The sequence below is a fragment of the Kribbella yunnanensis genome (assembly GCF_039529655.1).
Taxonomy (GTDB): domain Bacteria; phylum Actinomycetota; class Actinomycetes; order Propionibacteriales; family Kribbellaceae; genus Kribbella; species Kribbella yunnanensis.
On sequence record NZ_BAAANF010000015.1, the window covers coordinates 114,782 to 172,452 of the forward strand.

32 protein-coding genes (2 of these 32 running past the window's edge) are annotated in these 57,671 nt (G+C 67.2%); 11 read left to right on the forward strand and 21 right to left on the reverse strand.

Annotated elements, in window-relative coordinates; translation table 11 throughout:
* The 4 genes from ABD231_RS20355 to ABD231_RS20370 all read left to right on the forward strand — a co-directional run.
* On the forward strand, positions 1-375 hold the 3' portion of the coding sequence (locus tag ABD231_RS20355; protein WP_344154062.1) for a hypothetical protein. The gene continues 177 nt to the left of window position 1, outside the view; only the last 375 of its 552 coding nucleotides appear in the window; its start codon lies beyond the left edge, outside the window; the stop codon is at positions 373-375.
* A 958-nt stretch (positions 376-1,333) separates the two neighbouring features.
* Positions 1,334-2,059 (forward strand): hypothetical protein, encoded by a 726-nt coding sequence (locus ABD231_RS20360; protein ID WP_344154065.1) that lies wholly within the window; start codon positions 1,334-1,336, stop codon positions 2,057-2,059.
* A gap of 37 nt (positions 2,060-2,096) precedes the next feature.
* Entirely contained in the window at positions 2,097-2,549 is a 453-nt protein-coding gene (locus ABD231_RS20365) for a hypothetical protein (protein ID WP_344154068.1), read from the forward strand.
* A 2-nt stretch (positions 2,550-2,551) separates the two neighbouring features.
* Positions 2,552-3,736 (forward strand): hypothetical protein, encoded by a 1,185-nt coding sequence (locus ABD231_RS20370; protein ID WP_344154071.1) that lies wholly within the window; start codon positions 2,552-2,554, stop codon positions 3,734-3,736.
* 18 nt (positions 3,737-3,754) lie between these two features.
* Here ABD231_RS20370 and ABD231_RS20375 read toward each other — a convergent pair whose 3' ends face one another.
* A complete protein-coding gene (locus ABD231_RS20375; RefSeq protein ID WP_344154074.1) occupies positions 3,755-4,930 on the reverse strand; it encodes a hypothetical protein in 1,176 nt (391 codons plus the stop codon).
* A 66-nt stretch (positions 4,931-4,996) separates the two neighbouring features.
* Between ABD231_RS20375 and ABD231_RS20380 the strand changes: the two genes are divergently transcribed.
* Positions 4,997-5,584, forward strand: coding sequence for a hypothetical protein (locus ABD231_RS20380; RefSeq protein ID WP_344154076.1), 588 nt, complete (start codon positions 4,997-4,999; stop codon positions 5,582-5,584).
* A 71-nt stretch (positions 5,585-5,655) separates the two neighbouring features.
* On the opposite strand, the gene ABD231_RS20385 is transcribed toward ABD231_RS20380, so the two are convergent.
* On the reverse strand, positions 5,656-6,435 hold the full coding sequence (locus ABD231_RS20385; protein ID WP_344154079.1) for a hypothetical protein: 780 nt from the start codon (positions 6,433-6,435) through the stop codon (positions 5,656-5,658).
* 212 nt (positions 6,436-6,647) lie between these two features.
* Positions 6,648-7,004 (reverse strand): hypothetical protein, encoded by a 357-nt coding sequence (locus ABD231_RS20390; protein WP_344154081.1) that lies wholly within the window; start codon positions 7,002-7,004, stop codon positions 6,648-6,650.
* A gap of 344 nt (positions 7,005-7,348) precedes the next feature.
* On the opposite strand from ABD231_RS20390, the gene ABD231_RS20395 reads away from it, so the two are divergent.
* A complete protein-coding gene (locus ABD231_RS20395) occupies positions 7,349-7,846 on the forward strand; it encodes a hypothetical protein (protein ID WP_344154083.1) in 498 nt (165 codons plus the stop codon).
* Positions 7,843-8,469 carry a hypothetical protein gene (locus tag ABD231_RS20400; RefSeq protein ID WP_344154085.1) on the forward strand — a complete coding sequence of 209 codons (627 nt, stop codon included), beginning with the start codon at positions 7,843-7,845 and terminating at the stop codon, positions 8,467-8,469. Before ABD231_RS20395 ends, ABD231_RS20400 begins: the two co-directional genes overlap by 4 nt.
* On the opposite strand, the gene recO is transcribed toward ABD231_RS20400, so the two are convergent.
* The 3 genes from recO to ABD231_RS20415 are packed head-to-tail and all read right to left on the reverse strand — an operon-like array spanning position 8,444 to position 11,061.
* Positions 8,444-9,205, reverse strand: coding sequence for a DNA repair protein RecO (gene recO, locus ABD231_RS20405; RefSeq protein ID WP_344154088.1), 762 nt, complete (start codon positions 9,203-9,205; stop codon positions 8,444-8,446). The genes ABD231_RS20400 and recO overlap by 26 nt on opposite strands.
* Before the next feature lie 12 nt (positions 9,206-9,217).
* Complete coding sequence (locus ABD231_RS20410; protein ID WP_344154091.1) at positions 9,218-10,075, reverse strand: SDR family oxidoreductase; 858 nt, start codon at positions 10,073-10,075, stop codon at positions 9,218-9,220.
* The gene (locus ABD231_RS20415) at positions 10,072-11,061 is read right to left on the reverse strand and encodes an aldo/keto reductase (protein WP_344154094.1); all 990 of its coding nucleotides are present in this window, start codon (positions 11,059-11,061) and stop codon (positions 10,072-10,074) included. Before ABD231_RS20415 ends, ABD231_RS20410 begins: the two co-directional genes overlap by 4 nt.
* A gap of 145 nt (positions 11,062-11,206) precedes the next feature.
* On the opposite strand from ABD231_RS20415, the gene ABD231_RS20420 reads away from it, so the two are divergent.
* From ABD231_RS20420 to ABD231_RS20430, 3 genes are read left to right on the forward strand one after another with little or no spacing between them, the layout of a single operon-like run.
* Entirely contained in the window at positions 11,207-14,293 is a 3,087-nt protein-coding gene (locus ABD231_RS20420; RefSeq protein ID WP_344154097.1) for an FtsX-like permease family protein, read from the forward strand.
* Entirely contained in the window at positions 14,293-15,123 is an 831-nt protein-coding gene (locus ABD231_RS20425) for an ABC transporter ATP-binding protein (protein ID WP_344154100.1), read from the forward strand. Before ABD231_RS20420 ends, ABD231_RS20425 begins: the two co-directional genes overlap by 1 nt.
* Positions 15,120-15,782, forward strand: a complete 663-nt coding sequence (locus ABD231_RS20430; protein WP_344154102.1) for an ABC transporter ATP-binding protein — start codon at positions 15,120-15,122, stop codon at positions 15,780-15,782. Before ABD231_RS20425 ends, ABD231_RS20430 begins: the two co-directional genes overlap by 4 nt.
* Positions 15,783-15,811: 29 nt before the next feature.
* Here the strand turns inward: ABD231_RS20430 and ABD231_RS20435 are convergent, their stop codons facing one another.
* From ABD231_RS20435 to htpG, 5 genes are all read right to left on the reverse strand, one after another.
* The gene (locus ABD231_RS20435) at positions 15,812-17,401 is read right to left on the reverse strand and encodes a GmrSD restriction endonuclease domain-containing protein (RefSeq protein ID WP_344154105.1); all 1,590 of its coding nucleotides are present in this window, start codon (positions 17,399-17,401) and stop codon (positions 15,812-15,814) included.
* Positions 17,402-17,534: 133 nt separating this feature from the next.
* Entirely contained in the window at positions 17,535-18,344 is an 810-nt protein-coding gene (locus tag ABD231_RS20440; protein ID WP_344154108.1) for an ABC transporter permease, read from the reverse strand.
* Positions 18,337-19,152 (reverse strand): ABC transporter permease, encoded by an 816-nt coding sequence (locus ABD231_RS20445; RefSeq protein ID WP_344154111.1) that lies wholly within the window; start codon positions 19,150-19,152, stop codon positions 18,337-18,339. The genes ABD231_RS20440 and ABD231_RS20445 overlap by 8 nt, the downstream gene beginning before the upstream one ends.
* Entirely contained in the window at positions 19,149-20,165 is a 1,017-nt protein-coding gene (locus ABD231_RS20450) for an ABC transporter ATP-binding protein (RefSeq protein ID WP_344154114.1), read from the reverse strand. The genes ABD231_RS20445 and ABD231_RS20450 overlap by 4 nt, the downstream gene beginning before the upstream one ends.
* A 28-nt stretch (positions 20,166-20,193) precedes the next feature.
* Positions 20,194-22,068: a molecular chaperone HtpG gene (htpG, locus tag ABD231_RS20455; protein WP_344154116.1), complete on the reverse strand. Its 1,875-nt coding sequence runs from the start codon at positions 22,066-22,068 to the stop codon at positions 20,194-20,196.
* Between the two features lie 120 nt (positions 22,069-22,188).
* Between htpG and ABD231_RS20460 the strand changes: the two genes are divergently transcribed.
* The gene (locus ABD231_RS20460; RefSeq protein WP_344154118.1) at positions 22,189-23,709 is read left to right on the forward strand and encodes a CocE/NonD family hydrolase; all 1,521 of its coding nucleotides are present in this window, start codon (positions 22,189-22,191) and stop codon (positions 23,707-23,709) included.
* 28 nt (positions 23,710-23,737) lie between these two features.
* Here the strand turns inward: ABD231_RS20460 and ABD231_RS20465 are convergent, their stop codons facing one another.
* From ABD231_RS20465 to ABD231_RS20510, 10 genes are all read right to left on the reverse strand, one after another.
* A complete protein-coding gene (locus ABD231_RS20465) occupies positions 23,738-24,682 on the reverse strand; it encodes a TauD/TfdA family dioxygenase (protein ID WP_344154120.1) in 945 nt (314 codons plus the stop codon).
* Positions 24,670-32,805 carry an amino acid adenylation domain-containing protein gene (locus ABD231_RS20470; protein WP_344154123.1) on the reverse strand — a complete coding sequence of 2,712 codons (8,136 nt, stop codon included), beginning with the start codon at positions 32,803-32,805 and terminating at the stop codon, positions 24,670-24,672. Before ABD231_RS20470 ends, ABD231_RS20465 begins: the two co-directional genes overlap by 13 nt.
* A complete protein-coding gene (locus tag ABD231_RS20475; protein WP_344154126.1) occupies positions 32,802-39,095 on the reverse strand; it encodes an amino acid adenylation domain-containing protein in 6,294 nt (2,097 codons plus the stop codon). The genes ABD231_RS20470 and ABD231_RS20475 overlap by 4 nt, the downstream gene beginning before the upstream one ends.
* A 19-nt stretch (positions 39,096-39,114) precedes the next feature.
* Positions 39,115-40,965 carry an asparagine synthase (glutamine-hydrolyzing) gene (gene asnB / locus ABD231_RS20480; RefSeq protein ID WP_344154129.1) on the reverse strand — a complete coding sequence of 617 codons (1,851 nt, stop codon included), beginning with the start codon at positions 40,963-40,965 and terminating at the stop codon, positions 39,115-39,117.
* Positions 40,965-42,038, reverse strand: a complete 1,074-nt coding sequence (locus tag ABD231_RS20485) for a TauD/TfdA family dioxygenase (protein ID WP_344154132.1) — start codon at positions 42,036-42,038, stop codon at positions 40,965-40,967. Before ABD231_RS20485 ends, asnB begins: the two co-directional genes overlap by 1 nt.
* Before the next feature lie 12 nt (positions 42,039-42,050).
* A complete protein-coding gene (locus ABD231_RS20490; protein ID WP_344154135.1) occupies positions 42,051-43,805 on the reverse strand; it encodes a condensation domain-containing protein in 1,755 nt (584 codons plus the stop codon).
* Complete coding sequence (locus ABD231_RS20495) at positions 43,789-52,182, reverse strand: amino acid adenylation domain-containing protein (protein ID WP_344154138.1); 8,394 nt, start codon at positions 52,180-52,182, stop codon at positions 43,789-43,791. Before ABD231_RS20495 ends, ABD231_RS20490 begins: the two co-directional genes overlap by 17 nt.
* Positions 52,183-52,191: 9 nt before the next feature.
* On the reverse strand, positions 52,192-52,785 hold the full coding sequence (locus ABD231_RS42185; protein WP_425554193.1) for an MbtH family protein: 594 nt from the start codon (positions 52,783-52,785) through the stop codon (positions 52,192-52,194).
* Between the two features lie 171 nt (positions 52,786-52,956).
* Entirely contained in the window at positions 52,957-53,673 is a 717-nt protein-coding gene (locus ABD231_RS20505) for an ankyrin repeat domain-containing protein (RefSeq protein WP_344154142.1), read from the reverse strand.
* Positions 53,670-57,671 carry the 3' portion of an SDR family NAD(P)-dependent oxidoreductase gene (locus ABD231_RS20510; RefSeq protein ID WP_344154145.1) on the reverse strand. It continues 1,638 nt past the right edge of the window, so the window shows 4,002 of its 5,640 coding nt (coding positions 1,639-5,640); the start codon falls outside the window, past its right edge — the gene reads right to left on this strand; its stop codon occupies positions 53,670-53,672. The genes ABD231_RS20505 and ABD231_RS20510 overlap by 4 nt, the downstream gene beginning before the upstream one ends.

Genomic DNA, 57,671 nt, shown 5'->3' on the forward strand with positions numbered 1-57,671 from the left:
CAACACCCCACCACCGCAACCCGAGCCACCCTCGAAGCCGCCGGCATGTCCGGCTCCTGGCTCGACAGCGCCGTAGAACACGCCGACTACTTCCGCACCCACAAGATCCGCCGTACCGGCGCCTCCAAGATCCTCTCCACCGACCCCCTCTGGGTCAGCCTCAGCGACCCCACCCCCGCCGTAGTCCTCAAAACCTGCCTCGACGACTCCCCCGTCACCGAACACGACCCCGCCGAGAAAACCCCCTTCACCACCACCCGCCACCGCCTCGTCGAAGCCCGCCTCCTCCACCTCCCCACCGGCTGGTCCCTAACCGCCGAATCCCCCAGCCCCGACACAGCCCAACCCCCACCCCCCGGCCACCCCACCTGCTAGCCCTGCCACAACCAGCAACCTGTGGATAACCCACCCCCTCCGTCACCCTCCGTATGACACCCTTAACCCACCCCACCCAGAACGGAGCCCCCATGCCCCGCCGACCACCCCTCGGACCCGCCACCGCAGCCCTCTGCGCCCTCCTAGCGCTAACCGCCTGCCAAGGCTCCCCAGAGGCAGGTCGCCCCAACACAACCCCACCACCAACCTCCTCAACGCCGACACCAACGGGTCCCTCGACACCCGCCTGGACGGCAGAGGAGCAGGCGGCGATTGATGCTGCCAAGACCCGGTACGTCGCCGCCCGCGCGGCAGTCGATCGCGCACAAGAGGATCCCAGCACGGCAAGTCATGCGAAGCTCGAGGCATCAGGTAACGGCGGCGCCTTCCTCCAAGACGTCGTGAAGGATCTGGTTTTTCTCCGTGACCGTGGCTTGTACCGCTCAGGGACAACCAAGGTCAGCTCGACGGTCGCAGTTGCTGCAGACGTCAGCGCCGCCCGACCTGTAGTCGTACTCCGCAGCTGTATCGACGGCTCCGACAGGGTCTTGCGCTACCGAGCAACCAAGAAGCCGGTTCCGGTGGCCTCGGGCGACGGGGCCCGCCATACGGTGGAGGCTCGACTTACGCTGGCACCATCGAGCGCTGGTAGTCAGATGTGGATTCTCATCGAAGTGAAAACGCTGAAACCATGCTGAACCGACTCAGCGCGGTCTTGGCACTTGTGATCTTCCTCGTCTGCGGCTCGATTTCACCCGCCACCGCGGGGGACAAGCCGCCCCCACCAGGTCCGGGATACATCTGGTACTGCGACCCGTCTGGTACAGGCTGTTACTGGATTCTCAGCAGTAATGTTCCGACGGAGCCTAAGAAGCCAGACCCAGGCGAGGGACCCTCAAAAACCAAGAAGCCCATCTGTACGTTCAAGGGCGCCCCTCAGGCATGCTCGGATGCGATCTTGGGCAACTGGTCCAACAGCCGCCAGTGCTACATGCAGCGCGAGAACCCTCCGCCACCGTTCGACGACTACCGCTGGCAGGGTCACACCGACGGGAGCATCTGGGCCTGCACGCGTCAGCAGGGTTATGACGAAGGCGAGCACCTCGTGACTGAGTGGGTTTGGTTGCCTGGTGAGCCTGACACGGTGGTGATTGATCCGGTGACGTTGGCCTATCGGGCTATCGCCTCGATGCAGCTCGCGCCGCCGCTGGTGAAGAGTGCGCCGGGCGCGGGGCAGGTCGGTCTGGTGAATATGCCGGTTTGGTTGTGGGTTACCAAGACGGAGAACACGTGGGGACCGATCAAGCGGGAGGCCAGTGTTCCTGGGCTGACTGTTACGGCGACTGCTCAGGTCGCCGCCATCGACTGGACGATGGGCGACGGGAAGACGGTTCGGTGCAAAGGGGCCGGTACGCCGTACGTGAAGTCGATGGGAATCAAGGACTCGCCGGACTGTGGGCACCGGTACACGAAGACGTCTAGCAAGCTCAAGGACTGCAAGTACCCGGTGACTGCCACCGCCCGGTGGGAGATCGAGTGGCAGAGCACACTCGGCGATACCGGCCAGATCAATCTGACCCAGGACGCCGCCACACAACTGCGGATCGGTGAGGCTGTACCCGTGCTGGTTGACCCTGAGGACAGCGCCGTGAAGGTGCCGCAGAAGGCCGGCTGCGGGGCCTAAGGTGGCGGGGTTCGGGTAATGCTTGAGAGGAGGATCGGTGCAGTTCAGGGAGTTCAGTGCTGCTTACAACACGGCGAAGCGGCGGATCCAGCGTGAGGGCGCTGAGGCAGTGGCGCCTGCTGAGAAGCATCTGGAGGCGATGCTGCCGGAGCTGGAATCCGATGAGGATCGTCGGGTTGGCGGCAACCTGATCAAGCGACTGCCGCGGTACGCCGTACCGGCTGAGCCTCCGACTGCGTTGATGCTCGAGGCGATGGCTGTTGAGCGGGAGGCTTTCGAGTCACCGGGCACGGCCGAGGAGCGCATCGCGATCATGGCTGAGGCTCGACGGCGGATCTTCGAGATCGCAGAGCGTGCTCCCGCGGACGACGCTCCCAGCATCCGTGGCTTGACGCGTGGCCTGGAACACCTCGAGGACAACCTCCGCGATCCGTACTGGCCGTTCGACGGACCGGATGACCCTGACAGGCCCCGAGACAGCGACCGCTGATCGTGGCTGTCATCCGGATCGACCCGGCGTCGGAGGGGTACCGGCAGTTCGTCCGCCTGTACGAGACCGCTCGGTCGCTGCGACCCAGCGAACTCGATCGCTGGAACGGCGAGCTCTACGCCACGGTCGGGGAAGGCAAGAACTGGGGCAGTCTGCGGAGGGACGGCTCCCTCCAACTGTCGCAGGAGCTCGTCCTCGACCATCTGGGTCCTGACGCTGCTCCGCAAGACCAGGTTCAAGCGCTCACGACCATCTTGCACGAAGCGAACCATGCCCGGGTCGAGATCAAGGCTCCCGAGGAACCCAACGCCGTACTGTCCAGTCACTCGAAGGCACTCGACGAAGGTCTCACCGAGTGGGTTTCTGTCAGTGATGTCGCGGAGTACGCCGACCGCGCGGGGTACGGCGACCTGCCCGACCCCAAGCCTGCCTATCCGTCAGCCTACGGAGCCACCGAAGCACTCCTCGAGTACGCCGCCGGCCCGGAGGGAGCCGCCGACCTCGCAGATCGAACCATCGACGCCCCTGTGACGATGCGCTGGGATGTGATCGCGGACGAGATCGTCAAGAACAAACTGGCCGGCGTCGTACCGCAGGGCCCCGAGCATCAGCAGGCCGCTCGTGCTGAGCTGATCAACGCGATGACCACCTCGAGCTGGCAGGGACTGGACGAGTCGCGGGTGGATATCAGCGGCGCGGTGGCTGCGGAGACCGATCAGGCGTTGGACCAGGCGACCCAGCGGATTCAGAACCACTACGCCCGGCGCCCCGAAACGCCGTACCCGGCGAACACGCCGAACTTCTTGATTGCCAAGCAACAGGAGACTTCTCAGAAGCTCGACAGCTCGCAGGAGCGAGTGGTGCGCCGCGGCGACGAGGTCGACCTCACGAACCTGCCGCCGCCGCACGCCGGCAGTCGGGTAGAAGGAGCACGGCGGGGTACAGGGCCGGGCAGCCGGGAGCGCGGTGAACGGCCCGCGACTGGTCGCCCATCGGCGGGGCAATCGGCCGGTGAGCCAGTGAGTGCCGGGGCTGGGTGGCGGTTTCTCAGTGGGTCGGCGCCGGCGGGTGAGGCGGTTCGGCATCGGCCGGTGCTGGGGAATGGGGCTCGCGGGGCTGGGGCGTCGGGTGGTGGGCGCGGCGGAGTGGAGCGGCCGGTGAGTCCCACTGACCGTGGGCGCGGCTGACGTCGTACGGCGTGGTCGTCATTGTCGGGGACGCGTGTGGCGCTTTCGGATGAGCAGTGGGCCAGCCAGCAGGAGGGCAGGTAGCCAGCAGAGGAGGAGCCAGGGCAGGCGCCACCACCAGGTGAGCGGGCTGGCCGTGGGAGTGGTTGGGCCGTTCGTTGATGTTGCTGTTGCGGACCAGGCGACGAAGGCGTCTCCGACGGGGATGAGGCCGAAGGCGTAGCGCTTCGTGGTCAGGCCGGTGAGCGGGGCTCCCAGGACCTCACCGACTCGCAGTAGGGCATCTCCGAGCGGGTCGTTGTGGATCCGGGCCGCTCCGGCCGTCACGACGGTGGCGGACAGACTGACGCCGAGCACCAGCGGTCCCGAGTCAACGTCGCCCGAACCGCTCAGACCCTTCGGGTACTCGCGGACGCCGGGACCGTAGGTAGTCACAAACTTGTCCCGGAACAGCTGGTATTGCGAACGGGCGAACTCGCGGTCGATCTCCGGCAGGAATCGCTGGACGATGCTTTGAGACGTTGCCCGCGCACCCGTTGGTCCTGGTTCGGCCTGATGTGGCATCAGGCCGGTGCCAGGGTCCAGGCGTTGATGCACCAACTCGAGCCAGCGCCCACGCGTCTGTGTGAAGTGCGGCGTCGTGATGCGATCGTGCAGTGCCAAGGAAGCGATCGCCACAGTTGAGTCGACCGGCCAGGCCTGGCCCGGATAGGCCATCAGGTAGGGAGATGCCGCTGCATCGAAGGCCTTGGCGATCTCGATCGAGGACTGGGTGTACTCGTTGAGCGCACTGTTGTCGAGAGTGCCGATGGCGCCGCGCAACCAGTTCGTCCAGCCGGCATGGAAGATGCCGTACGGCGGATCGAGGCGGTGCTCGAAGGGCGCCGTACCGTCGGTGGACCGCAGACGGTCAAGTGCCCAGCGGGCCTCCCGGACAGCCTCTGCCTCGTATTCCGGGTCTGATGTTGCCACCTGCACCCAAGTGAGTCCGTACAGCACATTCAGGAAGAAGTAGCCCTCGGGGAACAACGCCTGCGACTCATGGTCGGCACCGTCGTCGATCGTCGCCCGCAAGAAGTGGAGTTGCTTGACCGCTCCGCCTACCGGATCCGGCCGCGGTCCAGCCAGGCGCCAGGTCCCGGTAAGGCCGGCCAGAACAGTCACGACGATCAGTCCCCAGCGCAGCGCTTTCACGTCGCGAGTCTGCCACTGCGAAGGGACATCAGATCTGCCCGTGCGCGGTGCCATAGGGTTCTGGCCGTGGCTGAAACCGATGTGCTCGTCCTGCGGCCGGGTGCGGGCCCGCGCCGCCAGGTCCTCCTGATCGTCGCGGTCATCTCGGCGGCCCTCCTGCTCGGCGGCATCAATGCCGGCGGCCGGCCTGCGTTGATCACCTGCATCGGCCTCATCCTGCTGCTGGCCGGGACCGTCGCTGTGTACCTGCGGGTCTCCCGCATCGTCGTCACCCCGACCGAGATCTCGGCGCGCGGTCTGACCTTCCACCGCCGTCGCGACCGTGCGCTCGCCGCCTCGGTGATCCGGGCCACGGTGGTTCAGCCAGGGGCCACCTCCGAAACCATCGTCATCCTCGATCCCGGCGGACACGCCCTGCTCAGCCTCAACGGCGCCCTCTATTCGGACGCCGATCGCGGCCGCCTGATCGGCTACCTCGGACTACCCACCAGCGGCCCGGCCCAACCGGTCAGCTTTGTGCAACTGAGCCGCGAGGTGCCCGGCTCCGTAGGCTGGGCCGGGCGACACCCGATCGGGGTCATTCTGCTCTGCACCCTCGGCTTCGCGGTCATCGCGCTGGTTCTCGGAACCATGCTCTGGCTCCTGATGGATTGACCAGCTCACAACGAAGTTTCTCGCGCGCAGCTGACGTCGTACGGCGTGCTTGTCGGCGCGATCGCTGCGTGTCAGGCGCAGCGGCGGGGCGGCGTGATCACCTTCACTGGGTCGCCGTTGGGGTCGACCAGGACCGGGCGAAGGTCGGTGACGCGGAGTGGGACGGAGCGGGTGAAGTCGAGCGGGATGTCGCCCTCCATGCCGCCACCGGTCCAGTGGACGTTCCAGTAGGCGGTTGCGCTCACTTGGTAGGTGCCGGACTTCTCGCAGCGCGAGGTCTTCTGGTACCTGTGGCCGCAAGTCGGCGAGTCGGCGATGTCCTTGAGAGACTTGCCGGCCGCATCTGCGCGACTGAACGGAGTACCTGCCCCCTTACAGGTAACGACTTTCCCGCCACCCATCGACCACTCGATGCGATCGACGGTACCGTTCGCCTCGATCGTGACACCACCGAGCGTGGCGCGTTTGGTCTGCGGCCCAGTAGTCGTCTGCCCCGGGTCGGTCACCCACATCCAGATCGGCACATTCACGATGCCTTCGCGGGTCGCACTCTGCACGTAGGGCGACAACCCCAGATGCGGCGCCACGAAATTCATCGTCGCCACGACCTGGCGAGCTGCCTCCCGCGGGTCCATCGTCGCGGGCTCCCCTGGCTCCCGGATCACTGACTCGAACCGCTCGATCCCCTCCGGACGACCGCCCACGACATCGAGGATCTTCCAGCACCGATAGAACTTGGTGCCGGGTTTGTACGGTCTGCCGTCGCCGAACAAGGTCGAGGGCGAGTCCACCGGGGTGAGGTAACAGCCGGAGGCTGCATCGAAGAACCCATCAGCCGTTCGACACGGCACCTGCCGTCCCTCAAAGAAACACCCCGTCCTGCTCACCGGCTCGGTCCCTCCCTCCTTCAGGGGATCATCCGGGTCCTCGGAGATTTCCATCCGGCACTGGCCGGTGACCACGTCTACGTCGCACGCAGGCGGACCGCCCCCGGGACCTGCGGCGGCCGCGGGGAGAGGAATCACCCCACTGGCAACAACAGCGAGCGTCGCCAAGCAGGCCCTCAACATTTGGCCGCTTCATTCTTGCCTTTGACGACCTTCCATTGTTCGCCGAACAGCTTGAGCTGGCGCGTGTCGATCCAACGGGCCGGCGTACCTGGTTTCCTGACGCTCTTACCGGTGGAGTCGATGGCGTCGACGCCGGAAGCGTCGATGCAGGCCTCGACCGAGGCAGTCACGATATGACCGCCAACCGGCTTCCCAATCGCGGAAGGCTTCGCCCAGACCACTTTCAAGCTGCCGACCGACTTGATCTTCCGGCCGCGATAGGTCTCCGCCTGGTTCTGGGACACAGCCAATTCGACATCGGCGGCTACAGCCGGCAAGTCCCTGGTGTCGACCCCACCACTCGACGTCATCTTGTCAAGGACCTCAAGGTACCGCCGGTACGCCGCTACAGCCGCCGAGCCGGCGGCTTCAGGGTCCGCAACCGGCGTAGCCGAGCTACTAGGAGCCACGCTGGGAGTGAACGGCGGCGGTTTGGGGTTGTCGGGGCCGCAGGCGGTGAGGGCGGTGACCCCAACAAGGGCTGCCGTTGTGATGAGCCGCCTGAGCATTGGTCCTCCGTCGAAGGGTTCGTTACGGACAGTGGCAGTGTTTCATACGGCGGGTGCTCGGCTGCCGAGTTATCCACAGGGGCCACGTTTTCGGCGGACTGTGGATAACTTGCGCGGGTCGGAGGCAAAGGCAATAGATTCGGGCCATGAGCGGACTGGCTTCGGTGGATGAGGTTCGGGCGGACCTGAGCGAGGTCTTGAGACGGTTTCGGGCGGAGCGGCTCTGGGCGTTCAGTTTTGGGGATGGGGGGCCTGAGGCGGTGATGCTGAGTTATGACGAGTTCGAGGATCTTGGGGGTGCGCATAAGTTCGCTGTGGGGGACGAGGTGGTGTCGCCGGAGGAGTTGGCTGGGCGGTTGGGGGGGATCGTCGAGGCGGTACGGCGAGGGGGCGGCGTACCGGTGGTTTGGGGGGTGGATGGGGAGCCGGAGGCGGTGGTGATGTCTACGGCGCAGTACCGGGAGTTGCGGGGGGACGATCAGCCGCCGGCTGGGGTGGTGGACGACCCGACGGTGCGGGTTTATGCGTCGGAGCCGTTGCCGGGTAGCCGGCCGTTGGACCTCGATGAGTGGGCGGCCCGGATGGGGCCGGAGACACAAGAGATCCTGGAGGAGCTGCGCCGCGAGGACCGTGAAGGTCGGTGACCGGGTATCTGCTGATCGCGGGACCGGAGTTCGATCTCGACTATCGGCGGATCGACGCGGCTGCGCAGCGGAATCCGGGCGGGCCTGAGGCGGTGCTGCGGCGGCAGGTTCTGCGGGCCATGCTGGATCTGGCCAATGGACGGTCGGACGGGCATCACGGCCTCGGATACGAGCCTGGCAAGGGAGATCTGCGGGATTGTGTGACGGAGTACGTGCGCTCCGACCCGCAGTACAAGGCCGATCACCGGTTGGTGTTCCGGGAGATGGCACCGGGAGCTCCAGACGGCCCGCCCCGGCGCGAGTTGCTGGCGATTCGGCATCGGCGCGGGTCGAACAACGTGTACGCACATGTTTGTGCGCGGCTGGGGCGGCAGATGTTCGACCGCCAGCCTGGGTTGGATCGGTTCGACGGAATGACCGGCGGAAACCGTGCGGAGCGCCAGGCCGAGTTGGATGTGCGGCGGGCGATCGCTCATGCGTGGGATGGGCAGCAGCCGTTGCGGTCGTCGCGGCCGTTGACGGTTGGGGGGCCGCGAGCTCCGGCCGGCGGAGGTACGGCTGTAGCGCGGGAGCGGCCGCGGGGTGCGCGGGCGGGGGCTACTGGGTGGCCTGAGCGGGGTTAGCTCTGGGGGTCAGGTCCAGGTGGGGTAGGGAGCGGAGTTGGTGGTCTTGGTGGTAGGTGAAGAAGGCTGCTATGAGGCTGGTGGCTTCTCGGCGGGTTCGGGGGTCGGCTTGGAGGGCGGTGGGCCAGTCGCCGGTGAGGAGGGCGGCTAGGTGGGTGACTGTGGTGGGGGCGGGCATGGCTGAGGCTGGGGGGCGGCAGGTGGCGCAGACTACGCCGCCGGCGGCTGGGTTGAAGGCTCGGTGGGGGCCTTCTTCTCCGCAGCGGGCGCAGTCGCCGAAGGAGGGGGCGTAGCCGGAGATGGCCAGGGCCCGCAACAAGAAAGAGTCCAGGACCAGGGCCGGTTCTCGTTCGCCGGTGGAGAGGACTCGGAGGGCGCCGGCCAGGAGGAGGTGGTGCTGGGTGGCGGGTTCTTTTTCTTCTACTACCAGGCGGTCTGTGGTCTCCAACAAGACTGTGCCGGTGGTGTAGCGGGCGTAGTCGTTGACAATGCCTTCGCCGTAGGCGGAGATGGAGACGGCTTGGGTGACTACGTCCAGGGTGCGGCCGGTGGCCAGCTGGAGGTCTACGTGGCTGAAGGGTTCGAGGCGGGCGCCGAAGCGGGACGACGTACGGCGGACGCCCTTGACGACGGCGCGGACCTTGCCGTTGGCGCGGGTCAGGAGCGTGGCGATGCGGTCTGCTTCACCCAGTTTGTGGGTGCGCAGCACGATCGCCTCATCGCGGTAGAGCGGCACCTGGACAGTGTCTCACCCGGCGCCGACAAGTTGCTCGAGGCTGCGAGCGGGACGGCCGGTGAGGTCGGCGACGGCGGCGGAGACTGTGCTGAGTTCGCCGGAGGCGATGGCGGCGTAGGAAGTTACCCAGCCTGCTACCTCCCAGGCGGGGGCGCCGTAGGACTCGCGGGAGCGGTAGGCCTCGTCGAGGGTTTCGGGCTCGTAGCGGACCGGTCGGTCCCAGGCAGCAGCCAGTACGGCGGCCGCCTCGGCCAGCGTGAAGGCGGACGGCCCCGTGAGGTCGTACGTCGCACCGGAATGCCCGTCCGAGGTCAGTACGGCGAAGGCCGACGCGGCCACGTCATCGCGGGCGACTGCGGCCACGCGGCCGTCGCCGGCTGGGCCGCGGATGGTGCCGTCCTCGCCGACGAAGCCGGGGACGAAGTCGAGGTAGAGATTGTCGCGGAGGAAGGTGAAGTCGACGCCGGTACCGCGGATGTGTTGCTCGGTGTGCCAGTGGTCGCGGGCGAAGGTGAAGGTGGCGTCGGGAGCAGCACCCGCGAAGGACGTGTACACGATCCGCTGTACGCCGGCCGCGACCGCCGCGTCGACGGTTGCCTTGTGCAAGGAAACCCGGTCGGCGGATTCGGTTGCGCTGAGCAACATCAACGTGTCGATGCCGTCGAGCGCGTCGAGCAGCGCGGAGTGCTCACCGTAGGCGGCGACGGCGACTGTGGCTCCCGGCAACGAAGGAGCCCGGGAGGCGTCGCGGACCAGGAGACGCTGCGGTACGTCGGCCGCCGCCAGCAGCCGAGCAATCCGGGAACCGAGCTGACCGGTCGACCCGGTCAAGGCGATCCCCCCTGGAGCAGCGCGACCGGGCCCGGTCATTTACCCACCAGGCCCATCGCGCCGGCCGAGTAGCGCTCCCCCGCCACGTCCAGATCCGGCGGGAAGGCCGCGTCCAGCGCCTCGAGCTCGGAAGCGGTCAGCTCAACGTCGAGCGCACCCAGGTTCTCGGAGAGGTACTTGCGGCGCTTCGTGCCCGGGATCGGGACGATGTCGTTGCCCTGGGCCAGCAACCAGGCAAGCGCCAGCTGGCCCGGCGTGATACCGCGCGCCGAAGCCAGCTCCTGCACGCGAGCGACCAGATCCAGGTTCCGCTGGAAGTTTTCGCCACTGAACCGCGGCAGTCCGCGCCGCGCGTCGTCCGGCTCGAAATCGTCCGGCGACTTCAGCTGCCCGGTGAGGAACCCGCGTCCGAGCGGGCTGAACGGTACGAACCCGATCCCGAGCTCACGCAGCGTCGGCAGTACGACGGTCTCCGGGTCGCGCGTCCACAACGACCACTCGCTCTGTACGGCGGTGATCGGGTGCACGGCATGCGCGGCCCGGACCGTGTCGCCGTTCACCTCGGACAGGCCGAGGTACCGGACCTTTCCAGCGGACACCTGCGAAGCCATCGCCCCAACCGTCTCCTCAATAGGCACCTGAGGATCACGCCGGTGCAGGTACCAGAGGTCGACGTGGTCGACCCCGAGCCGCCGTAGTGAGGCATCCAGTGCCTCGACCGCGTACGACGGACTCCCGTCGACCCCGCTCGGCATCGCCGCACCGGTCTGCGGCTTGAAGCCGAACTTGGTCGCCAGCACCACCTGATCCCGGCGACCGGCCAGCGCGCGGCCGAGCAGCGACTCGTTGGCGCCGTTGCCGTAGATATCGGCGGTGTCCAGGAAGGTGCAGCCCGCGTCGATCGCCGCGTGCACGGTCGCGATCGACTCGGTCTCGTCCGACGTCACGCCGTACGACTGGGACATCCCCATACAGCCGAGGCCGAGGCGGGAGACGGTCAGGTCACCGAGCTGGGATTCACTCATGCCCCCGAACCTATCGCGCGCGGGCCACGCCCTAGCCACCCGGTGACCAGATTCCTGCGCAGGCAACAACTCCGTGACATTTTGCCGTGATCGGCCGCCGCGGACGCCGGTTTCCGTATCTTCACAGCGAGTGAGGGGGTGGCTGATGTTCCTGCGCAAAGCGCTGCGCTACCGCTGGGCCCAGGCCATGGTGCTCGCCGGGATCAGCTTGCTGATCGGGACGTGTGCCGTGTTCGCGCCGTGGTTCTCCCGCGCGGTCGAGCAAACGGTGATGACCGAAACGCTCACCGGTCAGGCGCTGCCGGGTGCCTGGAAGCTGTCGTCCAGGACCGGGGTGCTGGAGGCTGGCGATCCGGCGACGCTCGACCAGCTCGTGCCGGCCGACCTCAGACCGCTCTTCACTCCCCCGCTGCACGGCATGAAGAGCGACCTGACCTGGCGAGTGCCGTCGATGCTCCGCGACGAACAGTCGATCGCAGGCGCCCTGGTGTGGCGGGACGGCTACTGTGCGCAACTCACCGTGGTCGAAGGCCGCTGTCCGCAACGGCCGAACGAGGTGATCGCCTCACTCGCGGACAAGACGACCTGGAAGTTCAAGCTCGGCTCGTCCGTGCAGGCCAAGCCGAGTGAGAACGTCAACGGCAGCGGCCAACTGACCGTGGTCGGCTTCTACCGGCCGCAGCAGCCACGCGGCGAGTACTGGTTCGGCCAGTACCCGACCGGGCACTCCCGCGCACCATCCGACCTGGACCCCGGCGGCACGGATCACTTCTTCGCCGACCGCAGCACGTTCACCGGCAAGGTCTGGGCGCCTCGCCTCAGTTCAAACACCCGCGTCATCCCCGGCGTCGCCCGAATCAACGACCTCGTCCGGCTCCAGGACGCGACGACCAAGGTGAACGGGAACGCCGTCGAGCTTGGGATCAACGCCGAGAACACGTCGTCCCTGGCCACCGTCGTCGACCAGATCCAGAACCAGCGGTCGCAGGGCCGCACGATCATCCCGCTGGTGATGGTCCAGGTCGCTCTGTTCGGCGTCGTCGTACTGGCGCTCGCACTCGGTGCAGTGGTCGACCAGCGGCGTCCGGAGATCGCTCTCTCGCGACTCCGCGGCGCATCAATCCGCCGTACGGCGCGCAGTCTGATCATCGAGTTGGGAATCCCGGTGCTGATCGGGACGGTGTCCGGTCTGGCGTCCGGATTCGGTCTGCTGCTGATCGCGCGCGCAAGCTGGCTCCGGTACGGCGCTCCGCTCGAACTGCCGTGGACCGTACCGGCGGCGCTGGTCCTGGCGGTCGTGGTCGCGCTGCTGGTCGTGGTGTTCCAAGTCCGCGGCGCGGTTCGGCAGACGATCTCGAGCCTGTTGCGCCGGGTCGCCGCGCGCGGCCGGGGTTGGACGGTCGGCGTTGTCGACCTCTGCATCATCGTGTTCGCGGTCGCCGGGCTCGCCGCCGCGATGACCGGTGACGGTCGAGGACCGCTCCCGGTGCTCACGCCTGCGCTGCTCTCCCTTGCGGTCGGGCTGACGTTCGCGCACTTGCTGCTGCCGACCGCCGGGTTGATCAGTCGGCGGGCCGCACGCCGCGGCCGACTGGGGCTGGCGCTCGGGGCGCTGCAGATCTCTCGCCGACCGGCGGTGACCCGGATCGTCGCTGCGGTCGCGGTGGCGGGCGGTCTGCTCGCGTTCGCCGGTCAGGCCGCATCGGTCGGTGATCACAACCGCGAGACCCGTGCCGGGTATGAGGTCGGCGCGCAGGCCGTGCTGAAGATGAACGCGCTGTCGCTCGGCGACTTCACCAAGACGATCAACGAGATCGACCCGGAGCGCTCGTGGTTCACGCCGGTCGTGATGGCGCGGCCGCCGGCGCCGGACTCGCTGAAGACGATGATGATCGAGCCGGAGAGTTTCCGCCGAGTCGCGTTCCGCGGCGATCAGCTGACCGACGCGGCCGGCTGGCAGGCCTTGGCCGCACCGAAGCATCAGCCGATCGAGTTCCGCAGTTCGAAGCTGACGATGACGGCGGCTGTCGGTTCGGTTAAGTTGCTGGACAATCCGAACCCGGGTGGTCCGGAGTACGCGCCGGCCCGGTCCGTGGTGCTGCGGGCGCTCGTAGTCAGCCAACGGACAGGCAGCCGCATGCTGGTCTCGTTCCCACCGTTGCCTCTGACAACTAAGCAGCCGGTCCCGCTGACCGCTTCGGTCGATTGCCTTGGTGGGTGCCAGTTGCTGCAGCTTGGATTCGGGCGCGAGGTGCTGGACCAGGGTGGGGTCGCGGCGGATGTTGCCATCAGCAAGGTCTCCACTGAGGATCACCCGTCGATCACGCTCGGGACGTCGGCGGACTGGAAGGGTGTCGAGCACCTCGGCGGAGACCAGGGCAGGATAGCGGCGAAGTCTGGCGGTTTGCTGACGTTGTCGGTGCGGAGCTTTAGCGACGACCAACTGCTGCAGTACGCGACTGTGCCGACGACGGTGCCGGCTGTCGTGACGCCGGAGTTCCGGTACGCCGATGGGTCGACCACCAGCCCGGCGAGCGACGGTACGCCGATGTTTGTCGGCAAGCTGGGTAATGTCACCGGGCCGGTCAACCGGTACCCGGATCGGACCGCGGTGGTCGATCTCGAGACGGTACGGCGACTGGGCGGCGGGCTGGACGAGTTCGCCACGGACTTCGAGTTGTGGCTGAACGATGCCGGGCTGGCCCATGTCGACGAGATCACGGCAGCTCTTGGGAAGGCCGGATACACCGCGGATCTGGCGGACGTGCGGTCGGAGCGGATCGCGTCGTACGGGCGGTCGGCTAGTGCGTTGACACTGCAGTTGACGCCGGTGGTCGGGATTGCGTCGTGGGCGCTGGCGATCGTCGTACTGCTGCTGACCGTGGTGACGTCATGGCGGTCGCGGGCTCAGGACTACGCGAGCCTGCGGATTACCGGCGTACCGGCTCCGGTGACGGGACGGGCTGCGCGTTGGGAGCAGACCGGCCCGGTCGCGTTGGCTGTGTTGCTGGGGTCTGCGTGTGGAGTGGTTGGGGCGCAGATTGCGCTGCCGTTGATTCCGCTGTTCGCCGATACGGGTGGGCCTTATCCGTTGGAGCTGGCGACGAACTGGCCGGTGGCGTTCGCGTTGTGGGGCGGCGGGACGGTCGTGCTCGCCGTGGCGACGTTGCTGCTGGGCAGCGGGGTGAACCGGCGGGCGTCGTACAGCCGGATCCGGGAGGAGTTGACCTGATGAGTGGTTTGGCGATCAGCACTACCGGGCTGGTGCATATCTATCGGGCGCACGGTCATGACGTGGCTGCGCTGTCCGGGATCGGGATCACCGTGCGGCCGGGTGAGTTGGTTGGGTTGCTCGGGCCTTCTGGTGCTGGGAAATCGACGTTGCTGCAGCTGTGTGGCGGGTTGCTGACGCCTAGCGCGGGGCGGCTGCAGATTGGTGAGCACAACCTGGCGACGATGACCGAGGCTGAGCTGGATCGGATGCGGTCCGGGGATGTCGGGATCGTGTTGCAGGGGGCTGGGCGGAATCTCATTCCTTATCTGTCGCCGTTGGACAATGTGCGGTACGCGCAGCAGGCGGCGCCGCGGGATCGCGAGGTTCCGGAGGCGATCGACGTACTGGAGTTGGTGGGCCTGCGGGAGCAGGCTGGGCGTGCGTTGAGTGCGCTCACGCCGGGGCAGGTGCAGTTGTGTGCGGTCGCGGTGGGGATCGCGACGATGCCGGGGTTGCTGCTGGCGGATGAGCCGACTAGTCAATTGGATCACAATGCGCGCGACGAAGTGCTGGCGGCGATCCGGACGATCAATCATCGGACCGGTATGACGGTTCTGCTGATCACGCATGATCCTGAGGTTGCTGCCGCGCTTCCGCGGACGATCACGATTCGGGACGGGCGGATCGCGGCGGAGGGGCGGTCCGGTGAGGAGTACGCCGTGGTGGCGACCGACGGGTCGTTGCCGCTGCCGCCGCATGTCGCGGAGCTCTTGCCGGCGGGGACGCTCGTGCAGGTGACGATCGAGGACGGTCAGGTTCGGTTGAGCCCGGTGGAGGGAGCGCAATGATCTCCGTCGCAGGCGTGACGGTCGCGTACGGCGATCTGGTGGCGGTCGACGACGTGTCGTTCGACGTCCCGCCCGGTTTCGTGCTCGCGGTCAGCGGGCCGTCGGGCGCCGGGAAGAGTTCGTTGCTATGGGCAATCGCCGGGGCGGTCGAGGTGCTGACCGGGAAGGTCACGGTCGACGATCTGGTCATCTCCGACCGCCCGGCCGCAGCGGCGCACGGCGTCGTACTGATCCCGCAAGGGAACGGGCTCGCGCGGGTGCTGACAGCCCGCGAGAACCTCACCATCCCGCTACTCGCCGGCGGTCGTGACCCGGACGAGGTGCAGGCCGCCGCCGAGGCCGTCCTGGAGGCCGTCGGACTGGCCGAGAGCGGTGACCACCTGGTCGAAGAGCTCTCCGGCGGCGAGCAGCAGCGCGTCGCAGTGGCGCGCGGTATCGCCCAGGGCGGCCGCGTAATCCTCGCCGACGAGTCCACCAGCGAACTCGACAGTACCAACCGCGAACGCGTCCTCACCCTCCTCCGCACCCAAGCCGACCGCGGCGCCGCCGTCGTCATCGCCACCCACGACCCCACCGTCGCCGACGCCGCCGACGGCCATGCCGTCATGGACGAAGGCCGCCTCTCCTGGGCCCGCCGGTTGTCAGTAGATCGCCCGTAGCCCTCAGCCCGTACGGCGCGCGCCGGCAGTCAGGCCACGGACATGTTCGAATCGATCCGCCGCAAGTCGGCGCGCCGAGGACGAAGCGACTCAAGGAACTCTTGCAGGGCCGCGGCCAGCAGCTGCTGTCGCGCGCCGAGGAACTCGCGATAGGCGTGGGGCTGCCAGAGTTTGCGGTCCTCCGGGATGCAGTGCGTGGCGAGGGTCGCCGCGGACAGTTCCTCGAGCCCGGCCAGCGGGTCGTTGGGAGGCCGGCGCTCGAGCTGTGCCGAGATCGACTCCGGCAGGAAGCAGACATTCGCATTCGAGTTCACATCCTTGGCCGGCCAGCCCAGATCGCGAAGCCACTTCTTCGGAAAGATGTGGTGTGGCCTGAGCTCGTCCCCGCACCTCGACCGCGCCTCGTTCGGAGCGGAGCCTCGTGCGCGGATCTTGCTCAGCATGTGGATCAACGTGTACGAACGGGTGCCCGCCGTGGATCCGTCGAGGTCGTGCGGTTCGACCTGGAACGATCCGCCGATCTCCCGATCCACCTCGCGCAGCAGACCAGCGAGCCCGTCCCGGTCGAGAATCGCGAGGTCCCGGTTCAATGCGGTCTCGATCGATCGCCCGTAGTGATCCTGGAGGACACACCGCAGGTACCAGTAGAGCAGGCCGTCGCGAGCCTGCGGAGTGCTTGTTCCTGACATCGAGTCGTACCACCTGGCGACAACGGGAAGAGCACCGCGGCCCGGTAGGCCGCCTTCGAGGTCGAGACCGACCTGGTCGGAGACTGCGCGCAGGAACGACTCAACGTACTCCGGCGCTCTCGACAGCGTGTATTTGAAGGCGTCAGGAGGCAGCGAATCGAGGGCGATCAAGCTCGCGCGACCGGTGGACACGGCGGTCACGCAACGGAGCAGGAGATCCTGCCCGATCGGATAGCCGTTGGCCGCGAGGCTGTCGCACTGCGCACGGAGCAGCTGCCGGGCGTCGGGAGTGTGGGCGCAGAGCCTGGCAAGTACCAGGTCCCCTTTGGAGAGCGTCGTCCCGCCCGAGTTGACCTGGTTGAAGATGTCCACGATGGCATCCAGGTCGAATTCCGGTCCGGTGATCAAATCGACCGAGAGCGCTCGTTCGACGACCTGCGTCAGGCGATTGAGCCGGCCGAGATACATCGTCGCGTGCTTCGGGTGACGCTGGACCTGATCCAGCGCGCTCTCGACTCCGTTCCGCAACAGCAGACCTGCATCGACCCACGGTGAGTCCGGGCTGTCCTGTGCAGTCGCGAAGAACTGGAATCTCTCGTCGTCGAGGTGAAAATGGAGCCCGCGGAACAGGTCCGGATCGCCGTCGAAGAAGGTCGGTGGTTTGCCGCGGGTGAGGCTGTAGAGCGTTGTGAGCCGCTGCTGCCCGTCCAGAACGAGTGCGCCGAGACCTGACGGCCGGACACGATGGCCACGCACGGGCACGTTGCTGATGTCGGCCTCCCAGAGCAGGATGCCGCCGACCGGATATCCCAGGTACAGGGAACGCATGAACCGCCGGATCTTGTCGCGAGTCCACACGAAGCCGCGCTGGAACTCGGGCAGCAACAGACTGCCGGAATCGATCTGATCGAGCAGAGTCGCGATTCGCACAGCGGATCCTCCAGTCGTCGAGCCCCCCAGCGTCCGGTCTGGCCCACAACTCTAGGCGATGGCCGCCACCCGACGCAGCGCTTTGTGGAATGACAAAACGTGCAGTCTGTGCCGCGCCGGAGGTGCCCCGGACTCAGCTGCCTGGGCTGGTGTAACTGGGCAGCATGCGGGTGAAGAAGGTGTAGCCGAGGGCCAGTGCGAGGACACCGGCGAGTGGGGATGCAGTAGTGAGCCAGACCGGGAGTGGAACTTCGGCGGTGCGGTCCAGCAGCACGGTCGCCGGGAGGAAAGAGATGAATGCCATCGGGAAGACGGTGCAGAAGGCGTAGAAGGTGGTGCGGCCGAACATGGTCAGCGGATAGCCGGAGAACTGGGTGATCGAGCTGTCGGCGAAGATCCGCAGCGAGAACGTGGAGGTGGCGACGAAGGACTGCCCGCAGAAGAAGGTGGCGATACCGGTCTCGATCAGGCTGCCGCCGATAACGGCCAGCACCAGATAGCCGATCTTGGCCGCGTCCCAGTCGACGGGCGCCTGCCGGCTGAAGACGATCAAGGCGCCGAAGCCGAGCATCGCATCGCCGAGCGCCATCAGCGAGAACCGCCGGGTGACCAGCTGCAGGAACGGGTTGACCGGCCGCAACAGCACTCGGTCGAACTCGCCGTCGCGGACGATCTCGTCGGTCGTCATCAGGGCTCCGAACGGTACGACGTACAGCGCGTGCGATGCCAGCCGCATCGCGAAGACGAAGGCAACCTCCGGGAACCCCCAGCCCGCAATCACCCCGAACTTTCCGAGCAGGACGCCGAGGAACAGCAACTGCGTGCCCTGGAAGGCGACGCCGCCCATCAGTGTCGTCCAGAAGTTCACCCGGTACTGCAGCTGCGCCCGCAACGCGGCCCGTTGGAGGATCACGTATTGCCGGATCCAGGACTGCTCAGCCACCCTGCACCACCACCTTGTGGCGTGCGCGCCGCCAGACCAGGTCGAGGAGGAAGGCCAGGACGACGACCCACGCCACCTGGACGGCGACCAGCGCCAGCGCCTCGGCGCCCTGAACCCAGCCGAGATAGATCGACACCGGCGTGTAGACCTGTGCCTGGAACGGGAGCCACTCGACCGACGATCGCAACCATCCAGGCATGAACCACAGCGGAATCAATGATCCCGAGAGAAACGCGCTCCCGAACCGGTACACGATCAGCGGCCCGCTGACCTCGAATGTCCAGAACGTCACCATCGACACGATCAGGTTGCACAGCATCGCCACCACGACACCGCCTGCCGTCGCGACGAGCGAGACGAGGAAAGCGCTCGGGCCCGGCGGAAGCACCAGCGCGCCGGCAACGGCGGCGGCCGCGAGACCGATCGCGCCCAGCGGCAGCCGGCCGAACAGCACACCCAAGTTCTGGCCCAGTACCTGCCCGATCAGCCCGAGCGGCCGCATCAGGTCGGTCGCGATCTGACCGGTACGGATCCGCATCGGAAGCGACGAGAACTGCCAGGGCATGAGTACCGATTGCAGACACGCCGCGATCGCCGCGTAGGCAACCGCGGTCCGTGCGTCCACCCCGTTGACCGGCCCGCGCCCGCCGTACACGATCCGCCAGACCGCTATCGCCAGGACGACCTGGATGACCAGCATCACCGCTCCGGTGATCAGGTCGCCACGATAGACCAGGACGGACCGCATGCCGGCCCGCGTCATCCCACGAAAGGCCCTGATCCGTGCCGCCGGCTCCGCAGTCGTCACGTCGGCAGACCCTCGTACAGCTGGGAGATCACATCGGTGAGCCGTGGATCCACGATCGACAGCTCGTCGACCTGGTAGACCTGCGACGCGCGGGCGATCAGCTCGGGCGTGGCGATCTTCCGGGGATCGAAGCGCAGCACGACGCAGCGGTCCGGGTACGGCAATACGGCCCCGACGGCGGCGGTCCCCACCTCCGTCGCGAGCGGGATCTCCACACCCCGGCGAACACTGCGTTCGGCCACCGTGAGGACGAGGAAGCGGTACGGCATGAAGCGTTCCCTCAGCCGGGTCAGGTCACCGTCGTACAGCACGGTGCCGGCATCGATCACGATGATCCGCCGGCACAGCCGCTCGACATCCTCCATGTCGTGCGTCGTCAGCACGACCGTGGTGCCGTCGGTGCGGTTGGTCTCGACGATGAACTCGGTCAGCCGGGCCTTCGCGACCACATCCAGGCCGACAGTCGGCTCGTCGAGGAAGAGGATCGACGGCTCGTGCAGCATCGCCGCGACCAGATCGCCGCGCATCCGCTGGCCGAGCGACAGCGAACGCACCGGAGTGTCCAGGAACTCGGACAGGTCGAGCAGCTCGGTGAACAGGCCGACGCGTCTGCGGTACGTCGACCGGTCCAAGCCGTAGAGATCCGCCAATACCTCGAACGAGTCCCGCAGTGGGAGGTCGTACCAGAGCTGGGTTCGTTGACCGAACACCACACCGATGTTGCGGGCGTTCCGTGCCCGGTCCGCGGCCGGCTCGAGCCCGGACACTCGGCAGACCCCACTGGTCGGCTGGAGAATTCCGGTCAGCATCTTGATCGTCGTCGACTTGCCGGCGCCGTTCGGGCCGAGGTATCCGACCAGCTCACTGGGCTCGACCTCGAAGCTCACGCCGTTCACGGCGCGGGTGACCTCGCGTCTGGTGCTGAACAAGCCCCGCAGTCGCGGCAGCCGGCCGGGCAGGACCGCGGGCCGGCTGAACTCCTTCACCAGGTCGGCCGCCTCGATCACTGTCATCCGAACCCTCCCCAGCGAGCGCGAACGATCATTGTGCCATCGGCAGGTTCTTCTGAAGGTGGGCGGCGAGGAGCTCAGTGAATCGGGCGGGGTCGCCCAGTTCGCCGCCCTCGGCGAGCAACGCCAGGCCGTAGAGCAGCTCGGCCGTCTCTGCCAGGACCTGGTCATCGCCCTTGCCGGCGAACGCGTCCCGTAGCCCGGACACCAAGGGATGCCCCGGGTTGAGCTCCAGGATCCGCTTGATCTGCGGCATTTCCCGGCCGGTGGCGCGGTACATCTTCTCCAGGGTCGGCGTGATGTCGCCGGTGTCGCCGACGACGCAGGCCGGTGACTTCGTCAGCCGCGACGACAGCCGGACCTCCTTGACGTGCTCCGACAGCGACGTGGTCAGCCAGGTCAGGAGTCCGGAGAACTCCGCTTCCTGCTCGGCGCCGGGCCCGGCATCGAAGGCGATTTCGCCCCGCGCGACCGACCGGAACTGCTTGTCGTCGAAGACCCGGACGGCATCGACCCACATCTCGTCGATCGGATCGGTGAGCACCAGCACCTCGAAACCCTTGGCCTGGAAGGCTTCCAGGTGCGGGGAATTCTCGACGCCCCGCCGCGATTCGCCGGTCAGATAGTAGATGTGCTCCTGCCCCTCCTTCATCCGCGCCACGTAGTCACTCAGCGACGTCGGCCGCTCCGGGTCGTTGGTCGAGGCGAACGAGCAGATGCCGAGGATCGCCGAGCGGTTCTCGACGTCGTCCAGCAGGCCTTCCTTGACGGCGCGGCCGAACTCGTTCCAGAACGTCTCGTACTTGTCCGGGTCCGCGGACATCATGGTCTTCACGGTCGACAGGATCTTCTTCACCAGCCGGCGGCGGATCAGCTGGACCTGCCGGTCCTGCTGCAGGATCTCGCGCGAGACGTTGAGCGGAAGGTCCTGCGCGTCCACGACGCCCTTGACGAAGCGCAGGTACTCCGGCATCAGCGCTGCGCAGTCGTCCATGATGAAGACGCGCTGCACGTACAGCTGGACGCCACGTTTTCGCTCGCGCAGGAACAGGTCGAACGGCGCCTGCCTGGGCAGGAACAGCAGCGCCTGGTACTCGAAGGTCCCCTCGGCCTGGAGCCGGATCGTCTCCAGCGGGGTGTTCCAGTCGTGCGCGGTCTGCTGGTAGAACTCGTTGTACTCGTCCGCGGTGACGTCGCCGGCGGGCCGAGCCCACAGCGCCTTCATCGAGTTGACCGTCTCGGCCTCCGCGCCGCCGGCCATCCGAATCGGCCAGGCGACGAAGTCGGAGTACTTCTTGACGATCTGCTTGATCTTCGGGGCCGAGGTGTAGTCGAAGAGCCCGTCGTCGGCGTCCTCGGGCTTGAGCTGGAGGACGACCGACGTGCCTTGCGGCAGGTTTTCGGCGGTCTCGACGGTGTAGGTGCCGTCGCCGGCCGACTCCCACCGGGTCCCTTCGCCGGATCCAGCGGGACGAGTCAGGAGCGTGACCTGGTCGGCGACCATGAAACTGGCGTAGAAGCCGATCCCGAACCGGCCGATCAGCGCCTGCGACGCGGCCGGATCCGCGGCCTCCGCCAGCCTCTTCCGGAGTTCGGCCGTACCGGATTTCGCGATCGTGCCGATCAGCGCGATCACGTCCGCACGGCTCATTCCGATTCCGTTGTCCCGGACCGTCAGCGTGCGGTTTTCGGGGTCGATCTCGACAGCGATGTGGAGATCGCTGACGTCCGCCGGAAGATTCTCGTCCCGCAATGCTTCCAGGCGCAGCTTGTCCAACGCGTCCGCGGCGTTGGAGACCAATTCCCGCAGAAATGTGTCCTTGTCCGAGTAAACGGAGTGAATCATCAGCTGAAACAGCTGATGGGCCTCCGACTGGAACTCGAGTGTTTCGGCAGCGGCATTCACGCAGCAAACTATGACTGCCCCGGGCGGGATCCACCAGCCGTACGGCTTGCGCAGCAGCCGCCCTTTTTCGGCCGCCGGGCATTCCGCTACGGTGAATGCAGCCGATCACCGGGAGTTTCAATGCGTCGTCGTGTGCTTTCGCTGACGGGGATAATTGCGCTGTTGCTGCCGCCGGTGGTTCCGGCGGCCGCGGCCGATCCGGCCGGCACGACGGTGACGAACGGGTGCGTCGCTTCGGTGCCGGAGCCTGGCACGTCGACGCCGGTACAGATCTGTTATTCGCTGTTCAAACCGGCCATCGCCTCGGCCCGGCACACGGTGCCGCTGATTCTCCACAGCCACGGATGGGGCGGCAGCCGGGCCACGGACCCCAGCAGGTTCACGCCATGGCTCGACGCCGGCTTCGGCGTACTCAGCTTCGACCAGCGCAGCTTCGGTCAGAGCAACGGCGTCGCGCATGTCATGAACCCGGACTACGAGGGCCGCGACGTGGTCGAGCTCGTCGACCTGGTCGCGGGTCTGGACTGGGTGACGCAGCAACGACGCGGCGACCCGCTGATTGGCGCCATCGGCGGCTCTTACGGGGGCGGGTACCAGTTCGCCGGCACCTTCAGCGAGCTTCGGGACAGCGGCCGGACCCGGTTCGACGCGCTCGCTCCGGAGATCACTTGGTGGGACCTCAAGCAGAGCCTCGCGCCGCGGGAGACCGTCCGGACTCGCTGGCTTTCGATCCTGTTCGCCGACGGCGGCACGCATCTGCCGCCGCTGGTAGCGGATGCGTTCGTGGCCCTGATGACGACCGGTAGCTGGCCGAACGGCAAGGCCGGGCGCGATCTCGACGCGTTCTTCGCGCACAACGGGCCGGCCTGGCACGTCCGGCAGGGTCGCCGGCTCGACCTCCCGGTGCTGTTCGGTCAGGGCATCTCCGACAACCTGTTCAACCTCAACCAGGGACTCGCGAACTTCGACCGGGCACTCACGCCGAGGGCGCGGGCCCGGTCGATCTTCGTCGGCTACAACGGCGGTCACGCGCTGCCCAGTGTCGCACCGCCCGGCTACGCCACCGCCGGGGATCCGTGCTCGATCGCGCTCGGCTCGACCGACTTCTCCAGCCTGTCGATCCGCTTCATGCAGCTGCAGCTCCTGCACGAGCCGACCGGCCTGGCCGGCTTCGGCGCGTACCATCTGTCGACCGCCGACGGCCGTTGCCTCACCCAACGGAGACTGACACCAAACAGGCGGTACCCGCTCGGCACCGTGGTCGTGCCGACGGGCACCGGGACGCCCGTCAGCCTGCCGATCGCGAAGGGGCCGGTCACCATCGTCGGAACGCCCACCGTGACCGCCGACGTGGCCACGACCGCCCCGCGGTCCACGGCGTTCTTCGCACTGAGCGTCGGAGAGAGCCCGCTCACCGCAAAGGTCGTGCAGAACAACACCATGCCACTGCGCGAGAAGTTCCCGGCCCACGGCGTACGACGCACGATCGAGCTTCCCGCGATCGCCGTCGACGTCCCGGCCGGACAGAACCTCTATCTCACGGTCGCCCCGGCCGCCGACATGTACACCGGTCAGCGCGCTCCACAACCCGGCGTCATGACGCTCCGGAACAGCGTACTCACCACCCGCGTGGTGAGCTGATCCCGGATCAGGGCCGCGCGGCGACCGCTCAATCCGGCCGGGGCTCGAAGCGACCGGCTGACAGCGTGTCTCCGACCACCACGAACAGCTTCCGCTCACCGCGATACGGGTTGCGTCCGTGGGCCACCAGCAGATTGTCCACCAGCAGCGCGTCGCCCTGCTGCCACGGAAACACCACCTCCAGCTCCTGATAGACGGCCAGAACAGCCTGCATCACCGCATCGGGGATCGGGCTGCCGTCGCCGTACCGGCAGATCCGCGGATAGCGGTCCGGCGGCATCGCCTCGCTGAGGTAGTCGCGCACCACGGGATCGAGGCACGCACTGTGCCAGTGCTGCGCCTGGTTGCACCAGGTCCATTCCCGGGTCTGCGGATGCTGAACGGCCGCCGGGCGCACCGCGACTGTCGTCAGGCTGCCGTCGGGCCGCCACTCGTAGCTGAACCCGTCCCGCCGGCACTTCGCCTCGGCCTCGGCCCTGCTCTCGGTCCCGAACACCTTGTTCCAGGACAATCCGAGTCCGTCCGCGTAGTTCCGGACATACATGACCCCCTTGCCGAGGAACGGCTCCCGGATCTCGCGCGGAAGCCGCCGGAACACTTCCCGGCTGTCGACCAGAGGTGTGTCACCACCGCTGTCCGCTTTGCGCCCGCAGACGAACAGGATCCGGCCGGGCCACTGGTCGTTGAAGGTGTTCTCGTTGTGCCACAGCAGTTTCGATTCAGGCGCGTAGAAGACCGGGGTCTGCACAACTCCACCGGTGCCGGAGACGGCAACGTGTTCCCCGTTCTCGGTCAGCGGCCGCTCCATGACCCTCCGGGCCACCAGCGCGACGTCGGCGGCCGTACGCACCCCGAAGCCGCGAAAGAGCAGTGCGCCATGGGAGTTCAGCGCGTCGCGGACGTGCTGGTCGTTGTCTCCGATCCAGGACTGCAGCGTGCCGGCCGGACCGGCCTCGATGGTCAAGGGCAGCATCCGGGGCTCCTTCGGGCTGGAAGACTGGCCAAACTCGTCTGCGGATCGCGTAACAGGGTCTCCACGACCTGGAAGAAGACGTCGGACATAGCCTCGGTGTCCTGCCTCGTGTACCGGCTTGCGTCGATCTCCAGGTGGCCACCGAGGCCGGACGGCTTCTCCTGGAGCTGCAGCGAGATGCCGTACTTGGCGAAACCGTTGCCGATCTCGATCGGATCCAGCTCCAGGCCCGCAAGCGCGATCCTGGGGTTGGGCGCGTTGTGCAGTTCGAACAACGCATGGAACAGCGGCCTGTCCCGGCCGACTCGTGGCGGATTGGCAAGGCGCACCAGTTCCTCGTAGGGCACCTCCTGATGCTCATGCGCCACGAGCACCTGCTTCTGCACTTCGGTGGCGGTCCGGGCCAATGACCAGGACCGCTGGAGCTGCGTGCGGAACACCAGCGTGTTGACGAACAGACCCACGATCGGTTCGGTGAGCGGATGCGTACGGTTGGCCACCCCGGTACCGATCCACAGATCGCGCTGCCCGGACTGCAGGTACAGAGTGGTCTTGAAGGCCGCCAGCAGCAAACTGAACAGGGTCACGCCGCACCGCCGCGCGAGTGCCTTGAGAGCCTCGGATGCGGCGACGTCGAACTCCAGCGCCGAGCTATGGACTCGTTGCCGAGGATCCGGCGCCGCCCCGGCACCAAGGGAGAACGCGGGCGGCCCACCCGACAGTTTCTCGCGCCAGAAGGCGTAGGAGGCCGGCAGCTGCCGCTCGGTGAGGATTTCGTGCTGCCAGACGGCGTAGTCGAAGTAGTCGACTTCCAGAGCTTGTGCCTGATCAATGCCGCCCTGGGCACAGAGCCGGTACTGCTCGGCGAGTTCGGCGCGCAAGAGCGCGACCGACCAGGCATCGGCCACCAGGTGATGAATGACTCCGACCACGTAGGCGAGCCCCTCGTCCACCTCCAGCAGGTCGATGCGGAGCAGCGGGCCCGCCTCCAGATCGAAGGGTGTCCGGACCAGAGCAAGGATGCGCTGCTCGATCATCCGTCCGCGCTCCTCGTCGTCGCATCCGCTCAGGGCTTCCCCCAGCGAATGCCGGCTGAGCTTGGCCGGCGGCCCCGGCCGGTACTCCTGGATCGGTTCGCCGTCGACGGTCTTGACGCGGACCGCAAGCGCTCGCTGCCGGCGCAGGACGTTGTGCAGCGCTGCTTCGAGCACGGGTACGTCGAGCTCCCCACGGCACTCGAAGACCACCGGGATGTTGTAGACCGCCTTGTGCTCCGCCAGCTGGTCCACGATCCAGAGCCGCCGCTGCGCATGGGTCAGCGGTGCCTCGAGGGCACCGGCGGAGCGGAGCGGAAACTCTTGCCTGATTCTGGCCACTTCGCCGCGATAGCGAGGCAGCACCGCGGCATAGTCCTTCAAGGTGACGTTGCGGAACAGCTCCCTGAGAGGCAGCGCATCACCCACCCGCAACCGCAGCCGCGCTGTGACCTGAGCGGCCTTGACCGAATCGCCCCCCAGTTCGAAGAAGTGCGCATCCGCGCGCTCGACCGGCACCCCGAGCACGGAGGCCCAGACCTCCCCGGCGATGAACTCATCGGTGCTCAAGGCCTCCGCAGGCGGCAGCTCGACGGAGATCGGCCGGGTACACAGCTCGGCCCGATCCAGCTTTCCGTTGGGGGTGATCGGAAAAGCCGTCAGCTCGATCAGGTGCTCGGGGCGCATGTAGCCTGGCAGCTGACGCTCCAGCGCCGTGCGGAGGGTCGCCTTGCCGATCGCCGAACCGGGTTTGACGACGTAATACCCGACCAGCGTCTGCCCGTCGCCGGACAGGACCACCGCGGCAGCCTCCGCGATCTCCGGCACCGCCTGCAGCACCGTCTCGATCTCGCCGAGCTCGATCCGGTAGCCACGCACCTTGCGCTGCTGATCCCGGCGTCCGAGGTACTGCAGGTCGCCATCGGCCAGATAGCGTCCGATGTCGCCGGTGCGATACAGCCGAGCACCAGAGCTGCGCCCCAGTGGGTCCGGTACGAACCGCTCTGCGGTCAGTGCCGGACGACCGTGATAGCCACGTGCCAGCCCCTTACCTCCGATGCAGATCTCGCCCGGCACCAAGACGACGGCCTGCTGCAGCGTTGGCGCCAGCACATCGAGCGTCATGTTTTCGAACGGCCGACCGAGCCGGTCGAGATCAGCCTCGCCACGGATCTCGAGAGCGCCGGCCCACACGGTGGCTTCGGTTGGTCCGTAGAAGTTCCACGGGGCGATATGCGCCGCCAGCAACCGCTGCGCCAAGGCCCTCGGCAACGCCTCGCCACCGAGGACCAGGCGCTGGACCGGCCAGGTCCGCGCGAGCTCGTCCAGAGGCCCTGAGGCAGCGAGCAACCGCGCTGCCGCGGAGGGCGTCAGATTCAGCACGTCCACCTGGCGCTCGATCAGGCCCCGGCGCAGCGCGTCCGGATCCAGACGCCGGGTCTGTTCGAGCAGCACGAGTGTGCCTCCCGCCACCAGCGGCGCCCACATCTCCCAGACCGAGAAGTCGAAGGAGAGCGAATGGAACAGCAACCAGGTCTGTCCCGGCGTGCCACGAAATGTCGAACGACTGGCCTCGAAGAGGTGCGACAGCGACTCGTGGGAGACCATCACCCCCTTCGGACGCCCGGTGGAGCCGGAGGTGTAGATCACATAGGCCAGCTCCGGTCCGGCGTCGCTCTCGTCGTCGATCTCATCGATCGGGCCATCGGTGAGCAGGTCGTGGAACTGACAGATCCCGATGCCACCGTCGGCGGTCCCGGCGGTACCGCGCTCTACGATCAGAACATCGGCGCCGGAGTCGCTCAGCATCCACTCGATGCGCTCGTCCGGGTAGGCGGGATCGACCGGCAGATAGGCCGCGCCCGCGTGCAGGATACCGAGCATCGCCGGCACTGTCTCCGGTCCCGTCTCCATCGCCACCGCGACGACACTCCCGGGGCCGATCCCCCGCCGTATCAGCGCGGCGGCGATCGACCTTGCGCAGCGATCGAGCTCGGCGTAGCTGATCTGACCGCCCTCCCCGGCGAGGGCGATGTGGTCCGGCCGGTGGCGCGCGTTCAACGCCACCTGGCGGTGCACCGGCAACAGCCGAGGGCTCGACTCCTGCCGTCCAGGGCGTCGCTTCAGGTGCCCAGCTACGCCGGCCGGCAGCGCGATCGGGAAGCAGGTGCGCTGCGGTGCGGTCGCGATCTCGGTCAGCAGCTCCAGATACAGCACCGCGACCCGGTCCAGCTCGTCGGCCGCAACACGGCCTGCGTCGTAACCGAGCATCAGGCGAATGTTCTCGTTGTCGAACGGATCGATGTCGAAGAACGCTTGCAGCAGGAAGTTGTCGCGAACGAAGTTGAAAGTGTCCAGGACCTCGAAGCGCTTGCTGCCCCGGGTACCGCCGAGCACGTGGAAATGTGTGAAGGTGAACATGTACTCGAACAACTGCGCGGAGTCGCTCATCTTCTGCAGCTCCCGCAGCGGGAACAACCGATACGGATAGAGCTCCCGCTCACGGGCGAACACCTCGCCGATCAGATCCAGCCAGCTACCGCCGTTGACCCGGACCCGGAACGGGAGACTGTTGACGAACAGGCCGAGGCTGCGGTCACTTTCACCGCCTTCGGGCCGGCCGTTGACCAGCAACCCGCTCACCACGTCGACCTCACCGGTCAGGTACATCACCGCGCGGATGTGAGCAGCCAGCAGGACGGACTTGATTGGTGCGCCGGCCAGCTGCGCGGTGTCGAACAGAGCCCGGCTGAGCGACAGGGGAAGCAAGACATGGCGAACGTCGGCGCGGACCTCCTCCTGCGCTGCACGCCGGCCCTGGCTCGGCACCTCCGAGATTCGCAGGCCGGTCAGCTTGCGCCGCCAGAAATCGCGCTGCTCGGCAGACTGTGCGGCAGCCCCTTCCCGCTCGATGAAGTCCGCGAACGTCGGCGCCGGTGGCACCGGCGCGGGCAGTTCCCGGCCGGAAAGGACCGTGGAGTAGGCCCCCAGGAGTTCTTTGACCAAGGAGTTCAGGCTCCAGCCGTCCAGCATCGCATGGTGCTGAGTGAACGTGACCTGAAAAACGTCGTCGTCGAGCAGGTGCACGGCATACCTGACCAACGGCGGCGTCGCGAGGTCGAAATGCCGCAACGGTTCGGCCGCCAACCAGGCGTCGAGCCGGGGTTGCTGCGCGGCAGGCCCGAACGGGCACAGATCGGTAATCTCCAACGGGATGTCCACATCGCTGTGGACCAGCTGCAGGGGCGTCCGGAAGCCGGCGATTTCGAAGGAGGTCCGTAGCGCCGGATGCTTACGCACGATGTACGCGAGCACCTGCCGGAAGGTGTCCTCGTGGAACGGTCCACGCAGCTTGAAGGAATCGACAACCTGGTAGAGCGAGGCTTCCCGGTCGAGGTCAGCGTGGAACACCATTCCGGCCTGCGTCGAGGAGAGCGGATAGGCGGCTTCGACGCCGTCGGCGCGCAGCGCCTCGATCTGGCGCGCATCGAGATCGCCGAAGAACGCCTGGTGCGCGGTGGTCCAACCGGCCTGCGCATCCGCCCGCTGCCCCGGTGCCTCGCACAAGAGCGCCAGCGATTCGATCGTCACCTGCGCGAAGACGTCCTCGATGCTGACGGCATAGCCACGCCCGGACAGGCGCGAGGCGATCTGCAGAGCCCGCAGTGAGTCCAGGCCGAGGGCGAACAGATTGTCCCGCAGTCCTGGATCGCGGACATTCAGATGTTCGGCGACGATCGCGGCCACCATGCGCTGTGGTTCGCTCTGGGGCGGAACCCACTCGACTCGAACGTCGCGGGCACTCCCGCTCCGCCGCATCGCCCGGGCAATCACAGTCATGTCCGGCAGCTCCGCCGCCAGCGACCGCAGGACGTCGTGAGCCGCTCCGGTGCGGCGATCGACCCTGCTGGGCGACGCCGGAACCAGGTGTGGGCCGGCCACAGCGTCCGTCGGCCTCGCGAACGGCTTGTCGAGCAGCTGGGCTTGGAGACGGTCCAAGCCGGGGCCGATGTCAGCGGTGGACACCACACAGCCCTCCGCCGTCTTCTCGGCGCCTTCCAGCCCCGCCACTGCGTCCACGAAACCTCGCGCCGGAACATTCTTCGGCGTCGACCGGAACATCAGCTGCAGGGCCGCCTCACCCGAGGTGGCCGCCCAGTCCGCCACTGCCCGCAGCAAGACGTGTTCCAGGCCCCGATGCATCGCCCGGCAGCTGAGTAGGAACTGCTCCACCCGGCGGTGCGCACCCTGCGCGCGCGTGAGCACTGCGCCCACCGTGCCGTAGTCACCGAAACGGTCGCGCGCACTCAGTACCCAGGTACGTGCGCCAGGCTGCCCGCGCCACTCCGTCAGCCGGGCAGCGCTCATCGGGCCCCGGTTCAGATTGAACTGGTTGGTGCGCCGGGTGAGTTCGGCGATCCGCTCGTCGTCCCCATCCGATGCCTCGCGCACCTCCCAGGTGAATTCGCTCTCCCGGAGCAGAGCCCGCAGGGTCGCAAGGCGCCGAGCGAGAGCAGTACGACGCTCGTTACCGGCGTAGAAGGACGTACGGATGCGTCCCTGCTCCGACTGCCGTCCCCGGTCCAGCACCCAGAGATGGTCGAGCCAGCTGCTGATCGACGCGGTCTCCCGCGGGAACTGCAGCCACAGGAGTTCCGGGTGGTTGCTCGCTGCCTCCGCGCATTCGCGTGGATCGTCGTCGATGAAGACGAAATCGTCGGTACTCAGGCTGAGCTGAGCTGCGATCGAGGCCAGGTTCTGCGATTTCGGCAGGTGGTTGATCCTCATCGCCGTCACCGAGGCGCTGCGCACCAGCATGTCGGGATGCTCGTCCAGCACCTTCAGTACGTCGGCCTCGTCGTTGCGGCTGCACAGACAGATCTGCACACCGGCCTCCGCCTGCCGCAGGAGCAGGCGCTGGAAGCGGAGCCGTTGCTTGTCCACCTTCAGCTCTTCCATGGCCATCTCACTGCACACCCCGTCCCAGAGCGTGTTGTCGCAGTCGACCACGATGACCTTCGGTGGGGCGGACAGGCTGCGCCAGGCGCAACGCGCCACCTGAGTGGCAACTGCCAGGCCGTAGGTTTCGGTGTAGCGCAGGCCTGCTTCGGCGCCATGGCCCTGCTCGCGAATCTGCTCGACGCCGTAAAGGTCCGCGAGGGTGCCGAGATCCTCCATCGCCAGGCCGGCGATGGCATCGATCTCCTCGACCAATTCGGCGAGCTGGTCGCCTCCGCAGTGCCTGTCCTCGCCGGCGGGGCTCAGGATCGCGCAGACCAGCTCCCCTCCCGCACCGGCACACTCGGCCAGAGCTGCGACCAGCATCCTTCTCAGGTCCGCGTCCGCAAGCAGCGGAGCCGGGTCGAGCAACACCACCCGAACCGCGTCCCGGTCACCCAAAGGGCTTTCGCGGTCCAGCAAGGCGGGCAGCAGCTCGTCCCTGCCGACCATGCAGGTCTTGGCTCGGATCCCGAGGCGTTCCAGCCAGTTCTCCAGGGAGTCGGCCACTGTCTCGGCGAGGAAGTTGGCGGCCACAACCACAGGCTTCCTGACGCAGCCGCGAGGCGACAGCAGCTGGGCCACGCTGTCCTGGGGCCGGTCGAGCGCCCGCTCCACCAGAGCAACGAAGTCAGCGGCGAACTCCTTCGCGGTCTCCGGCTCGAACAGGCCGGTCCGGTAGACGAGCACCCCTTGCAGTGCGTCGTCCCGCTCGGACAGCGACAGATGCAGATCGAAATTCGCGGCCCCGGTATCGAAGAGGATCGGGTCCCCGGTCGCCTCGCCGAGGCGCAGACGGGGTTCCTCGGTCCCGGACATCCGGACGTCGAGCATCGCCTGTACGAACAAGCTGCGCAGGGACGAACGTTCGGGGCGGAGCTTGTTGAGCAGCAGCTCGAACGGCACCTCGTTGGCCAGCGACTCGCGCCAGGTCCGCTGGACCCGATCGAGCAGGTCCGCGAAACCGTCCGCCGGGGCGATCTGATGGCGTGAGACCAGAATGTTCGCCAGCGGTCCGATCATCCCTGCGAGCGACTCGCGGTCCCGGCCCGAGACCGGCGTACCGACCAGCAGGTCACGCTCCGACGAATAGCGATACAGCTGCAGCAGAAACACACCCAGCAGGACAAGGTACGTGGAGGTACCTTGCGTCCTGCTGAAGCTCGCGAGCCTGCGTGTGAGATCCGCCGGGAGGACGACAGGTTCGGCCGCACCCTCCATGCCCAGGGATTCCGTGGCGACATGATCGCCGGCGATACGCAGGGCCGGAAGCCTGCCTCCCAACTCCTGTGTCCAGTAGGACAGCCTCTCGTCGAAGGCACCTGTTGCCAGCTTGCGTCGCAGCCAAGCTGCGTAGTCTGCGTACTGGAGACCACCTGTCCGGTGCGGCAGCGGAGCGGAGCGCAGCTCGGCTGCGTAATGCTCGGCGAGGTCTTCACAGAGCAGCTGCAGCGATACCGCGTCCGCGATCAGGTGCGAAACCACGACGACGAAGACCGCGTCGTCATGGCCGAGTCGGATGAAACACGCACGCAGTAGCGGCGCCTGCGCCAGGTCGAAGGGCCGTCGCACCACCTCCGTCACGATCGCCTCGCCGTCGTCCGGCGCATCGGCAGGCTCGTGGGTTTCGAGTAGCACTTGTCCGTGACCGTTCGTCCGGGTGCGCAGCGCGCCCCGCTCCATCACGAAGCAGGTCCTGAGCGCCGCGTGATCGCGGACCAGGAAATGTAATGCCCGCTGGAGCGCAGCCGGCTCGAGTACGCCGCGGAAACGGCAGACCACCGGGATATTCGTCGCAGCCGTCCCTGCGGCCATCTGGTTCACTACCCACAGCCGCTCCTGCTGAGGCGACAGCTCGCTCGAGCCGGTCGGGTCCGCCAGCGGCACGAGGTCGTGCTCCTCCTCCAGCTCCTCCCGCAGAAGCTGCAGCAGCCCCTGTTTGTGGCGGCGCAGCGCCTCCAGGAAATCGGCTCCGACCGCCTCCCGGCGCCCGCGATAGACGAGGTCCCCGTCGCGTTCGGCCAAGAGAATCCCGAGGGCGCGCGCGTGCGCCAGCACGGCGAACCGATCGGTCAGAGCCGGACTCCTCATAGCGATCCCTCCACTTCCCCGGCGGAGCGCCGGCTGGACCAGGAGTCGACGCGGGTGTCCCGCAGGTGTCTGAGCGCGTCGACGCGCCCGGCCAGATCAGGAAACGACAGGCTGTCCAGGAACGTCCGCAGGGTCATGTTGATGCCGAAGTCGCGGTTGAGATCGGCGAGCATGGCGACGGCCCTCAGCGAATGTCCTCCGGCGGCGAAAAAGCCCGCATCGGCCTGGATCTCCGCCACCTGCAGGTGCTCCTTCCAGAGTTCGGCGAGACTCCGCTCGGTCTCGGTGGCGGGGGCGTACGGCACCAGGGGCCGGACCGGACAGTCCCGGTTCAGGAGCGAGGCCCGATCCACTTTGCCGCTCGGAAGCCTGGGCAGCTCCTCCAGCGCGACCAGGTCGGCAGGCAGCATGGCGGACGGCAGCAGCCCAGCGACGTGCTGACGGGCATCGGCGAGCGCGGCCGTGTCCACACCGGTCAGATAAGCGACGATCCGGGCTTCGGGTGTGTCAGGACCGACCACCACCACCGCGACCTCGACCACGCCGGGCACCGTCCACAGCGCCCGCTCGATCTCCCCCAGTTCGATGCGGATGCCGCGCACCTTGACCTGGTCGTCGGACCTGCCCAGGAACTCGAGGGCGCCGTCGCCACGACGGCGGGTCAGGTCCCCGGAACGATACAGCCGGGCACCGGTGCCGCCGTGCTGATCGTCGGGCCGGAAGGATCGCGCGGTCGCCCGCGGATCGGCGTGGTAGCCGCGGGCCAGGCCCACACCGCCGATCAGCAGTTCTCCGACTGCCCCCAACGGCACCAGCGTCTGCGCGGCGTCGGCGACGTGCAGGCTCACGCCGTCGATCGGGTGCCCGATCGGCACCGGGGCTTCGGCACTCACACATCGCCACGAGGACACGTCCACCGAAGCTTCGGTCGGTCCGTACATGTTGTGCAGCTGTGCATTCTCGGACTGCTCCAGGAAGCGTTGGCACAAGGCCGCGTCCAGCACCTCGCCACTGCTGACCACAGCACGAAGGGCCGGCAGGCCCTCGAAGCCGCTCATCTGCAGGTAGAAGCTGAGCATCGACGGCACGAAATGCACATAACCGACCTGCTCGGCCTGCAACAAGGCCCGGATCACACGAGGATCCGCGTGCCGACCCGGAGGCGCGAGGACCAGGCGCGCCCCCGACGTCAGCGGCCAGAAGAACTCCCACACCGACACGTCAAAGGTGTAGGGCGTCTTCTGCAGCACGGTGTCCGCAGTCGTGAGGCCTAGTTCCCGGCCCATCCAGCGGAGCCGGTTGACGATGCCGCGATGGGGGATCGTCACTCCCTTCGGCTCCCCGGTCGAGCCGGAGGTGTACATCAGATAGGCCGCTTGGCCGGGATCCACCATCAGATCCAGCGGCAGGTCTTCCAGCTGGTCGACAGGGTCGTACTCGGCCAGACAGATCTCCTCCGCGCCCAGGAAGGAATACTGTGCGCGGCGTCGATCGGTGACGGCGGGCGGCTTGCCTGCGCGGGTCCAGATCTTCTCCAGCCTCGCTCGGGGGGCATCGCCGTCGAGCGGCAGATAGGAGCACCCCGCCTTCAGGATGGCCACCAGCGTCACCACCAGCTCCAGCGAACGCTCAGCGATGACGGCGACCGGCCTGTCAGGTCGTGCCCCGTGCGCACACAGATGACGAGCCAGACGGTTGGCTCTCGTGTCGAGTTCCGAGTAGCTCAGCGAAGCGTCGCCGAAAACCGCGGCGATCGCGTCCGGCCTGCTCTGCGCCTGAGCCTCGAACAGCGACACCAAAGTGGCGTCGTCGCGGGCGGCCGACGGCGGACTCCACTCGCTCAGGAGGCGCTTCTCCGCGGCGGCGAGGAGGTCCAGCCGATGCAACGGCAGATCAGGGTGATCGAGCACTGCGTTCAGGGCCTGCTCGAGCGTCTCCAGCACGCGTAGCGCCGTACCGCGTTCGAAGAGCGCGGTGTTGTATTCCAGCTGGCCGCTCGTCCCGTCGCCTTCGGTGAACAATGACAGGGTCAGGTCGAACTTGGCGGTGCGGCTGCGGTGCGGTAGCACTTCACAGCGCACTCCGGCCAGGTCGAAAGGCTCCATCGCGATGTTCTGCACGGCCAGCATCACCTGGAAGAGCGGAGCTGCCACAAGTGTCCGGGGCGGCTGGAGTGCTTCCACCACCTTCTCGAACGGCACGTCCTGGTTGCAGTAGGCGCGCACCGCGGTGGCTCGCACCTGTGCCAACAGCGCCTCCCAGGTCAGGCCCGTCCGGAACCGGTTGCGGATCGCAAGCGTGTTCGCCACCGGGCCGATCATCTGCTCCGCGCCCGGGTGCCGGCGATTGGCCACCGGCACGCCGATCAGGACGTCGTCCTGCCCGCCGTAGCGGTGCAGCACCAGCGCGAGGAGCGCCTCGAAGAACATGAACTCGGTCATGTTGCCCTGCTGACACACCGCCCGAACCCGCGAGATCAGAGCAGCGGGCCACTCGAAATGCAGCACCTCGCCCTCGAACTGCTGCGCTTCGCTGCGGGGCCTGTCGGTTGGAACCGGCGGTGTGGCCGCCACCCCTTGCAGCTCAGTGAGCCAGTAACGCAGCTGATCCCGCCAGGCGCCATCCGCCCACAGCCGTTGCTGGTGGGCAGCGAAGGCCCCGTACGCCGGCGCCGGCTCCAGTTCCGCAGCGTCACCGGCGCCGATCTCGGCGTCGTACAGCCGTTTGAAGTCGGCGATCAGCACTCGCAGGGACCAACCGTCGAACACGGCATGGTGCACTGTGACGAGCAGGACGCTGCTTCGGTCATCCAGCAAGAGCAGTTTTGCCCTGAACAACGTGCCGCCGTCCAGGCGGAACGGCCTGGTCCCTTCGGCCAGTACGAGCGCGTCGACGGCGGCCGGGGCGGTCCCGCTCGCACGCAGGTCCACGTGCTGCAGATCGATCTCCGCGACACCGACCTCCTGCTCCAGTTTGCTGTGGGCCATCCGCAGCCGGGTACGCAGAGCGGGGTGCCGCTCCTGCAGAAGCCGCAAGCAGCGCTGGATCGCGGCGGGGTCGATCGGCCCTTCGACATGGATGGCAAATGGACAGTTGTAGACCCCGGCATCGGGGTCGAGCAGATGCAGGAAGTACAGCCGCTCCTGGAAGAAGGAGGCCGGCGAGGTCACGGCCGGGTCAGTGGCGTCGAATACCGCCTCGTGCGCGGTCATCCCCGCTTCGTCCGGCCCGTCCGGAGCCATCAGCAGCTGGCGCAGTGTGCTTGCGAAGCCGGACAGGACCGGGACTTCGAACAAGTGCGGCAGGCCGATGGCATCCGTCTGCAGCGCATCGCGCAGACTGGAGACGATCTGCACGCCGTTGAGGGAGTTTCCGCCGCAGGCGAAGAAGTTGTCATCGCGCCCGATGGCCTTGGCCGGCAGGTACCGGCGCCAGATCGACGCCACCAGTGCTTCCAGCGGATCGTCGATGGCAGGAGGTGCGCCGGTGGAGGTGTCCGGCACCGGTAGGCGCTGAGCGTCGATCTTGCCGCCGGGCAATCGCGGCAGGCTGGGCACGTGCACCCACCGGCGGGGATGCATGAATTCCGGCAGGCGGCTTCGCAGATGCCCGGCCAGTTGCTCCCGGTGGGCTCCGAAGGCGATCTCCGGCTCGCAGGCCACATAGGCGACCAGCTCCGCGCTCTCAGGCAGGAAACCTACATGGGCTTCCTTGACCATCGGGTGCGATGCGATCGCCGCGGCGACCTCTGGCAGCTCGACCCGGAAGCCGAGCACCTTGACCTGCTCGTCGCGCCGCCCCGCGAACGTGAGCGACGCGTCCGCGTTCCAGGAACCATAGTCACCGGTGCGGTACCGTCTTGCCCCGCGGGTGCCGCCGCTCGCGTCGGGCAGGAAGCAGCGGGCAGTTTCGCGCGGATCGCGCCAGTAGCCCGAGGCAAGCGCCCCACGGATGTGGATCTCGCCGGTCTCGCCGACAGCCGCCGCCCGGCCGCTCTGGGTCAGCACATCGAGTCCGGTATGCGGCGCCGGCCGGCCGATGGAGATCCTGGCGTAGGGATATCCGCGGCAGGAGAGAACGCTCGCCCACACGGTCGCCTCGGACGGGCCGTATTCGTTGAACAGTGCAACTTCGGGCAGGATTTCGTTGTGCTGAGCAACAATCTCGCGTGGACACCGCTCGGCTGCCACGATCGCCGCCCGCAGCGACGGTGGCCGCGTGGAGTCCACCGCTTCCAGCACCAGCTTGTACAGCGAGGGGATGCAGAGCAGGTGCGAAGGCATCGCCTCCCGCAGAAGTTCGGCGATGCGCGTGGCGTCGCGCCGGCCCGTGTCGGAGGTCAGCAACAGTTCGCCGCCGCAGGCCAGGGTCCAGTAGATGCCGGCCACGGAACTGTCGACCTGCAGGGGTGAGAGCAGCAGGTAGCGATCGACCTGGTCGTGATAGTACGTCAGCCTGGCCTGCGTGGACGCCGCCAAGCTGCGATGGCTGACATTTACCCCCTTCGGCACACCTGTCGAGCCGGAGGTGAGAATGACGTACGCCGGAGCATCCGGCACGATTTCCGGCAAGGAAGCCATCGGCTGGGCGGGTTCGAGCAGGACATGGCGAATGCGGCCGGCAGCAGCACCCGGATCAGGCCGCAGGCCGAACACGACGAGCTCTGTCTGTTCTGCTATCAGCGAGGCCAGCCGCTGCTGAGGCTGTTGCAAGTCGACAGGAACATAGGCCAGGCCCGCCCGCAGTGCGGCGATCATCAGCACCACCGCGTCGATGCCGAATCTCGCATCGATTCCCACCAGCCCCTGTTCGGCGTGTGACCGCATCGCCGCCGCGAGGCCACGCGTGCGCCGGTCGAACGCGGCGTACGTCAGGCAGGACTCCTCGTCGCGCACGGCAATGGCATCGGGGCCGCTGAGCACCTGGCCGTCGATCAGGTCGAGGATCGTCGGCGCGCCGTACGGCGGGAGAGCCGGATCGCCGGCGAACGTTCGCAGCAGCCGGTGCTCGGCTTCGGAGGAGACCGTCAGCTCCGCCGGCAGTTCGTCGCCTTCGAGGAAGCGCGGCAGCAGGTCCAGCCACTGCTCGGCCAGGTGCCGGACGAACACGGCGTCGATGCGGCCCGGGATGTAGCTCCAGCGAGCTCGGAGAGCGTTCCCGCGTTCCTGCACCGTGAGCTTGACCGTGTACGCCGCGTCGCCCCCTCGCAGACTCAAGCCCGCGGAGCCGGACGAGGCGGGAGCCTCGGCATCCAGCCATTCGATGCTGAATGGGAGAGTCTGTTGCCCCGTCCCCGGTTCCCGCCAGTCGACGAAGTCCTGGAGATCGGTGGCGACCTCGAGGTCCGCGCCGATCCGCCGTATCAGGCCCACTGTCGTGTCGTCCGCGGCGACGTGCACCCCGAAGGGCAGCATCTGGGCGAGCGGCCCAACGGTGCGAGACAGCTCGGGCAGGGTCCGGCCGTTGAAGCTCCAGCCCAGACACAACCTGTCCATGCCGCTCAGCCGGCTGAGCAGGCAGGCGGTGCCGGCCAGGACCACCTGGTCCGGCGAGGTTTCCGTCCTCGCCGCGGCGGACTGCAACGAGGCCACGAGGTCCGCCGGAATCGCGACGTCGACGGCGATCTCGGGCGCTGTGACCGGGTGCGGCCCGTCGATCAGTGGCAGGAAGGAGAGGGGATCGGCGCCTTCGCGCCATTGGGTCTGCCAGTACCGGGCGAACTCCGGTGCCTCCGCCTCGCGCATGGCGTCGTACTGCCACTGGGCATAGCGCAGATAGTCGATCTCCTCGCCTTCAGGCCCGGCCCCGGAGGCATACGAGTCGAGCAACTGAGCGAGCAGAATTCCCACACTGGTCGCGTCACAACACTCCGGGGCCACGCTCAGCACCAGCCAGCTGCGCTGAGCCGCATCGATCGCCAGCAGCAGCCTCGACAGGTCGCCACCGATCAAGGCGCCTTGCGCCTGGGTGAGGGCGTCGAGTTGTCCGTTCAGCCGCGATGGATCGGTGTCCAGGACGTCAGCCGCCAGCTCGAACGCCGCGGCCCGGATCTCGTCGCGATCTACGACCTGCATCGGCGCGCCGCCGTCGGCCGTCCGGCCGATCCGGGCGGAGAGCACTGGATAGGCCGCATGCACCTGCTGCCAGGCCTGGCGCAGGCGCGCCGGATCCAAGGCGGCCGCGACGCACGAAACCGATTGCAGCGCCGGGAGGCGGCCCGACTCCCGCAGCCGGGAGGAACGAATCTGCTGCTGTGAGCAGCGATAGGCCGACGGCTTGTCATCCTCCATGTCCGCTCGCACCTCGTCCTCACGCGCTCGGTGAATGGAACTCTTGCAGCAGGGCCGAACTCAAGATCATCGTCATCACACCGTCCAGTGAGAGTTTGACGTCCTCGCCCAGATCAGGAAGCCGATCGAGGAGTTCGATCACCGCCACCTGATCGAACAGCGGCACGTCCCCGAACTTCTGGCTGCGCAGCGAGTCCTGCAGCAGTTCGTGGAACGGGCCTTTGGTCTCCAGGGTGATCGGCGGCGCCGTGAAGGAATGCTTGCTGCGCCCGTGGACCAGGTCCGGAAGGAATCCCCGGGCGGCTTGCCGCAGCACGTACTTCTCCTGCTGCTCCTTGATCAGCAGGTGCGAGGGGATCATCTTGATCACCTCGAACAGGTGATGATCCAGGAACGGCAGCCGGACCTCTACGCCGTGCGCCATCTCCAGGCGTTCGGCGAGCAGTTCGTAGTTCCCGAGAAACGCCTTGGTCCACAGGTACAACGACTGGATCACCAGGTCCCTGTCCCGCAACTGTCCGGGGTCGATGGCATCGACGAAGGCGTCGAAGGGATCCTGCCGCTCGTACAGCTCGACCATCTGCGGATGGAGCAGCAGCAACAACAACGAGCGGTCGGTGGCCAGTTTGCCCATCCAGGACGGCACGAATCCCAGCTTGGCCCGCACGCCCGGCAACAGACCCGGCTGCGGATCCGGGCGGGCGCCCGACCGTAGCCGGATCATCTGCAGCATGTCTTGCCGCGCCGACGGGTATCCCCCCAGCAGATCGTCCGAGCCGGAGCCTGAGAGCACCACCTTCCAGCCCGCGTCCTTGATGGCCTGGCAATGGAGGTAGCGCGCGACACCATGGCCGTTGAGGGCGAACATTTCGCCGTGCCACACGGCCTGCCGGAAATGAGCCGCCAGGTCGGCGCCGCGCACCGCCGAGGGGACGAAGCGAGCTCCCGCGAAGTCGGCCATCCCCCGCGCATAATGGCTCTCGTCGTAGTGGGAATCCTCGAAACAGACCGTGAAGGCGCTCAACGGCGAGGCCGAATGCCGGGAGGCGATGCCCAGCACCGACGACGAATCCAAACCACCGCTGAGGAAGCAACCGACCGGCACATCCGCGCGCAGCCGCAGCGTCACCGCTTCCTCCAGTGCCGCTCGGAGCCGATCGACGTGGCCGGACTCGTCCCCGCCGGCCTCCGCCTCCAGTGGATAGTCCATGTCCCAGTAGCGTTCGATGCGCACACCGCCGGCGTCGGCGAGCATGAAATGCCCCGGCGGAAGCTGACGGATCCCCTCGAACAGGGTTCCGTCTTCGGGCAGGCAAAGGAACAGCTGACCCAAGGTCGCCGTCAGGTCCCACCGAGCCGGTACGCCGGCGGCCAGCAGCGCCTTGATCTCGGACGCCACCAGCAGCATGCCGTTCCAGTGGGCGTAGAACAGCGGCTTCGCGCCGAAGCGGTCACGGGCCGCGAACAACCTGCCGCGCCCGCCGTCCCACAGGCAGAACGCGAACTCGCCCCGGAGACTCTCGAGGCACTGTTCGCCGGATTCCTCGTACAGATGCAGGAGGATCTCACTGTCGGAGTCGCTGCCGAACGGGTGGCCCTTGGCAACGAGTTCGCGACGAATCCGCTCGAAGTCGTAGAACTCTCCGTTCACGGTGGCGCCCAGCCGCCCGTCCTCGTTCAGCATCGGCTGCCGGCCACGCTCGAGCCCGATGATGCTCAGGCGCGTGTGGACCAAGCCGGCCGTGGCGCCGGGCGCGATCCACTCGCCCTCGTCGTCAGGCCCTCGATGCGCGAGCAGCCGCCGCATCGGCGGCAGCACCCGCGGGTCGACGGCGGCCCCGAAGGCGTAGACAGCTCCGATGCCGCACATCAGCGGGGACCCGCCACGGCCGTCGTCTCATCGCGCGACACCGATTCGCCCATCGCCACCAGGACCTTCCGCTCCCCTTGCACCGGATTCCTGCCGTGACAGACGAGCATGTTGTCGAGCAACAGCACGTCGTCCTTCTCCCAGCGGAAGACGACCTTGGCCTCGTCGAAGGCCGCACCGATCAGCGCCAGTGCCGCCGGCTCGATCGGCGTACCGTCGCCGTACAGAGCCTCGCGGGGAAAGTCGTCGTTCAGCACCCGCTCCATTGCCTCCCGCACATCGGGCGGCAGCGCGCTCCGGTGGAACAGGTGCGCCTGGTTGAACCACAGCGTCTCGCCGGTGATCGGATGCCGGGCAACGGCGGGACGCACCTGGCGCGTGGTGAGCCTGTCCCCGTCCCAGGTGAAGGAGATGGCGTTGCGGCGGCAGTAAGCCGCGACTTCGGCCTTGTCCTCGGTACAGAAGGTCTCCTGCCAGGACAGGTCCAGGCCATGGCCGTAGCGTCGAACGTACATCACCCCCTTGCGGACAAAGGGATCGCGGACGTGCGGAGGGATGTTCAAGTAGATTCGCCTCGAGTCGGCAATCGGGGTCTCGCCGCCCCCTTCCGATGGCTTCAGCGCGTGGAAGCAGATCCTCAACGGCCAGGCCTGGGCATAGGAGAACTCGTTGTGGAGCAGGATGGTCTGGTCGTCCGGGTACGCGGTGGAGGTGTAGATCCGGTCGCCCAGCTCGGATCTGGGCGTGGATCGTTCCTGGTAGGGCATGAGGTCGTCGATGCAACCGAGGCAGACTTCACGGAAACCGTCCACGCCGCCCACCTCGAAGCCGCGGAACAGTACGCCGCCGACACCGTGCAGCAGATCGGGCAGTGTCCGGGCGTTCGCCCGGACCCAGTCGGCCAGCCGCCTTCCCTCGCCGTGCACGATCCGCGGGAGGGCCTGTGCTCGCGCTGCCTCGTCCCTGGCGTCTTCGCCCGCTACCCGCAAGGGATCGGGACGGGTCGACTGCTTCAGCCCCGCGCGAAGCGAGGCGCCCTTCTCTTGCAGGTGATCGTCTCGAGGATGAGCCATGACTGTCCACTCCTAGTGTCTGATCCGCCGCCGTAATTCGTCCCGGGCACGCTTGCCGGCCGCCGCCTCCTCAGCACTCAGCCCGGCCAGCAGCGTGGCGACGGGCTCGTCGGCGGCGGCATCCATCGCGTCGAGGATCCAGGCGTAGCCCTGCTTGAGGCGCTCGATGAATCCCGGATCGAAGATGTCCGTGTTGTACTCGATCCAGCCGCTGATCCCGGCCTCGTCCTCTTGTAACGACAGCGCCAGATCGAAGACGGAGGTAGTGCGCTGGAGTTCGACAGGTGTGAGCGTCAGGTCGGCGAGACGCACTGCCTGCGACTTTCCGGTCTGCACAACGAACCACAGCTGGAACAGTGGTGAATGCGCGGCACTGCGCTCCACCCGCAGCTTCTCCAGGACCAGGTCGTAGGGGACGTCCTGGTGCCGCAGAGCCTCCGCCGCAGCGGAGCCGACCCGCTGCGTCAGTTCTGCCACCGGCTGATGCTTGTCGACCCTTGCCCGCAGGCCCGCGGTATTGAGGAAGAACCCGACCAGTCGCTGGCTCTCATCGAACGGGCGGCCCAGCAACGGCGTGCCGACCACGATGTCGTCGCCTCCTCCCAGGGCATGAACCACCAGGACGTAGGCGCTCAGGCAGGCGACGAAGCGGGTGACACCCTGCGTCTTGGCATAGCGATCTGCCGCCGCGACGGTATCTGGCTCCAAACGAAAGTACGACACCTGTCCTCGATAGCTGCGCGCGGCCGGCCGTGGGTGCTGCAGCGGCAAGGTGTGCGAGCGCGGCGCGTCCTGCAGCTCCTCGCACCAGTACGCCAACTGCTCCTCCAGCCGGCCTGAGGAGACGGATTCGCGCTGCCATTGCGCGAATTCGGCGTAGCCGGTCTGCAGGGGTTCCAACGGGGAAGGCAAGCCGTTCACACGTGCCTCGTAGACACGCGCCAGCTCCGCAAGCAGCAGGTTCATCGACCAGGCGTCACAGATGATGTGATGGGCGATGAGAATGAGATAGCGGGGTTCGCCGTCGAAGGTCACCAGGACGCAGCGGAACAGCGGCGCCGTGGTCAGGTCGAAGGGCCGGCTGGTCTGCTCGGCCGCGATCTGCCGCAACCGTGCCTCCTCCGTCTCCCCGGCCACGGCATCGCCTTCGAGCACGATCAGCTCAGGAAGCAGATCCGCGACGATCTCGCGCTGAACCTGGCCGGCCCGGGTGCGATAGCGCGTGCGCAAGGCCTCGTGCCGGAGCGCAAGTGCCTGCACCGTCTGCTCGAGCGCATCCACGTGAACACGACCGTCCAGACGCAGGGCCGTGAACGTGTTGCCTGCCGGCGTGTTCTGGTGCAGCTCGTGCTCGATCCACAGTCGTTGCTCGCCGTACGAGAGTGCACCGGGTGTCTGCTGCGACGGGTCCCGGGCACTCGGCACCCAGGACTCGCCGCCGACCTCCAGCGCTCTGGCAAGTTGCCGAATCGTCTTGTGCCGGAAGCACTGGTCGGCCCCGAACACGAGCCCGGCCCTGCGCGCCCGTGCGCTGATCTGAATGGCCCGGATCGAATCACCGCCGATCGCCACGAAATCGTCCTCCACGCCGATCGACTTCAGCCCCAGCACCTCGCACCAGATGCCGGCCAGCGACTCCTCCTCGGGGGTCTCCGGAGCCTGGAATCCGGTGGCGGCGGAGGTGGCTTCCTTGCGGCCGAGCAACTGCTCCACCAGCTTGCGCCTTTCCGGAGAAAGTGCGTTCAGCCGGTCATCCAGCCGAGTCATGATGCGGTCTCCCTTCGGACAGCTCACGGGCCGCTCGATCCAGGGCGGCCAGGACATCTTCTTCGCTCATCCGCTCCACCTCGTCCACAATGCGCTGTGCCTGCCATTCCCCGGACAGTTGTTCGCCGTGCCGACGCAGGAGGCCGTAGTCCACCTTGTTGTTGGCGTTCAGCGGCAGCGCGCCGAGCGAGAGGACCCGGTTCGGCATCATGTAGGCAGGAAGGATCTCCGCGAGCCGCCGCAGGTCGGGAGTGGATCTGCCGGCCGGCACGACAAACGCGGTGAGGAGCGTCCCGCCGCCCTGGGAGCGGGGCATGGCGACCAGGGCACACTGCAGCATTCCGGGGAGTGTCAGGATCGCGTGTTCGATCTCTTCCGGTTCGACTCGATAGCCGTTGACCTTGATCTGGCGGTCCTCGCGCCCCAGCAGCGTGATCACGCCGTCGGTGTCCATCCGGGCCCGGTCTCCACTGGCATAGGCTCGGCTTCCGCCCGCTGCTCGGGGGTCGGCATCGGGGACAAAAGCTGCGGCCGTCGCAACCGGCGAACCGAGATAGCCGCGCGCGATGCCGGTCCCTCCGATGAGCAGCTCGCCGGACTGTCCTGGCATGGCAGGCAGCCTTCGCCGGTCGAGGATGCGAACCCGGGCGGCGCTGTGCGGTGAACCGACTGTGCTGTCCTCGGCACCGCCGTGACAGCGGTGGACGCTGGTCCAGACCGTGCCCTCCGTGGGACCGTACTCGTTGAACAGGGCCGTGGCAGGCTGTTGCGAGAAGTGCCGTTCGATCAGCGGCCGAGGCAGTGGCTCGCCGGCGACGATGACCGCCTCCAGACTCCGCAGATCGGCGCCGGCGGATTCGGAGGCACCGGCCTCCTCGAGCAGCGCGGCGTAGTACGACGGCGTGCAGAGCATGTGGGTGATCCGCTCTTCGCGCAGCGTCGCCAGCACACTGTGCAGATCGGAGACGTCCGCCGCCGGAAACACCAGCCGGTGGCCGTCCGCCAGGGCCCAGTAGAAAACGCCGACGGAGCTGTCGAAGGCGAACGACGGAATCATCAGGAACGACTTGGCGCCCACCAGTCCGTAGTACTCGCTTCTGCTCTTCAGCGACGACCAGAGATTGCCGTGGCTGACCATGACGCCCTTGGGCGTCCCGGACGATCCTGACGTGTAGATCACGTAGCTCAGCTGGTCGGGGTCGATCGCCGGCAGCGACGGCCCGCCGGGATCGCCGTCCAGGTCACGGGGTTGCAGGAGCCGGATTCCGGCACCGCCGTCGACTGCCTCGACGTCGTCAACGATCGCGTGGGTCGTTCGGGAGCTTGCGAGCACGGTCGCGTTGCGCGCCAGCGGAGAGCGCGGATGCAGGGGAACGTAGGCGCCACCGGCCAGCTGGACGGCGAGAACCGCCGTCGAATGGTCGATCGGATCGTGCAGCAGGATGCCGACACGGCCCTCACCAGTGACCCCTCGGCGCGCCAGCGCGCCGGCCCAGGCCAGAGCCCGCAGCCACAGCGCGGCGGCCGATACCCGTCGTGCTCCGTGCACGACTGCGATGTCGTCCGAATTGCCGTTCAGCCGCTCTTGCCAGCGATCCAGCCAGACCCCCGCGGCGCCGGCCTGCTCCGGGCGCGGCAACCTCCGGCGCTTCCGCACCATCGGCGGCTGCTCACAGGGGGCGTCCAGGTCCTCGGCCATGGCGGTCAGCACCGCCGCGAAATAGTTGCCGATCTCCCGGGCCAACCCACTGGGGAGCGCTTCGGCATCGTATTCCAGACAGAGGCGGATGCGGCCTGAGAACGGGTCGGTGCTGAACTCCGACCGGTACTTGAAGTGGGATGCGCCGTACCCCCTCGCCTCCAGCACCTGCAGGCGACGCAGCCGCGTCAACTCGAGAAAGCCGTGGAAATGCACATAGTTGAAGACGGTGTCGACCAGATCGCCGGTCCCTCGCGTCCGTTGCAGATTGGCGTACGGATAACGCCGTACCGGCAGCAGGGCCTGCTCGGTGCGATAGGTCTCGGTGACGAGATCCCGCCACCGGCCGGTGACGCGTCCGATCCGGAACGGCACGGTGTTCAGGTGCATACCGAGCACTTTGTCTCCGCCCTCGGATTCCAGACGGCCGTTGGATTCCAGGCCGGTGACCACGTCACGCTCGCCGAAAACCTGAGCCAGGACAGCCATGTGCGCCGCCAGCAGCACATGCTTGACACCGACACCGCAGTCGACGGCCGCCCGGTTGAGTCTCTGGCTCACGTCGAGCGCAACGGGAACCTCGAGCACTGCGAACCGGGGCAGTATCGATCGCTCTGACGGCCGGATCGGGAAACGGTGTCCAGGCGGCTCGGCCAGGAAGCGGTCGAAGAACTCGTGCGCCTGCGACGAGCGCGCAGCCTCTCGTTCGGCCGCGACGTAGTCGGCGAAGCGTATGCGTAGCTCGGGCAGGATGCCGAGCTCGCCGTTGGCCAGCAACCCGTCGTAGGCCAGAAGTAGTTCGGTCACCAGCTGCGACGCACTCCAGCCGTCCAGCAGCAGATCGTGGAACACGACGAACAGATCGAATCCGGCCTCCGGGCGCACGATGATCGAGAACCTCAGGAACGGTGGCCTGTTCCAGTCGAAGACTCGCGCTCGCTGTCGCTCCACGAAGGCCCGCAGATCGGCCTCGTCCAGAGCCTCGTCGGCTCGCCGGACCTCGATCGCTGCCACGGCGTCGGCATGGACGAGCTGCAGCGGGACGCTGAAGCCCTCCAGGTCGATCGAGGTGCGCAGGATCTCATGGCGCTGTACCGAAGCTCCGACAGCCTCGCGGAACAGGTCTTCGTCGAACGGAGCCTGGATCCGGTAGACGAAAACATCCTTGTACACAGGGGTGCCGGGGGCCGCCTCTTCGTGAAAGATGAGCCCTGCCTGCACGGCCGCCAAGGGATAGGCATCCACGATTCCGTCGGGCAGCCGGCCGCGATCCGCATCGCTGACGAGCGCGAACGGCGCGATGCCCGGCTGCGGCGAAGGCCCGGTGGTCGTGGTGGCCGTCGCTCTGGCCAGTTCAGCGATGGTGGGGTGGGCGAACAGTGTTGCGAGATCGAAGACAATGCCGGCCCGGGCCGCGGCGGCGATCACGCCCAGGGCGCGAATGGAGTCGCCGCCCAGGGCGAAGAAGTTGTCGCTCACGCCGATGCCGCGAACCCCCAGAACACGTTCCCAGACTCCCGCAAGGCTCAGTTCACCGGCGCTCCCAGGGGCTCGATAGGCAGCAGCGAGCGAAGGTCTGAGCGTGTCGGGAGCGGGAAGCCCGGTCCGGTCCAGTTTCCCGTTCGCAGTGACCGGCAGCGACTCGAGGAAGACCACCGCCGCCGGGACACTCTGCTCGGGCAACCTGTCCCGTACCCAGGCCTGGACCGATTCCACGTCGAGCTCGGCGCCGTCCTTCACGACGCAATAGGCGACCAGGCGTGCGGCCGGCTCGGCTCGGCCGGCCCTCACCAGTTCTCCCTGCAGGAAGACACGATGATCGGAGGGCGGCTGCCATGACGGATCGGCAGGGCCCCGATCCAGGTAGTGCAGCGGCGCCGCGTCAACGACGTAGTTGCTCACCGCGGCGGCGGCCGCCGCGATCGATGGGTGGCGCTCCAGCACGGCTTCGATCTCGGCGAGTTCGACCCGTAGGCCGCGCAGCTTGACCTGGCCGTCCCGGCGTCCCAGATACTCGATCAGGTCCGCGCGCAGGAACCTGGCGCGGTCGCCGGTGTCGTAGCACCGCGCACCGTCAGCACCCAGTGGATCGGGCCGAAACCGCTCCGCCGTCAACCTCGGCCGGTGCAGATAGCCCCGGCCAACGCCGACGCCGCTGATGAACAGGTCTCCCGCGACCTGCCCGGGCAAGGCCCGCAGCGCCGGATCGAGGACATGGAGACGGATGTTGTCGATACCCTGCCCGATCGGCTGGACGACGCCCGGCCAGTCGCTGACGCAGCTGTACCAGGTGACGTCGACGGCCGCCTCCGTCGGGCCGTACAGGTTGTCCACCGTGCTCGGGAACCGCTCGGCCGCTTCGCGCGCCAGCTCGGTCGGCAACGCCTCGCCACTGCAGATCACAGTGCGCAGCGCCTGGCATCCCACACCACCGTCGGCAAGCAGGAACATGCGGAGCATCGACGGTACGAAGTGCACCACCGTCACCATGGCGTCGGTCAAGAGTTCGGCCAGATAGCCGGGGTCCTTGTGTCCTCCTGGCCGGGCGATGACAAGCCGCGCGCCGGCCATCAGTGGCCAGAACAGCTCCCACACCGAGACGTCGAAACCGACCGGCGTCTTCTGCAATAGCGTGTCGGCGGCGTTCAATTGATAGCGGTCCTGCATCCAGGCCAGCCGATTGACGATGCCGGCATGCGTGTTCATGGCCGCTTTGGGGGTGCCGGTCGACCCTGATGTGAAGATCACGTAGGCGAGCTGTCCCGGATCCGGCGCAGGGAACTCCGATGCCGGCGGCTGTTGGGTGCGGATCGCCGACGCCACGTCGATGATCTCCCCGTCGGGCAACGCCTCGGAAAGCTTCTCCTGCCCCGCAGCGTCACTGACCAAGCGGCGCACCCCGGCCTCCGAGACCAGCGTTCGCAGATAGCCGGCCGGATGCTCGGGATCGAGCGGAAGATAGGCTCCGCCCGCCTTGAGCACCCCGTAGAGGACGACCACCAGGTCGATCGACCTGGTGAGGCAAACACCGACGACAGTGTCCCGTCCCACGCCCCGCGCCTGCAGGGCCGCGGCCATGCGCAGGACGCGGGCGTACAAGCAGGCATAGCTGATCTGTTGACCTTCGAACTCCAAGGCGATCCGATCAGGGGTGCGGCGGTGCTGGGCTTCGAAGCCTTCCAGCAAGTGGGTGTCCCGCTGCCCGGCCACCTCGGAGACCAGCTTGTGCAGTTGGCGCCTCTGCGCAGCGTCGAGCCAGTCCACTTCGCTCAACCGGCGCTCGTCGGCCTCCTCTTCGACCAGCCAGGCCACAATGCGCTCGACCAGCTGCGCCGATGTGGCCAGCCGCGCCGAGCTCATCAGCGGCGCTGCCGCCTTGTAGCGGAGCGAGATTCCTTCGCCGTCCAGTCCGGCGTAAAGCACCAGCGGAAACTGCGATTGCGACTCCTCGAATTCGAGCGACCACAGCTCGATCCCACCCGTCTCCCAGCATCCGCCCGCCTGTCCCAGCGCGAACGGCACGAAGCCGGGGTCGCCCGCCGCGCCCTCGTCCTGCAGGGCGAACACGTATCCGGCAGCCCAGCCTCGCCCTTGGCGCTGCGTATCGGCGCGGACGATCTCCTCGTAGGGCAGTTCGTTGGCATAGGCGTCGAGCATCTCCCGCCGTATCCGTTCGAGCCACTGAGCGATGCTGTCGCGCCGGCTGACACTGACGCGGAACGGCAGCAGGTTGGCGAAGTAGCCGACCGTCCGGCGACGCTCGGCGCGATCGCGCCCTCCGGTCACCGAGCAGGCGAGGAAGCCGTCGCGTCCCTCCACCACCCAGGCTGCCCACTGAAAGGCCGCGAACAACACCATCTGCAGGCTCATCCCGTGGCGGCCGGCCAGTCGCCTGAGCCTGCGCGTCGCCTCTGGCCCGATCCGGCCGACCCGCTGGTGCGCAACCGTCGAGCTGTCCGATCCAGACGGCATCGGCCCCGAGTCCTCGGTGCCGGCGTTCTCGACGGCGCCCAGCCGCTGCTGCCAGTGGTCGGCGCGGCGGCGCCACTCCTCGTCCCCTGCTCGCTCCCGCTCCGTCCAGGCATGAGCGAGGTAGGACTCGTCCGCATCCGGCACCGGCAGGTTTGCCGACGTCCCGGCCAGCGCCCGTCGATAGCCGCTCATCAGGTCCTGCATCAGCACGCTCAGCGACCACAAATCGCAGATGATGTGGTGCGCGGTCAGCACCAGCACGTCTCGGCAAGTGGGTGTCCGCAGCACGCTGACCCGCAGGAGCGGTGGCGCCGTCAGATCGAAGGGAGCGTCCGCCTCCGCGCGCAACGTCTGCGCCCGCTCAGCCGGCGATGAGCAGACGATCAACCGCGTCCGCACGGTGCTGCCGGCAACGATTCGCTGCGTGGCCATCCGGTCCTCGGCCGGTGGTTCGATGGCCAGTTGCAGCACGGCATGGCGATCGACGAGTTCCGCCAGCGCGCGGTCCATCGCGCCGATGTCGACGGCCGGCCGAATTTCTGCGGCCCGGGCGAGCCGATGGGCCTCCCCCGGGCTGCCGAGCTGCTGCGCGAACCAGATGCCTTCCTGCCCCAGGGTCAGCGGTGCCCACGACCTGCGCGTGTCGCCGTCGACGCCTCTCGCTTCGCCATGCACTGTGGACAGCGCCATTCGCAGCCGCGAGACGATCAGTTCCGCGAACGTCTCCAGACTGGCTGCTTCCAACGAATCGCCCAGCGCGAGTTCGATGCCGTACTGAGAATGGATGCCGTGCAGCAGGTCGATGATTTGCCGTGATGCCAGGCCCAGCTCCGGCAGCGAACTGGAACGAACCTGCGGGTCCGGAATGCCTTCAAGGCCCCCCAAGCGCCTGATCCAGCCGGCCAAGGCTTCGGCCAGCAGACCTCCGGCGCCTTGTTCCGTCGCCTGCGCGAGCGCCGCGCGGCCAGGCAGAATTGCGGAAATCTCCAGTTCGCTGCCAGGAAATGCCTGTGCGAGCACCGGAAGCTGCCCCAGCGACCAGAGCCTGGAGGCGTGTCCACGACGCGGCTTGTGGCTCGATGTGCGCGGCAGGCCACCACGCCGTACCGCAGTCAGGGCATGAAGTTCGACCTCGAAGGCGCGCGCCAGCTCCCTGCGGACCGTCCCGGCGAGCGTCTCGACATCCGGCGACCTGCGGGAGTTGACCTCGAAGGCGACGACCAGCCGCTCCTGGTCGTCCGACTCGACCGCATACGCGATGACGCCACCGGCGACGGTCTCATCTGCCAGACAGCGCTCAGCCACGATTTCGATGTCTTCGGCGTGAAGATTACGTCCGCCGAGGATGATCAGATCCTTCAGCCGCCCGGTGACGAACAGTTCACCGTCATCCAGAAATCCCAGATCGCCCGTGCGCAGATAGTCGAGCCCCGCATCCCAGGACGGCCTGACTCGGCTGCTCTCCGCCGAGCCCCAATAGCCCTCGCTGACGCTGGCTCCTGCCACCCAGATCTCGCCGACCTCACGGTCCGGCAAGCGCCTGTGATCCGCAGGGTCGACGACGGCCAGGGTCTGACCCGGCATCGGGGACCCGACACCCACCAAGTCGATCACCTGGTCCCCCGGCCGGGGAGCGAGCGCGCACTGCCGCGAGTGCAACGCCTGCGCTTCGACCTGACGCACCACCGGAGTCGTCTGCGGTGGACATCCGCTGATCATCAGTGTCGCTTCGGCCATGCCGTAGCAGGGCAGGAATGCGTTGGGGCGAAACCCGGAGTCCGCGAAGGCCGCCGCAAACCGCGTCAGGGTCTGCGACCTGACCCGTTCAGAGCCGCTGAAAGCGACCCGCCAGTGGCTCAGATCCAGTTGGCTCAGGTCGATCTCGCCCGCCAGGCGTGCGCACAACCGGTACGCGAAATCCGGCGCGCCGGAGACCGTCGCACCGTACCGGCTGATCGAGTCCAGCCAGCTCAGCGGCCGGCGGACGAAACTTTCCGGCCGGAGCAGAATGCCCTGAATTCCCTTGTAGATCGGATGCAGGGCGATCCCCATGAGCCCCATGTCATGAAAAAGGGGCAGCCAGCCGAGCACAACATCGCCGTCGCCCAGACCGAAGACGGCGTCGATCATGCCCTGGTTGTGCAGAAGATTCGCGTGGGTGAGCCGGACGCCCTTGGGGGAGGCCGTCGATCCTGACGTGTACTGCAGCATGGCCAGCGATCGGGCCGATGGCCGGCGCAGGCTGCCGATCACTTCGGGCGCGGCGATCTCGTCGAGACTCAGCCACTGCGGAACGGCTGGTCCGGCGGCCAGGTCCTGTGCGTGCTCGCGGGCACGGTCCGCGTTCTCGACGATGGCCGCGATCGCCCCACAATCAGCGATGATCCCCTGAAGACGTGCGTTGTTCCGCTGCGGCTGAGGCACCGGGACGGCGACTACTCCAGCAGCCAGACAGGCCAAGTACGCCAGCATGAAATCGATGCCGTTGGGCATCATGATCAGCACCCGCTCGCCGGCGGCAACCCGTTCGCCGATTCCGGCAGCGATTTCGCGCACCCGCTGCCCGAGGCCGGAATAACTGATCGAGGTCAAGGTGTCGCCGCCCGCACGGGGCACGCTGTAGGCAGTGGCGGCGGGCCTGATCTCGGCCCACTTCTCCAGGACATCGACCAGTGTCACGGCGGGCGGCCGGCGCGAACTCATCATCTCCGATCCCTAGTCAGGATCCGGCTCGTTGATCGGTTGCAGGTGCCCTTGGCCTTGCAGGGTGACCAGATCGATCTCCGCCACGCACCTGACCTTCACCAGGTCGAGGGTCAGGTCCCCGACCAGCCGGACGCTGCCCTGAGCAGCCTCGAAGTTCCCGGCGCGCCAATCGGAAAGCTCAGGGTTCAGGCGTAGGCCCAGTTCCGTGCCACCTTTGGTCTCCGGAAAGCGCACGTGGATATAGCCGCGATCGATGCAGCGTTTGACCGCCGCCGCCGAGTTCTCCGGCCGCAGGCTGACCTCCACCGGATGCCGGCCCTCGGACAGCCGCTCGACCAGTGAGCGTCCCTCCGGGCGCGGATCCGAGTACGGCCGCGTGGGTGGTGGATTCGCCGCCCACTCCGCCATCTTCTTCCGCAGGCTGAGCGGGCGCATGTCCGTCCAGACCGTTTCGATGTAGTCCAGACACTCCTGCTTCGAGCCCTGCTCACCCACAGCGTTCCAGCCCGGCGGATTGTCCCTTTCCACCGGCCAGATCGAATACTGCTCCTCATGATTGACGACTACTTTGTACGCGTCAAAAGGATCTTCTTCTTCGACCATCTCGAACACTCCCGCCTGCGGCGCACCAATGAATATCGGCGCGGACCCGGTTTACTGGAGGATGCTTTGATTGCGCTTCGACAATGATCGTAGCAGAACAATTCCTTGATGCGCTGGCGTACTCATCCACACGGCCACCTATTTCCGTACGGCACCAGAATTGCGTCGTATTTACCCGTACTGCTGCGCGAGCTTCTGGTACGCGGAATCACGCAGCCGCGACAACATGCGGCCCGCGGTCACCCCATCCTGGTCCGCCAGGTCCAGGCGCGCAGAATTGCGGAGCAGCAGTTCCACATATTTCGCATCGCTGCGCTTCTTCAGCATGTAATGCAGGGCCGTTCTGCCGGTTTTGTCCTGGAAATTAATATTCGTACCTGCCTCGATCAGCACGGCCGCCGCCGCGAACCGGCTCCATTTCACGGCGAACAGGAACGGCGTCTCCCCATGGGCGAGCGCGTCCACCGTGGCACCGGCCTGCAGCAGGAGCCGAACAACCGCGGCATGATCTTTGTAGGCCGCGGCCCACAGACAGTGCTCGGGGGAGGCGCCACGCTTGAGCAGGTGTTCGGCCAGCGTCGGGTTCTGGCCGCGGCTGATGGCGTAGTACAGCGGCGTCGCCTCCCAGTCCCCCTCGGTGAAGGCCGCTTCGTTGACATCGAGCGAGGCATCGATCAGCACATCCGCGGTCTTGACACTGTCGGCGGCCCGCAGACCTTTCTTGCCGATGTCGACGCCGCAGCAGACATGCAACAAACTCTCGCCCTTCTTGCCCCGAAATCCCAGGAGGTCCGGATTCTCCTGCAGGGCGGGCTCGATCGAGCGCCAGTCCAGCTCCTTGATCAGCGCCAGCAGGCCGGTCTTCGAAATGGGCTTCTTGGTGGTCATGAAGTCTCTTTCTTCCTGGATGTCGACCGGGTGGCGGAACCGGCATATCTTTGGTGGGCACGGACGAAGTGTTCCAGCAGGCCTTCTATCGTGGCCCGGTCGTGCAACTGCCGTGAATAGGCGACGCTGACCCGCAGCGTCGACTCCAGACCGGTGGCCAGGATCTCCAGAACGTGTGAACGCTCGGCCTGCGGATCCTGCGTCCATCCGGGCGACTCGTCGCTGATCTCGAACAATTGCAGGCCTTCGTCGGCCTGCCGCACCTGACCTCGGTACAGGACCAGCACCTCTGCCTGCGCCCGGCGGTCGAGCACGCCGTCGCGCAGATAGGTGAGAACACCGTAGTCAAGGCCGCGATTGGGCACTGCGTCCAGCTCGGCCTGGACGGCGGTGACGATCTCCTCGCCGCCGGCATCGCCGCCCGCGGGAATCGCGAACGGATACAGCGCTGTGAACCAGCCCACCGTCCGCGACAGATCGGCGTCGATCCCCGTACAGGCCCTGCCGTGGCCTTCGAGGTCGATCAGAACACTGCCGCGCCCGCTCCAGTCCTCGATCGCGGATCCCAGTGCGGCCAGCAGCAGGCTTTGAGCGGAGAGTCCGCTCCGTCCCAGCGCAACACTGTCCAGGGGCACCTCCCTGCTCGCGACCGCGACGGATTCCACCGTGTTCGGGCCGGGACGGTCGTACGGTAGTTGCCGGTGGTCGGTGGCAAGGGTCCTCGTCCAGTGATCGATCCCGGCCGTCGGCTGGACGCCGCCCGCATAGGTCTGCAGACTCTCGGCCCAGTGCTTGAAGGCCATGGACTTGGCGGGAAGCTCGAGAGGCTCGCCGCGCTCGGCCTGAGCGTACCCGGTCTGCAGATCCTCCATCAGGATGCGCCAGGAGATCAGGTCCACCACCAGATGATGGGCGCAGATCAGCAGCCGATCGTCAGCGAAATCACCGCAATCGAAGAAGACAGCCCTGACGAGCTCGCCCGTGCCCAGATCCAGCCCCGCCTGGTGAGTCGCGCAGGATTCGGCGATGCGAGCGGCCCTGGCCTCGGGCGCGCAGTCGCCCAGATCCTCGACCCTGAAGACCGCACTCGGGACCTCCTCCAGCTGGGACTGCGCCCAGCCGCTCCTGCCGCGGACGAAGCGGCTGCGCAGTGCATCGTGGTGCCTGAGCAGTGCCTCGAAGACACGTGTCAGGTGCGCTGCGTCCAATCTGCGGCGTGGTTTGAGCAGAAAGGCCTGATTGAAGTATCCGGGCCTGGCGGGTTCGCGATCGAAGTGCCAATGCTGGATGGGCGTGAGCGGCACGCTCCCCACCACCGCCGCCTGGTCTGCGATCCCAGCTGCCGGTTTCTCCTCGGCGAGTTGCTCGCACAAGGCGGCGATCGTATCGCATTCCAGCACCCAGAACGGCTCTACCCGGATGCCGGCCTCGGCCGCCTCGGCCTCCACCTGGAGGCTGCTGACCGAATCGCCGCCGAGCGCGGCGAAGCTGTCCAGCACCCCGATCGGTCCGAAGCCGAACAGCCGCTCCCACAAAGCCACCATCTGCTCCTCTTGCTCGTTCCGGGGTGCGAGATACTGGCTCTCCAGACCTTCCGGCCGCCTATCCGCGCGGTCTTGTTCCCCGTGGGGAGCCCACAACTCCGTGGTCAGCACCGCCGCCTCGACCGCGGGTGCAGCCGCCAGGTCCTGGACCTGCGTCGCGGACACCGCCAGCCGTGGAGCGGACAAGGACACGGCGGCGGTGAAGGCCGCCAATCCCTCTTCGACACTCAGCTGCAACGGTTCGGCCACAGGCCGGGCAGCCGCTCGGGACTTGATTCGATTGGTCATGCCCACGCCGGACCAGCCGTCCCAGTTGATCGAGGTGACGTAGGTCTTGCCGGCCACCCAGGCCTGTTCCGCGAACGCATCGAGATAGGCGTTCGCGGCAGCATAATCGCCGTTACCGGCGCCGCCTGTAATGGCGCGCAGCGACGAGAAGAGGCAGAAGAACTCCGGCGGATCGGCAGCGAACACCTCGTCCAGGATCCGCGTCCCCTCGACCTTCGCCCGCATCGCTTGCCAGGCGGAGTCCCTCGTCATCCGCTGGACGATGCTCTCCGGCATGCATCCGGCGGCATGCACGATCCCGTCGATCGGTCCGAAGGCATTCAGAGTGCTCCGCCGTACCTCTTCCATCGCAGCGCGGTCGGTGACATCCGCGCCGAACACGCGGATCTCGCCTCCGAGTTCGCGGATCAGCAGCAACCTCCGAAGCGTCGCTCGGAGCGCCGTCGGTGCAGTGTCGTCGCTCAGCGCCTCGGACCAGGTGGTGTCGTCGGCAGGCGCGGAGCGCCCGACCAGCACCAGCTTGGCCTGGAATTCCCGGGCAAGGTACTCGGCGATCTCGAGGCCGATCCCGCCTAGGCCGCCGGTGATCAGATAGACGCCGCCGCGTCGCAGTCGGCCTGTCTCTTCCGGGGCGGAGCGCAGGCACACGTAGGACGGCTCCCAGCGATGCCGGCCCCGCAACGCCACCTGCGGCTCGCCCTCGTCGTGGGTCAGCTCCTTGAACAGGAGCTCACCGAGGGGTCCCGCCGAATAGGCCTCGACGCCGGCGATCGGGAGATCGACACTTCGGAAGCTGAAGTTGGGATACTCCTGCGCGATCACGGTCGCCAGTCCGCGCGCCAGCGACGGCTCCGCGTCGGTCGCCTCTTCCCCGTCCAGCGTCCACATTCCCTTGGTCACCAGGACCAGGCGGACCTGCGGCCACGCAGCAGAGGTGGGTCCGGCTGCCAGCAGTTGCGTTCCGAGCGCCTGTGCGAGAAACATCGGCACGCAGAACCAGGGACCCGGTCCGGAACCGTCGAACGCGGCCGGCAAAGACCGCAGATAGCTGTCGAAGATCAAACATCGGGTATCACCACTGCCGGTCGCTGCGACCTGGCGTAGCAGGCGGACGTATTCGTCAGGTTCAGCTCCGTCGAGCACGAAAGCATCGCTGTCGGTCGCCGCACAGCGCCGGTCCTGAACTTGGGTGATCATCTCGCCCGCGGCAAGCGCGCGAGTGATGAAAGCCTGCGCCAACTGATCGCCAGGTGCGGCGAACACGATCTGGTGACCGCCCCAACTGGTGGTTTCCGGCACGGCCGCCACACAGCGCCGCCAGGCGGGGACGTAGAGGCGATCGACGGCTGCCGGACGATCGGGATCGCTCGGGGCCACGTCCGGCTGCGGCTCGGACGTGGCAGCTGCGGCGTCCAGCCAATAATGCCGCCCCTGGAACGGATAAGTGGGCAGCGCGACTCGCCGTGAGCCCCGGTCCGCATCGACGCTGCGCCGTAGCGTGTGCCCCCGTCGCCAGAGTTCGCCGGCCACGTCCAGCGCGCGTCGATGCTGGTCGGCCGAGTCGTGCTGCATCAGTGCAAGCGTGCTTCCTGAGGTCTGCCGATCATGCTGCTCGTCTGCAACTCCCGGGCCGGTGTCGAGCAAACACAGGCCGGCTGGAACCTCCACGTGCGCAGAGCCGGCCGTCGAGGCTGTCATCCGGTGCAGGACCGTGCGCCAGTCATCGGGTCCGATCGTGCCCCCGACAGGCCGCCACACCCCCGCGGCCACAGAGAAGTAGGTGATCTGCGGCGATGCCGGGGACAAGGTACGGATCAGCTTGTCCAGCTCCGCTACCTTCGGAGCGCGTGGGTCCGCGTCCTGCAGGAAGCGCGTCATACGTAGACCGTCCTCGATCGTGAGTGCACCCGCGACGCAGGCTGCCACGAGTTCGTCGTCGGCGGCCGACGGAATGATCGCCTGAAGATCGATGCCGAGCTGCAGAAGATGCCGTCCCACCAGGAACCCCAAGGCCAGCCTCATCACGGGATCGTGATTCAGGTGTGCCGAAGCAACTCCGGCAGGTGTTGCTCCCGCCGCGAGCGAAAGCCCGGCGCTGGTGAACAGCGGCGCATGGTCCTCGGCCAGCTCGCGGAAGGTGTTGCTGGCCTCAGCGTAGGAGGTGGT

Excerpts from the sequence above, each read along its gene's own strand:
- ABD231_RS20450 (WP_344154114.1), bottom strand. The coding sequence starts at position 20,165 with ATGACAGTGATCGAGGCGGCCGACCTGGTGAAGGAGTTCAGCCGGCCC.
- ABD231_RS20410 (WP_344154091.1), bottom strand. The coding sequence starts at position 10,075 with ATGACCGGGCCCGGTCGCGCTGCTCCAGGGGGGATCGCCTTGACCGGG.
- ABD231_RS20430 (WP_344154102.1), top strand. The coding sequence starts at position 15,120 with ATGATCTCCGTCGCAGGCGTGACGGTCGCGTACGGCGATCTGGTGGCG.
- ABD231_RS20470 (WP_344154123.1), bottom strand. The coding sequence starts at position 32,805 with ATGAGGAGTCCGGCTCTGACCGATCGGTTCGCCGTGCTGGCGCACGCG.
- ABD231_RS20425 (WP_344154100.1), top strand. The coding sequence starts at position 14,293 with ATGAGTGGTTTGGCGATCAGCACTACCGGGCTGGTGCATATCTATCGG.
- ABD231_RS20495 (WP_344154138.1), bottom strand. The coding sequence starts at position 52,182 with ATGATGAGTTCGCGCCGGCCGCCCGCCGTGACACTGGTCGATGTCCTG.
- ABD231_RS20475 (WP_344154126.1), bottom strand. The coding sequence starts at position 39,095 with ATGGAGGATGACAAGCCGTCGGCCTATCGCTGCTCACAGCAGCAGATT.
- asnB (WP_344154129.1), bottom strand. The coding sequence starts at position 40,965 with ATGTGCGGCATCGGAGCTGTCTACGCCTTCGGGGCCGCCGTCGACCCG.
- ABD231_RS20485 (WP_344154132.1), bottom strand. The coding sequence starts at position 42,038 with ATGGCTCATCCTCGAGACGATCACCTGCAAGAGAAGGGCGCCTCGCTT.
- ABD231_RS20390 (WP_344154081.1), bottom strand. The coding sequence starts at position 7,004 with ATGACGTCGAGTGGTGGGGTCGACACCAGGGACTTGCCGGCTGTAGCC.
- ABD231_RS42185 (WP_425554193.1), bottom strand. The coding sequence starts at position 52,785 with ATGGTCGAAGAAGAAGATCCTTTTGACGCGTACAAAGTAGTCGTCAAT.
- ABD231_RS20465 (WP_344154120.1), bottom strand. The coding sequence starts at position 24,682 with ATGCTGCCCTTGACCATCGAGGCCGGTCCGGCCGGCACGCTGCAGTCC.
- ABD231_RS20460 (WP_344154118.1), top strand. The coding sequence starts at position 22,189 with ATGCGTCGTCGTGTGCTTTCGCTGACGGGGATAATTGCGCTGTTGCTG.
- ABD231_RS20395 (WP_344154083.1), top strand. The coding sequence starts at position 7,349 with ATGAGCGGACTGGCTTCGGTGGATGAGGTTCGGGCGGACCTGAGCGAG.
- ABD231_RS20420 (WP_344154097.1), top strand. The coding sequence starts at position 11,207 with ATGTTCCTGCGCAAAGCGCTGCGCTACCGCTGGGCCCAGGCCATGGTG.
- ABD231_RS20415 (WP_344154094.1), bottom strand. The coding sequence starts at position 11,061 with ATGAGTGAATCCCAGCTCGGTGACCTGACCGTCTCCCGCCTCGGCCTC.
- ABD231_RS20505 (WP_344154142.1), bottom strand. The coding sequence starts at position 53,673 with ATGACCACCAAGAAGCCCATTTCGAAGACCGGCCTGCTGGCGCTGATC.
- ABD231_RS20490 (WP_344154135.1), bottom strand. The coding sequence starts at position 43,805 with ATGACTCGGCTGGATGACCGGCTGAACGCACTTTCTCCGGAAAGGCGC.